Source organism: Enterobacter cloacae complex sp. EB5, from assembly GCF_031432835.1.
Lineage (GTDB): Bacteria > Pseudomonadota > Gammaproteobacteria > Enterobacterales > Enterobacteriaceae > Enterobacter > Enterobacter hormaechei_C.
Map to the genome: position 1 here is coordinate 4,177,139 of NZ_CP133860.1, position 57,313 is coordinate 4,234,451.

General features: G+C 54.1%; 51 protein-coding genes, 2 tRNA genes, 1 pseudogene and 1 other annotated feature (1 of these 55 only partly in view). Of the genes and pseudogenes, 28 read left to right on the forward strand and 26 right to left on the reverse strand.

Going from position 1 to position 57,313, the window contains the following annotated elements:
- Nucleotides 1-1,711: the 5' portion of a nitrate/nitrite two-component system sensor histidine kinase NarX gene (gene narX, locus RHN82_RS20105; RefSeq protein ID WP_047051581.1), read on the reverse strand. Its footprint begins 86 nt before the window's first position; the window shows 1,711 of its 1,797 coding nt (coding positions 1-1,711); its start codon is at nt 1,709-1,711; its stop codon lies off the left edge, out of view.
- Between the two features lie 309 nt (nt 1,712-2,020).
- Between narX and RHN82_RS20110 the strand changes: the two genes are divergently transcribed.
- From RHN82_RS20110 to narI, 5 genes are all read left to right on the forward strand, one after another.
- Nucleotides 2,021-3,418: a NarK family nitrate/nitrite MFS transporter gene (locus RHN82_RS20110; protein WP_047051580.1), complete on the forward strand. Its 1,398-nt coding sequence runs from the start codon at nt 2,021-2,023 to the stop codon at nt 3,416-3,418.
- Between the two features lie 381 nt (nt 3,419-3,799).
- Nucleotides 3,800-7,543 (forward strand): nitrate reductase subunit alpha, encoded by a 3,744-nt coding sequence (locus RHN82_RS20115; RefSeq protein ID WP_047051579.1) that lies wholly within the window; start codon nt 3,800-3,802, stop codon nt 7,541-7,543.
- Nucleotides 7,540-9,075: a nitrate reductase subunit beta gene (gene narH, locus RHN82_RS20120; protein WP_047051577.1), complete on the forward strand. Its 1,536-nt coding sequence runs from the start codon at nt 7,540-7,542 to the stop codon at nt 9,073-9,075. The genes RHN82_RS20115 and narH overlap by 4 nt, the downstream gene beginning before the upstream one ends.
- A complete protein-coding gene (narJ, locus tag RHN82_RS20125) occupies nt 9,072-9,782 on the forward strand; it encodes a nitrate reductase molybdenum cofactor assembly chaperone (protein ID WP_047051575.1) in 711 nt (236 codons plus the stop codon). The genes narH and narJ overlap by 4 nt, the downstream gene beginning before the upstream one ends.
- Nucleotides 9,782-10,459, forward strand: coding sequence for a respiratory nitrate reductase subunit gamma (gene narI / locus RHN82_RS20130; RefSeq protein WP_047051574.1), 678 nt, complete (start codon nt 9,782-9,784; stop codon nt 10,457-10,459). Before narJ ends, narI begins: the two co-directional genes overlap by 1 nt.
- Nucleotides 10,460-10,684: 225 nt before the next feature.
- Here narI and RHN82_RS20135 read toward each other — a convergent pair.
- From RHN82_RS20135 to RHN82_RS20150, 4 genes are all read right to left on the reverse strand, one after another.
- Nucleotides 10,685-10,769 (reverse strand) — tRNA-Tyr (locus RHN82_RS20135).
- Nucleotides 10,770-10,803: 34 nt separating this feature from the next.
- A tRNA-Tyr gene (locus RHN82_RS20140) sits at nt 10,804-10,888 on the reverse strand.
- A 157-nt stretch (nt 10,889-11,045) separates the two neighbouring features.
- Nucleotides 11,046-11,888, reverse strand: a complete 843-nt coding sequence (purU, locus tag RHN82_RS20145; RefSeq protein ID WP_003856715.1) for a formyltetrahydrofolate deformylase — start codon at nt 11,886-11,888, stop codon at nt 11,046-11,048.
- A 41-nt stretch (nt 11,889-11,929) separates the two neighbouring features.
- Nucleotides 11,930-12,394: a YchJ family protein gene (locus RHN82_RS20150; RefSeq protein ID WP_047051572.1), complete on the reverse strand. Its 465-nt coding sequence runs from the start codon at nt 12,392-12,394 to the stop codon at nt 11,930-11,932.
- Between the two features lie 113 nt (nt 12,395-12,507).
- On the opposite strand from RHN82_RS20150, the gene rssA reads away from it, so the two are divergent.
- From rssA to galU, 3 genes are all read left to right on the forward strand, one after another.
- Nucleotides 12,508-13,410, forward strand: a complete 903-nt coding sequence (gene rssA, locus RHN82_RS20155) for a patatin-like phospholipase RssA (RefSeq protein ID WP_003856719.1) — start codon at nt 12,508-12,510, stop codon at nt 13,408-13,410.
- An 89-nt stretch (nt 13,411-13,499) separates the two neighbouring features.
- A complete protein-coding gene (gene rssB, locus RHN82_RS20160) occupies nt 13,500-14,513 on the forward strand; it encodes a two-component system response regulator RssB (protein WP_047051570.1) in 1,014 nt (337 codons plus the stop codon).
- 199 nt (nt 14,514-14,712) lie between these two features.
- Nucleotides 14,713-15,618, forward strand: a complete 906-nt coding sequence (gene galU / locus RHN82_RS20165; RefSeq protein ID WP_003856723.1) for a UTP--glucose-1-phosphate uridylyltransferase GalU — start codon at nt 14,713-14,715, stop codon at nt 15,616-15,618.
- Between the two features lie 202 nt (nt 15,619-15,820).
- Here the strand turns inward: galU and hns are convergent, their stop codons facing one another.
- Nucleotides 15,821-16,234 carry a histone-like nucleoid-structuring protein H-NS gene (gene hns, locus RHN82_RS20170; protein WP_003856724.1) on the reverse strand — a complete coding sequence of 138 codons (414 nt, stop codon included), beginning with the start codon at nt 16,232-16,234 and terminating at the stop codon, nt 15,821-15,823.
- Between the two features lie 550 nt (nt 16,235-16,784).
- Here hns and tdk point away from each other — a divergent pair.
- Nucleotides 16,785-17,399 (forward strand): thymidine kinase, encoded by a 615-nt coding sequence (gene tdk, locus RHN82_RS20175; RefSeq protein ID WP_003856726.1) that lies wholly within the window; start codon nt 16,785-16,787, stop codon nt 17,397-17,399.
- A gap of 69 nt (nt 17,400-17,468) precedes the next feature.
- On the opposite strand, the gene adhE is transcribed toward tdk, so the two are convergent.
- Nucleotides 17,469-20,150: a bifunctional acetaldehyde-CoA/alcohol dehydrogenase gene (gene adhE / locus RHN82_RS20180; protein ID WP_003856730.1), complete on the reverse strand. Its 2,682-nt coding sequence runs from the start codon at nt 20,148-20,150 to the stop codon at nt 17,469-17,471.
- A 480-nt stretch (nt 20,151-20,630) separates the two neighbouring features.
- Here adhE and RHN82_RS20185 point away from each other — a divergent pair, with 480 nt between their 5' ends.
- From RHN82_RS20185 to RHN82_RS20215, 7 genes and pseudogenes are all read left to right on the forward strand, one after another.
- Nucleotides 20,631-21,278, forward strand: coding sequence for a YchE family NAAT transporter (locus RHN82_RS20185; RefSeq protein ID WP_017384236.1), 648 nt, complete (start codon nt 20,631-20,633; stop codon nt 21,276-21,278).
- A gap of 769 nt (nt 21,279-22,047) precedes the next feature.
- The gene (oppA, locus tag RHN82_RS20190; RefSeq protein WP_003856736.1) at nt 22,048-23,679 is read left to right on the forward strand and encodes an oligopeptide ABC transporter substrate-binding protein OppA; all 1,632 of its coding nucleotides are present in this window, start codon (nt 22,048-22,050) and stop codon (nt 23,677-23,679) included.
- Nucleotides 23,680-23,761: 82 nt separating this feature from the next.
- Entirely contained in the window at nt 23,762-24,682 is a 921-nt protein-coding gene (gene oppB / locus RHN82_RS20195; protein WP_047051566.1) for an oligopeptide ABC transporter permease OppB, read from the forward strand.
- 12 nt (nt 24,683-24,694) lie between these two features.
- A complete protein-coding gene (gene oppC / locus RHN82_RS20200; protein ID WP_015570372.1) occupies nt 24,695-25,603 on the forward strand; it encodes an oligopeptide ABC transporter permease OppC in 909 nt (302 codons plus the stop codon).
- Between the two features lie 11 nt (nt 25,604-25,614).
- Nucleotides 25,615-26,628 (forward strand): ABC transporter ATP-binding protein, encoded by a 1,014-nt coding sequence (locus RHN82_RS20205; RefSeq protein ID WP_017384234.1) that lies wholly within the window; start codon nt 25,615-25,617, stop codon nt 26,626-26,628.
- Complete coding sequence (oppF, locus tag RHN82_RS20210) at nt 26,625-27,629, forward strand: murein tripeptide/oligopeptide ABC transporter ATP-binding protein OppF (RefSeq protein ID WP_003856743.1); 1,005 nt, start codon at nt 26,625-26,627, stop codon at nt 27,627-27,629. The genes RHN82_RS20205 and oppF overlap by 4 nt, the downstream gene beginning before the upstream one ends.
- Nucleotides 27,630-27,643: 14 nt before the next feature.
- Nucleotides 27,644-28,511: pseudogene (locus RHN82_RS20215) on the forward strand (ion transporter).
- A 31-nt stretch (nt 28,512-28,542) separates the two neighbouring features.
- Here the strand turns inward: RHN82_RS20215 and RHN82_RS20220 are convergent.
- On the reverse strand, nt 28,543-28,872 hold the full coding sequence (locus tag RHN82_RS20220; RefSeq protein ID WP_006810881.1) for an HI1450 family dsDNA-mimic protein: 330 nt from the start codon (nt 28,870-28,872) through the stop codon (nt 28,543-28,545).
- A 33-nt stretch (nt 28,873-28,905) separates the two neighbouring features.
- The gene (cls, locus tag RHN82_RS20225; protein ID WP_003856750.1) at nt 28,906-30,366 is read right to left on the reverse strand and encodes a cardiolipin synthase; all 1,461 of its coding nucleotides are present in this window, start codon (nt 30,364-30,366) and stop codon (nt 28,906-28,908) included.
- Nucleotides 30,367-30,509: 143 nt separating this feature from the next.
- Between cls and RHN82_RS20230 the strand changes: the two genes are divergently transcribed.
- The 4 genes from RHN82_RS20230 to leuE all read left to right on the forward strand — a co-directional run bounded on the left by RHN82_RS20230 (nt 30,510) and on the right by leuE (nt 32,051).
- The gene (locus RHN82_RS20230; protein WP_017384232.1) at nt 30,510-30,683 is read left to right on the forward strand and encodes a YciY family protein; all 174 of its coding nucleotides are present in this window, start codon (nt 30,510-30,512) and stop codon (nt 30,681-30,683) included.
- A 117-nt stretch (nt 30,684-30,800) separates the two neighbouring features.
- Nucleotides 30,801-30,926, forward strand: coding sequence for a KPN_01571 family protein (locus RHN82_RS24585; RefSeq protein WP_208971014.1), 126 nt, complete (start codon nt 30,801-30,803; stop codon nt 30,924-30,926).
- A gap of 11 nt (nt 30,927-30,937) precedes the next feature.
- Nucleotides 30,938-31,348 (forward strand): Exc2 family lipoprotein, encoded by a 411-nt coding sequence (locus tag RHN82_RS20235; RefSeq protein WP_032609416.1) that lies wholly within the window; start codon nt 30,938-30,940, stop codon nt 31,346-31,348.
- A gap of 67 nt (nt 31,349-31,415) precedes the next feature.
- Entirely contained in the window at nt 31,416-32,051 is a 636-nt protein-coding gene (gene leuE, locus RHN82_RS20240) for a leucine efflux protein LeuE (protein WP_047051562.1), read from the forward strand.
- 33 nt (nt 32,052-32,084) lie between these two features.
- Here the strand turns inward: leuE and RHN82_RS20245 are convergent, their stop codons facing one another.
- Nucleotides 32,085-32,381, reverse strand: coding sequence for a YciI family protein (locus RHN82_RS20245; protein ID WP_047051560.1), 297 nt, complete (start codon nt 32,379-32,381; stop codon nt 32,085-32,087).
- A gap of 221 nt (nt 32,382-32,602) precedes the next feature.
- Between RHN82_RS20245 and tonB the strand changes: the two genes are divergently transcribed.
- Nucleotides 32,603-33,331, forward strand: a complete 729-nt coding sequence (tonB, locus tag RHN82_RS20250) for a TonB system transport protein TonB (RefSeq protein ID WP_047051558.1) — start codon at nt 32,603-32,605, stop codon at nt 33,329-33,331.
- A 38-nt stretch (nt 33,332-33,369) separates the two neighbouring features.
- Here tonB and yciA read toward each other — a convergent pair whose 3' ends face one another.
- The 5 genes from yciA to RHN82_RS20275 form a co-directional block, all read right to left on the reverse strand.
- Nucleotides 33,370-33,765, reverse strand: a complete 396-nt coding sequence (gene yciA / locus RHN82_RS20255; protein WP_003856759.1) for an acyl-CoA thioester hydrolase YciA — start codon at nt 33,763-33,765, stop codon at nt 33,370-33,372.
- A 98-nt stretch (nt 33,766-33,863) separates the two neighbouring features.
- A complete protein-coding gene (locus RHN82_RS20260; protein WP_047051556.1) occupies nt 33,864-36,050 on the reverse strand; it encodes a TonB-dependent siderophore receptor in 2,187 nt (728 codons plus the stop codon).
- Nucleotides 36,051-36,230: 180 nt separating this feature from the next.
- Nucleotides 36,231-36,770 carry a septation protein A gene (locus tag RHN82_RS20265; RefSeq protein WP_003856762.1) on the reverse strand — a complete coding sequence of 180 codons (540 nt, stop codon included), beginning with the start codon at nt 36,768-36,770 and terminating at the stop codon, nt 36,231-36,233.
- Between the two features lie 13 nt (nt 36,771-36,783).
- Nucleotides 36,784-37,527 carry a YciC family protein gene (locus RHN82_RS20270; RefSeq protein WP_003856765.1) on the reverse strand — a complete coding sequence of 248 codons (744 nt, stop codon included), beginning with the start codon at nt 37,525-37,527 and terminating at the stop codon, nt 36,784-36,786.
- Between the two features lie 25 nt (nt 37,528-37,552).
- Nucleotides 37,553-37,957, reverse strand: a complete 405-nt coding sequence (locus RHN82_RS20275; protein WP_003856766.1) for a YkgJ family cysteine cluster protein — start codon at nt 37,955-37,957, stop codon at nt 37,553-37,555.
- Nucleotides 37,958-38,239: 282 nt separating this feature from the next.
- On the opposite strand from RHN82_RS20275, the gene ompW reads away from it, so the two are divergent.
- Nucleotides 38,240-38,872 (forward strand): outer membrane protein OmpW, encoded by a 633-nt coding sequence (gene ompW / locus RHN82_RS20280; RefSeq protein WP_047051554.1) that lies wholly within the window; start codon nt 38,240-38,242, stop codon nt 38,870-38,872.
- A gap of 286 nt (nt 38,873-39,158) precedes the next feature.
- On the opposite strand, the gene yedF is transcribed toward ompW, so the two are convergent.
- The 8 genes from yedF to trpL form a co-directional block, all read right to left on the reverse strand.
- On the reverse strand, nt 39,159-39,392 hold the full coding sequence (yedF, locus tag RHN82_RS20285; RefSeq protein ID WP_003856774.1) for a sulfurtransferase-like selenium metabolism protein YedF: 234 nt from the start codon (nt 39,390-39,392) through the stop codon (nt 39,159-39,161).
- Nucleotides 39,389-40,600: a selenium metabolism membrane protein YedE/FdhT gene (gene yedE / locus RHN82_RS20290; RefSeq protein ID WP_047051552.1), complete on the reverse strand. Its 1,212-nt coding sequence runs from the start codon at nt 40,598-40,600 to the stop codon at nt 39,389-39,391. The genes yedF and yedE overlap by 4 nt, the downstream gene beginning before the upstream one ends.
- Nucleotides 40,601-40,774: 174 nt before the next feature.
- A complete protein-coding gene (gene trpA / locus RHN82_RS20295; protein ID WP_015570379.1) occupies nt 40,775-41,584 on the reverse strand; it encodes a tryptophan synthase subunit alpha in 810 nt (269 codons plus the stop codon).
- On the reverse strand, nt 41,584-42,777 hold the full coding sequence (trpB, locus tag RHN82_RS20300; RefSeq protein WP_003856780.1) for a tryptophan synthase subunit beta: 1,194 nt from the start codon (nt 42,775-42,777) through the stop codon (nt 41,584-41,586). Before trpB ends, trpA begins: the two co-directional genes overlap by 1 nt.
- A 10-nt stretch (nt 42,778-42,787) precedes the next feature.
- Nucleotides 42,788-44,146, reverse strand: a complete 1,359-nt coding sequence (gene trpCF, locus RHN82_RS20305) for a bifunctional indole-3-glycerol-phosphate synthase TrpC/phosphoribosylanthranilate isomerase TrpF (RefSeq protein WP_047051550.1) — start codon at nt 44,144-44,146, stop codon at nt 42,788-42,790.
- A 3-nt stretch (nt 44,147-44,149) separates the two neighbouring features.
- Nucleotides 44,150-45,745 carry a bifunctional anthranilate synthase glutamate amidotransferase component TrpG/anthranilate phosphoribosyltransferase TrpD gene (gene trpD / locus RHN82_RS20310; RefSeq protein ID WP_047051548.1) on the reverse strand — a complete coding sequence of 532 codons (1,596 nt, stop codon included), beginning with the start codon at nt 45,743-45,745 and terminating at the stop codon, nt 44,150-44,152.
- Nucleotides 45,745-47,307 (reverse strand): anthranilate synthase component 1, encoded by a 1,563-nt coding sequence (locus tag RHN82_RS20315; protein ID WP_047051547.1) that lies wholly within the window; start codon nt 47,305-47,307, stop codon nt 45,745-45,747. The genes trpD and RHN82_RS20315 overlap by 1 nt, the downstream gene beginning before the upstream one ends.
- A 23-nt stretch (nt 47,308-47,330) precedes the next feature.
- Nucleotides 47,331-47,425: a sequence feature (Trp leader region), on the reverse strand.
- Nucleotides 47,402-47,446, reverse strand: a complete 45-nt coding sequence (gene trpL / locus RHN82_RS20320; protein WP_071524153.1) for a trp operon leader peptide — start codon at nt 47,444-47,446, stop codon at nt 47,402-47,404. It overlaps the preceding feature by 24 nt.
- Before the next feature lie 127 nt (nt 47,447-47,573).
- On the opposite strand from trpL, the gene rnm reads away from it, so the two are divergent.
- From rnm to rluB, 3 genes are all read left to right on the forward strand, one after another.
- A complete protein-coding gene (rnm, locus tag RHN82_RS20325; protein WP_026080677.1) occupies nt 47,574-48,467 on the forward strand; it encodes an RNase RNM in 894 nt (297 codons plus the stop codon).
- A complete protein-coding gene (locus tag RHN82_RS20330; RefSeq protein ID WP_003856793.1) occupies nt 48,464-49,084 on the forward strand; it encodes an L-threonylcarbamoyladenylate synthase in 621 nt (206 codons plus the stop codon). Before rnm ends, RHN82_RS20330 begins: the two co-directional genes overlap by 4 nt.
- 97 nt (nt 49,085-49,181) lie before the next feature.
- Nucleotides 49,182-50,057 (forward strand): 23S rRNA pseudouridine(2605) synthase RluB, encoded by an 876-nt coding sequence (gene rluB / locus RHN82_RS20335; RefSeq protein WP_003856794.1) that lies wholly within the window; start codon nt 49,182-49,184, stop codon nt 50,055-50,057.
- Between the two features lie 36 nt (nt 50,058-50,093).
- On the opposite strand, the gene cobO is transcribed toward rluB, so the two are convergent.
- Both cobO and RHN82_RS20345 read right to left on the reverse strand, forming a co-directional pair.
- Nucleotides 50,094-50,684 (reverse strand): cob(I)yrinic acid a,c-diamide adenosyltransferase, encoded by a 591-nt coding sequence (gene cobO, locus RHN82_RS20340; RefSeq protein WP_047051544.1) that lies wholly within the window; start codon nt 50,682-50,684, stop codon nt 50,094-50,096.
- Nucleotides 50,681-51,442: a YciK family oxidoreductase gene (locus tag RHN82_RS20345; RefSeq protein ID WP_047051542.1), complete on the reverse strand. Its 762-nt coding sequence runs from the start codon at nt 51,440-51,442 to the stop codon at nt 50,681-50,683. The genes cobO and RHN82_RS20345 overlap by 4 nt, the downstream gene beginning before the upstream one ends.
- A gap of 252 nt (nt 51,443-51,694) precedes the next feature.
- Here RHN82_RS20345 and sohB point away from each other — a divergent pair, with 252 nt between their 5' ends.
- Nucleotides 51,695-52,741 (forward strand): protease SohB, encoded by a 1,047-nt coding sequence (gene sohB / locus RHN82_RS20350; protein ID WP_023296716.1) that lies wholly within the window; start codon nt 51,695-51,697, stop codon nt 52,739-52,741.
- Between the two features lie 35 nt (nt 52,742-52,776).
- On the opposite strand, the gene RHN82_RS20355 is transcribed toward sohB, so the two are convergent.
- Nucleotides 52,777-53,028 (reverse strand): YciN family protein, encoded by a 252-nt coding sequence (locus RHN82_RS20355; RefSeq protein ID WP_003856804.1) that lies wholly within the window; start codon nt 53,026-53,028, stop codon nt 52,777-52,779.
- Nucleotides 53,029-53,426: 398 nt separating this feature from the next.
- On the opposite strand from RHN82_RS20355, the gene topA reads away from it, so the two are divergent.
- Nucleotides 53,427-56,024: a type I DNA topoisomerase gene (gene topA / locus RHN82_RS20360; RefSeq protein ID WP_003856806.1), complete on the forward strand. Its 2,598-nt coding sequence runs from the start codon at nt 53,427-53,429 to the stop codon at nt 56,022-56,024.
- Nucleotides 56,025-56,210: 186 nt separating this feature from the next.
- On the forward strand, nt 56,211-57,185 hold the full coding sequence (cysB, locus tag RHN82_RS20365) for an HTH-type transcriptional regulator CysB (protein ID WP_006810844.1): 975 nt from the start codon (nt 56,211-56,213) through the stop codon (nt 57,183-57,185).
- The last annotated feature ends 128 nt before the right edge of the window (nt 57,186-57,313 follow it).

Consider the following 57,313-nt stretch of genomic DNA (forward strand, 5'->3'; position numbering starts at 1 on the left):
GGCGAACCTGGCAATCACCGCGCAGGCTTTGCGCGCGGTCTCGCATGATAATTAAACCATAGTGGTTCGTTCGTTCGGCATTTTCCGGCACGCCGCGGCCGTTATCCTGAACCCTTAGCTTCACCTGATTATCCTGGCAGCTGACGGTGACCGTGACGGCCGTCGCCTCGGCATGCTTGAGCACATTGCTCAGGGCTTCACGGGCAATTTGCAGCAAATGGATCGCCTGATGAGAGGGCACAAAACGCGGTGGCAGCTGGTAATCCAGCTTCACCGGGAAGCCCAGCCGGGCACTAAACTCCTGACAGCTGGATTCCAGCGCAGGGCGCAGCCCCGGCTCGGTGAGCTGCAAACGGAAGGTGGTCAGCAGCTCGCGAAGCTGAACCCACGAGGTGTTAAGCTCGTTGCGGATCTGACTGAGCAGCTGTTTGCTGCTCTCGGGCATGCCTTCATCCTGCATTTGCAGGCAGCTCACCTGCATCTTCATGCAGGAGAGGGACTGGGCGATGGAGTCGTGCAGCTCGCGGGCGATGGTGGCACGCTCCTCCATCACGATCAGCTGCTGCTGTTTCTCCTGGTGGCGGTCGAGCGCCAGCGTGGCCGTGAGCTGCTCAACAAGCGTATCGACCAGCTGCTGCTGATCGTGGCTCAGGTGACGTCCGGCGGGCAGGGTGGCCAGCAAAATACCGTACTGGGTATGGCTGTCCATCAGCCGCCACTTGAGGGTCGTGCCGCTGGTGGTAAGCGGCGGCAAGCCGCGCGGGCACAGATGACACCCTTTATCGTCGCAGGAGATGTCCGACTGACAGGTAAATTCCTGATGGTTTTCCTCATCTTCAACGTCGTAAACCCGAAGCTCAAGATCGCGGAGCAGAGTCAGATTTTGCAGGCCGTTCAGTACCGGCGAGAGACGTTCGCAAAGCGGGACCTGCATATGCAGACGACGGTTCGCCTGCCAGAGGAAAGAGAGGATCTCGTTTTTCTGCTCAAGCCCGGCGGTTTTCTCCTGGACGCGTTGTTCCAGTACCGCATAGCTTTCTGATAGCTCTGCCGACATGGTATTGAGCGCCTCGCCGAGCATCGCCATTTCGTTGCGCCCGCTGATGTGCGTGCGCTGGGTAAAATCGCGCTGTGTGACGGCGCGGGCCATCGCCAGGAGCTGTTTCCAGGGGTTTAGCAACCGCGCGCGCAGCCAGATAACCGTGAAAATCAGCAGCAAACCCATAAACAGGGCCATTGCGCGGTGAACCATCACCACACGGTCAATGCGTAACTCCGTGGTGCGATCGAATGAGGAGACAAGACGATCGATGCGTGATACAAACCCGGCGACATCCCGGGCGACCGTTTCCCGGTCTTCCGCCCGCTTTAATCCTGGCTCCAGCTGGGTATGCCAGTAGCCCTGAAGCGCCTTAAGCTGAGATTGCTGACCGTCACGGATGGCGGCTCTTTCCAGTTCAGGGCTGAATGCGGTACGCTCCATTTCGTCGATAAGCGGTTGGTCAGCCTGCGTCAGCGGCACCGACGCCAGCAGCCGGTAACTCTGCATACGTAGCGAGCCTGCCTCGTTGATGGCATGCGCGTTACCCTGTACACCCTGTACAAGCCAGCCAGAAATAGCCATGCCGGTCACGCCGATAGCGGTGGACAGCAGAACAATAAGCGCCAGCTGGTTAACCAGCGTCAGCGGAGATAAACATCTTTTTAACATAGAGTTGCCGGGCTCCTGACGTGACCTGATTGCAGGAATGGCGCTATTCTGGTGCATACCCTGGAGTATACCCATACCAATAAAGGATTACCTCTAAATTGCCAGAGGGGTAACGGTTAGTGGGTGGACGAAGCAGGGATGCGTCAGCACCGTGAAAAACCACACCTTTTTTACGTTTTGCATCTACTCATTAAGAGTGATGGCTTTTTTTTCGCCGCAAAACCTCCCACTTTTCCTTTGATTTATATCAACTTACCGCCGCCCTAAAGCCCTAATGTTTGCAGCATCATTCGAGAATCAGAGGTGTCTATGAGTCACTCTTCCGCTCCCGAAAGGGAAACTGGTGCCGTTATTACAGACTGGCGTCCAGAGGATCCGGCGTTCTGGCAACAGCGCGGCCACCGTGTAGCAAGTCGTAATCTGTGGATTTCCGTTCCATGTCTGTTACTGGCGTTTTGCGTCTGGATGTTGTTCAGTGCGGTTGCGGTTAACCTGCCAAAAGTGGGCTTTACCTTTACCACCGATCAGCTGTTTATGTTGACCGCGTTGCCGTCGCTTTCAGGCGCACTGCTGCGCGTTCCTTATGCGTTTATGGTGCCGGTATTTGGTGGTCGTCGCTGGACGGCTTTCAGTACCGGGATCATGATCGTACCGTGCGTGTGGCTCGGTTTTGCGGTGCAGGATACCTCCACACCGTTTAGCGTGTTCGTGATTATCTCTCTGCTGTGCGGTTTTGCGGGGGCAAACTTTGCATCCAGTATGGCAAACATCAGCTTCTTCTTCCCGAAAGCGAAGCAGGGCGGTGCGCTGGGCATTAACGGCGGCCTGGGTAACATGGGCGTGAGCGTGATGCAGCTGATTGCTCCGCTGGCGATCTCTGTCTCCATCTTTGCGGCCTTTGGCGGCGGCGGTGTGACGCAGCCCGACGGTTCCGTGCTGTTCCTGCAAAACGCCTCCTGGATTTGGGTACCGTTCCTGGTGGTCTTTACCCTGGCGGCGTGGTTCTTCATGAACGATCTGTCCGCGTCCAAAGCGTCACTGAGCGAGCAGCTGCCGGTGCTGAAGCGTGGCCACCTGTGGGTGATGGCGCTGCTGTATCTGGCGACCTTCGGCTCGTTCATCGGTTTCTCCGCAGGCTTTGCCATGCTGTCTAAAACCCAGTTCCCGGACGTGCAGATCCTTCAGTTTGCCTTCTTCGGTCCGTTTATTGGCGCGCTGGCACGTTCGCTGGGCGGGATGATCTCCGACCGTCTGGGCGGCACGCGCGTTACGCTGGTGAACTTTATTGTGATGGCCATCTTCTGTGCGCTGCTGTTCCTGACGCTGCCTGCGGGTGGTGAGGGGGGTAACTTCTTTGCCTTCTTCGGTGTCTTCATGGTGCTGTTCCTGACCGCCGGGCTGGGCAGTGCGTCTACTTTCCAGATGATCTCTGTCATCTTCCGCAAGCTGACCATGGACCGCGTGAAAGCGCAGGGCGGGAGCGACGAGCAGGCAATGCGTGAAGCTGCCACCGATACCGCTGCGGCGCTTGGGTTTATCTCTGCGATTGGCGCGATTGGCGGCTTCTTTATTCCAAAAGCGTTCGGTATCTCACTGGATCTGACCGGCTCTCCGGCGGGTGCGATGAAGGTATTCCTCGTCTTCTATATCGCCTGCGTGGTCATCACCTGGCTGGTATATGGCCGTAATACCAAGAAAAACAAGTAAGCTTGATTATCCGTTTGCGCGGCCTGAGTGCCGCGCTTTTTTTAAATACTAAATAGTTACAACATACTAATAGCGTTACCCGTGGTCACCCGCAGGTAACGCTGTGATCGTCATCGCTTTACAGGTGTGTCTACCCCTTAATACCTAAGATGTTAAATTTTGCCTAGACTATTGTACGATAAATAAAATATATCTATATAAATCATAAAGTTAAAAAATATTAACGGATACCGCTTTAGTGGTATTTGATCTAATACCCCCCTTCAGAGTCCCCCTTCGTCTTGATCGTTATCAATTCTCACCATCTTTCATAGCGTTACCTTCGCTGCAAATCAGCAATGTCGATTTAGAGAGCCACAGGCTCCACACAGGAGATACCCGATGAGCAAATTTTTGGACCGGTTTCGCTACTTCAAACAGAAGGGTGAAACTTTTGCCGATGGGCACGGCCAGGTTCTGGATACCAACCGGGACTGGGAAGACGGTTACCGTCAACGCTGGCAGCATGACAAAGTTGTCCGTTCTACCCACGGCGTAAACTGCACTGGCTCATGTAGCTGGAAGATTTTCGTTAAAAACGGTCTGGTGACCTGGGAAATGCAGCAGACCGATTATCCGCGTACCCGTCCGGATATGCCGAACCACGAGCCGCGCGGCTGCCCGCGTGGTGCCAGCTACTCCTGGTATCTCTACAGCGCCAACCGTCTGAAATACCCGCTGATGCGTAAACGCCTGATGAAAATGTGGCGTGAAGCGAAAGCGCAGCACAGCGATCCGGTTGATGCCTGGGCCTCCATCATTGAAGATGCCGACAAAGCGAAAAGCTTCAAGCAGGCGCGTGGTCGCGGTGGTTTCGTTCGTTCTTCCTGGAAAGAGGTGAACGAGCTGATTGCGGCTTCCAACGTCTACACAGTGAAAACCTACGGTCCTGACCGTGTGGCAGGCTTCTCGCCAATCCCGGCGATGTCGATGGTCTCTTACGCCTCCGGCGCGCGCTACCTGTCACTCATCGGTGGTACCTGCCTGAGCTTCTACGACTGGTACTGCGACCTGCCGCCAGCGTCGCCTCAGACCTGGGGCGAGCAGACCGACGTGCCGGAGTCCGCTGACTGGTACAACTCCAGCTACATCATCGCCTGGGGCTCTAACGTTCCGCAGACCCGTACCCCGGATGCGCACTTCTTTACTGAAGTACGTTACAAAGGGACCAAAACCGTCGCCGTGACCCCGGATTACGCCGAAATCGCCAAACTGTGCGACCTGTGGCTGGCGCCGAAACAGGGTACCGATGCCGCAATGGCGCTGGCGATGGGCCACGTCATGCTGCGTGAGTTCCACCTCGACAAGCCAAGCCAGTACTTCACTGATTACGTCCGTCGCTACACCGACATGCCTATGCTGGTGATGCTCGAAGAGCGTGACGGCTATTACGCCGCAGGCCGTATGCTGCGTGCTGCGGATCTGGTGGACGCGCTGGGTCAGGAAAACAACCCGGAGTGGAAAACGGTCGCCTGCAACAGCAACGGCGAGCTGGTGGCGCCAAACGGTTCTATCGGCTTCCGCTGGGGCGAAAAAGGCAAATGGAACCTGGAGCAGCGTAACGGCACCACGGGTGAAGAGACGGAGCTGCGTCTCAGCATGCTGGGCAGCCAGGATGAGATCGCCGATGTCGGCTTCCCGTACTTTGGTGGTGAAGGTTCCGAGCACTTCAACAAGGTTGAGTTGCAAAACGTTCTGATGCACAAGCTGCCGGTGAAGCGCCTGCAACTGGCGGACGGTTCTACTGCTCTGGTCACTACCGTCTACGATCTGACCATGGCGAACTACGGCCTGGAGCGCGGCCTGAACGACGAAAACTGCGCGACCAGCTATGATGACGTGAAGGCTTATACCCCAGCCTGGGCGGAGCAGATCACCGGTGTGCCACGCGCCCAGATCACCCGTATCGCCCGCGAATTTGCGGAAAACGCCGACAAAACCCACGGTCGTTCCATGATCATCGTCGGTGCCGGTCTGAACCACTGGTATCACCTCGACATGAACTATCGCGGCCTGATCAACATGCTGATCTTCTGCGGCTGCGTCGGGCAGAGCGGCGGCGGCTGGGCGCACTACGTGGGCCAGGAAAAACTGCGTCCGCAGACCGGCTGGCAACCGCTGGCGTTTGCCCTTGACTGGCAGCGTCCGGCTCGTCACATGAACAGTACCTCCTACTTCTATAACCACTCCAGCCAGTGGCGCTACGAGACGGTCACCGCGCAGGAGCTGCTGTCGCCGATGGCGGATAAATCCCGCTACAGCGGCCACCTGATTGACTTCAACGTGCGCGCTGAGCGTATGGGCTGGCTGCCGTCTGCGCCGCAGCTGGGCACGAACCCGCTGCGCATTGCGGAAGCGGCGAAGCAGGCGGGCATGTCACCGGTGGACTACACCGTTAAATCACTTAAAGACGGCTCAATCCGCTTCGCGGCAGAACAGCCGGAGAACGGTAAAAACCATCCGCGTAACCTGTTTATCTGGCGCTCTAACCTGCTGGGTTCGTCCGGTAAAGGCCACGAGTACATGCTGAAATACCTGCTCGGTACCGAAAATGGTATTCAGGGTAAAGATCTCGGCAAGCAGGGCGGCGTGAAGCCGGAAGAGGTGGAGTGGAAAGACAACGGTCTCGACGGCAAGCTGGATCTGGTGGTAACGCTGGACTTCCGTCTGTCCAGTACCTGCCTGTATTCCGACATCGTGCTGCCTACTGCCACCTGGTACGAAAAAGACGATATGAATACGTCGGATATGCATCCGTTTATTCATCCGCTGTCTGCGGCCGTTGACCCGGCGTGGGAATCAAAAAGCGACTGGGAAATTTACAAAGACATCGCGAAGAAATTCTCCGAAGTCTGTGTAGGGCACCTGGGCAAAGAGACCGACGTGGTGACGCTGCCCATCCAGCACGACTCCGCTGCCGAACTGGCGCAGCCGCTGGACGTGAAGGACTGGAAAAAAGGCGAGTGCGACCTGATCCCGGGCGTGACCGCGCCGCACATTATTCCGGTTGAACGCGATTACCCGGCAACCTACGAGCGCTTTACCTCTATCGGCCCGCTGATGGAGAAGATCGGTAACGGCGGTAAAGGCATCGCCTGGAACACCCAGAGCGAAATGGACCTGCTGCGCAAGCTCAATTACACCAAGGCGGACGGCCCGGCAAAAGGCCAGCCAATGCTGAACACAGCAATTGATGCGGCGGAAATGATCCTGACCCTGGCACCGGAAACCAACGGCCACGTTGCCGTGAAAGCCTGGGCGGCGCTGAGTGAATTTACTGGTCGTGACCATACGCACCTGGCGACGAATAAAGAGGAAGAGAAAATCCGCTTCCGCGATATTCAGGCCCAGCCGCGCAAGATTATCTCCAGCCCGACCTGGTCAGGCCTCGAAGATGAGCATGTGTCTTACAACGCCGGTTATACCAACGTTCACGAGCTGATCCCATGGCGCACCCTGTCTGGTCGTCAGTCGCTCTATCAGGATCACCAGTGGATGCGCGACTTCGGGGAAAGCCTGCTGGTTTACCGTCCGCCAATCGACACCCGCTCCGTGAAAGCGGTGATGGGCGCGAAATCGAACGGTAACCCGGAGAAGGCGCTGAACTTCCTGACGCCGCACCAGAAGTGGGGTATCCACTCCACCTATAGCGACAACCTGCTGATGCTGACGCTGTCGCGCGGGGGGCCAATCGTCTGGATGAGCGAAGCGGACGCCAAAGATCTGGGTATCGAAGATAACGACTGGATCGAAGTGTTTAACAGCAACGGCGCCCTGACGGCACGTGCGGTGGTGAGCCAGCGCGTACCGGCCGGGATGACCATGATGTACCACGCGCAGGAACGTATCGTGAACCTGCCGGGGTCAGAGATCACCGAGCAGCGTGGTGGTATTCACAACTCCGTGACCCGTATTACGCCGAAGCCAACCCACATGATCGGTGGCTATGCCCAGCTGGCCTACGGCTTTAACTACTACGGCACCGTAGGATCGAACCGCGATGAGTTCGTGGTGGTACGTAAGATGAAGAATATTAACTGGTTAGACGGCGAAGGTAATGACCAGGTACAGGAGAGCGTAAAATGAAAATTCGTTCACAAGTCGGCATGGTGCTGAATCTGGATAAATGCATCGGCTGTCATACCTGCTCAGTCACCTGTAAAAACGTCTGGACCAGCCGTGAAGGTATGGAGTACGCCTGGTTCAACAACGTGGAAAGTAAGCCGGGCACCGGCTTCCCGACCGACTGGGAAAACCAGGAGAAGTGGAAGGGCGGCTGGATCCGTAAAATCAACGGCAAACTGCAACCGCGCATGGGTAACCGTGCCATGCTGCTGGGTAAAATCTTCGCTAACCCGCATCTGCCGGGCATTGATGATTACTACGAGCCGTTTGATTACGACTATCAGAACCTGCACAACGCGCCGGAAAGCAAACACCAGCCGATCGCCCGTCCTCGCTCGCTGATCACCGGCCAGCGCATGGACAAAATTACCAGCGGTCCAAACTGGGAAGAGATTCTGGGCGGCGAGTTCGAAAAACGCGCCAAAGACCAGAACTTCGAGAACATGCAGAAGGCGATGTACGGCCAGTTCGAAAACACCTTCATGATGTACCTGCCGCGCCTGTGCGAACACTGCCTTAACCCGGCGTGCGTGGCGACCTGCCCAAGCGGCGCCATCTACAAGCGTGAAGAGGACGGCATTGTGCTGATCGACCAGGACAAGTGCCGCGGCTGGCGTATGTGCATCACCGGCTGCCCGTACAAAAAAATCTACTTCAACTGGAAGAGCGGTAAGTCTGAGAAGTGCATCTTCTGCTATCCGCGTATCGAAGCCGGTATGCCGACCGTCTGCTCAGAGAGCTGCGTAGGTCGTATCCGCTACCTCGGCGTGCTGCTGTACGACGCGGACGCGATTGAAAATGCCGCAAGCACCGAGCACGAGAAAGATCTGTATCAGCGTCAGCTGGACGTCTTCCTCGATCCGAACGATCCGAAGGTGATTGAGCAGGCGCTGAAAGACGGTATTCCGCAGAGCGTGATTGACGCCGCACAGCAGTCTCCGGTGTACAAGATGGCGATGGACTGGAAGCTGGCCCTGCCGCTGCACCCGGAATACCGCACGCTGCCGATGGTCTGGTACGTGCCGCCGCTGTCTCCAATTCAGTCTGCGGCGGACGCGGGTGAACTGGGCAGCAACGGCATTCTGCCGGACGTGGAAAGCCTGCGTATCCCGGTTCAGTATCTGGCTAACCTGCTCACCGCAGGGGATACCCAGCCGGTACTGCTCGCGCTGAAACGTATGCTGGCGATGCGTCACTTCAAACGTGCGGAAACCGTTGACGGCGTTAACGATACCCGCGCGCTGGAGGAGGTTGGTCTGACCGAAGCGCAGGCGCAGGAGATGTACCGCTATCTGGCAATCGCTAACTACGAAGATCGTTTCGTGGTGCCGAGCAGCCACCGTGAACTGGCTCGCGAGGCCTTCCCGGAGAAAAGTGGGTGTGGCTTTACCTTTGGCGACGGTTGCCACGGGTCAGACAGCAAATTCAACCTGTTCAACAGCCGCCGCATTGACGCGATGGATGTGACCAGCAAAACGGAGCCGCACCAATGATTGAACTTGTCATTGTTTCGCGTCTGCTCGAGTACCCTGATGCTGCGCTTGTGCAGCATCAACAGGAACTCTTTGATGCACTCGCGTCATCTGAAAACCTGGATAAAGAGGATGCCCAGAAGCTGGGCATTTTCCTCCGCGACCTGCTGGCGCGCGAGCTTCTTGATGCGCAGGCGGACTACAGCCAGCTGTTTGATCGCGGCCGTGCAACGTCTCTGCTGCTGTTCGAACACGTTCACGGTGAATCCCGCGACCGTGGTCAGGCGATGGTGGATCTGATGGCCCAGTACGAGCAGCACGGTTTGCAACTCGACAGCCGCGAGCTGCCGGATCACCTGCCGCTGTATCTGGAATATCTGGCACAGTTGCCGAAAGAGGAAGCGCTGGGCGGGTTACAGGACATTGCTCCTATTCTGGCGTTGCTCGGCGCGCGTCTCCAGCAACGTGAGAGCAGCTATGCAGTCCTGTTCGATCTGCTGGTGAAACTGGCTAACGCCTCGGTTGACAGTCAAAAAGTGGCGGAAAAAATCGCGGATGAAGCCCGGGACGATACCCCACAAGCACTGGATGCCGTCTGGGAAGAAGAGCAGGTGAAATTCTTTGCTGACCAGAGCTGTGGCGAATCTGAAATCTCCGCGCATCAGCGTCGTTTTGCCGGAGCGGTGGCTCCGCAATATTTGAATATCTCTAACGGAGGACAGCACTAATGCACTTCCTGAATATGTTCTTCTTTGACATTTACCCGTATATCGCGGGCACCGTATTCCTGGTGGGAAGCTGGCTGCGTTATGACTATGGCCAGTACACCTGGCGTGCTGCCTCCAGCCAGATGCTGGATCGTAAAGGGATGAACCTGGCGTCAAACCTGTTCCACATCGGGATTTTGGGGATTTTCGCCGGTCACTTCCTGGGGATGCTGACCCCGCACTGGATGTACGAAGCGTGGCTGCCGATTGACGTGAAGCAGAAGATGGCGATGATTGCCGGCGGCGCCTGCGGCGTGATGACCCTGGTGGGTGGTCTGTTGCTGCTGAAACGCCGTCTGTTCAGCCCACGCGTGCGGGCTACCACGACCGGAGCGGACATCCTGATCCTCTCCCTGCTGATGGTGCAGTGTGCGCTTGGTCTGCTGACTATTCCATTCTCTGCGCAGCATATGGACGGCAGCGAGATGATGAAGCTGGTGGGATGGGCGCAGTCTGTCGTGACCTTCCGCGGGGGCGCCTCTGAGCATCTGGACGGCGTGGCGTTTATCTTCCGCGTTCACCTGGTGCTGGGTATGACCCTCTTTGTGCTGTTCCCGTTCTCTCGCCTGGTGCACATCTGGAGTGCGCCGGTGGAGTATCTGACGCGCAAATATCAGATTGTGCGTGCTCGTCGCTGATTCGCTGTATTAATACAACCCCGCATTTGCGGGGTTTTTTTTGTCCCCGATCCAGGATTTCGTGCGGATGCCGGGTGGCGGCTGCGCCTTACCCGGCCTACAGACCCTATTTGTAGCCCCGGTAAGCGAAGCGCCACCGGGGAAAACAGGCAGGGAAGGATTACTCCCGGCATCGAGAAATATGGTGCATTGTGCTTGAATGAGTGCTTAAGAATCTGGAAGTGATGGTGGTGGGGGAAGGATTCGAACCTTCGAAGTCGATGACGGCAGATTTACAGTCTGCTCCCTTTGGCCGCTCGGGAACCCCACCAGGGGTAATTCATATTTTGAGGTAAAGCTGGAGATGGTGGTGGGGGAAGGATTCGAACCTTCGAAGTCGATGACGGCAGATTTACAGTCTGCTCCCTTTGGCCGCTCGGGAACCCCACCACGGGGTAATGCTTTTAACTGGCCTGCTTCCTGTTGGAAGCGGGGCGCATCATATCAAATGAGACGCCCCTGTAAAGCATTCCTTTAGGGAAATGAAGCTGTTTGCCTGCTTTTTATCCGTAAAGGCGTAAAGCTAATCAATTCATTTTCCGAAGGATTAAAGAATAATCGTTCTGTTGCCGTACACAAAGACGCGCTGGGCAAGTACCTGATACAGCGCACGGCTCAGTACGTTCTTCTCAACGTCACGGCCAGCACGCATCATATCTTCTGCCGTGTAGGTGTGATCCACGTGAATTACGTCCTGCATGATGATTGGGCCTTCGTCCAGATTGTCATTCACGTAGTGCGCGGTTGCGCCAATGATCTTCACCCCACGCTCGTATGCCTGGTGATACGGACGCGCGCCAATAAAGGCGGGCAGGAAGGAGTGGTGGATGTTGATAATCTTGTTCGGGAAGCGCGCCACGAAGGATGGCGTCAGCACGCGCATATATTTCGCCAGCACCACGTAGTCCGGGTTATGCGCTTCAATCGCAGCAGCCATCAGGTTGTCGTGCTCTTCACGGGTATGGCCTTCGTGACTGACCAGTTCAAACGGAATGTCGAAACGTTCAACCAGCGTACGCAGCGTCTCGTGGTTGCCAATGACGGCGGCAATTTCGACGTCCAGGCCACCGTAGTTGGCTTTCATCAGCAGATCGCCCAGGCAGTGCGCCTCTTTGGTGACCAGAATGACAATGCGGCGACGGCCTGCCGGGTTAAGCTCACGCACCGAGCCTTCCGGCAGGGCGCTGTCCAGATCGGCAAGCAGGGTTGTGTCGTTGAAAATGCCTTCCAGTTCGGTACGCATAAAGAAGCGACCGGTACGGTGGTCAACGAACTCGTTGTTCTGCACGATATTCAGTTCATGCTTGTAGCAAATGTTGGTAATTCGTGCGATCAGCCCTTTTTGATCGGGACAGATAGTGCGCAGAACTTTACGTTGTAATGATTGCATCGCCGGGAAATCCTGTTTATGTATTTGCGAAGTCTGAGTTGTCAGGCATTACTGCCGCAACACTTTTTAAATTTTTTTCCTGAACCACAGGGGCAGGGATCGTTACGACCGAATTGCGGACGTGTGCCGTCAATATAATACCATTGCCCGCTGTCCTTTAAGAACCGTGAGCGTTCAATGATGGCGCCGGGTTTGTTTTGTTCGCTAAAGCGGGCGACAAAACTGACATAGCCCTCGTTGGCATCGCGGCCGGGAGCGGCTTCAAAGATGGTGAGGCCCAGCCAGACGGTGTTGGCAAAACCAGCTTCAATCTCTTGGCGAAAATCGGCAGCATGGCAGGACGGATGCCAGGTTTTAATCAGGTAGTCTGCGTTTTTGATCACAAAAGCAGTATACCGCGAGCGCATAAGGTGTGACGGGTCTGGTGCAACCTGCTCGCCAGAAAGATATCGCTGGCAACATAGGCTATACTCCAGAGCGCTACCACAGGGGCAGAGTTGAGACACGATTCTCTTCCTGGAACAAAAAATAAGGCGTTAAACGCTTAAGGTAGCAATATGTTAACTGAGCAGGTGCGTTGACGCTATGTCGGGAATCCAGGGGAAGTAAAACAGGGCTAATGAGAAAGGTAAAAATTGGACTGGCGTTGGGCTCAGGTGCAGCCCGGGGTTGGTCACATATTGGCGTTATCAATACCTTAAACCAGATGGGGATTGACGTTGATATTGTCGCAGGATGTTCTATCGGGTCGCTGGTCGGATCCGCGTACGCCTGCGGTAAGCTCCCGGAGCTTGAAAGCTGGGTGCGCTCCTTCAGTTACTGGGATGTGCTGCGCCTGATGGATCTCTCCTGGCAGCGTGGCGGCCTGCTGCGCGGCGAACGCGTGTTCAATCAGTTTCGCAAGATAATGCCCCTCGCTGACTTCAGCCACTGCCAAATGCCTTTCGGGGCCGTCGCAACCAACCTCAGTACGGGCAGGGAGTTATGGCTCACCGAAGGGGATATTCATCTCGCCGTTCGTGCATCCTGTAGTATGCCTGGATTAATGGCGCCTGTGCCTCACAATGGCTACTGGCTCGTTGACGGTGGCGTAGTGAATCCTGTCCCTGTCTCTCTGACGCGCGCCATGGGGGCGGATATCGTCATTGCCGTGGATTTACAGCACGATGCTCACCTCATGCAGCAGGATTTGATGCCGGTTAATCTTCAGAGCGATGACGCGGAAGAAGAGAAACTTGCCTGGCATGCGCGTTTACGCGGCAGAATAGGGCGCCTGGCTGCCCGTCGCGCGGTGACCGCGCCGAACGCCATTGAAATCATGACGACCTCTATTCAAATTCTTGAGAATCGCCTGAAGCGAAACCGTATGGCTGGCGATCCTCCGGATATTCTTATTCAACCCTATTGTCCACAAATCTCTACCCTTGATTTCCACCGGGCTGAGGCCGCCATAGCAGCGGGCTCGTTAGCCGTCGAAAAGAAAATAGATGAACTGTTGCCTTTTGTGCGTACAGCACGTTGAGCACTTTTTTGATTACTTCAGCAAAATCTGACAGGCGATAGTACCAATAGCATGCCACTATTGAGTAACTGTCAGCCAGGGGAGGAACCATGACACAGCCATTGGCCGGAAAACATATTTTGATAGTTGAAGACGAGCCCGTTTTCCGATCGCTACTGGATTCGTGGTTATCCTCACTGGGTGCAACCACGTCCCTCGCCGAAGATGGCGTCGAGGCACTGGAAAAAATGGCCAGCATGGCGCCGGATCTGATGATCTGCGATCTCGAGATGCCGCGCATGGACGGATTAATGCTGGTGGAAAACCTGCGTAATGAAGGTTATCAGACACCGATACTGGTGATCTCGGCCACCGAAAATATGGCGGATATAGCTAAGGCGTTGCGTTTAGGAGTGCAGGATATCCTGCTCAAACCGGTTAAAGATTTAAACCGTCTGCGTGAAACGGTGTTGGCCTGCCTGTATCCCAATATGTTCAATTCCCGGGTGGAAGAAAAAGAACGTCTTTTCCAGGACTGGGATGCTTTAGTCAGTAATCCGCTCGCGGCCGCGAAGCTGCTTCAGGAACTTCAGCCGCCGGTGCAGCAAAATATCTCTCATTGCAGAGTAAATTATCGCCAGCTGGTAGCGGCTGACCAGCCTGGACTGGTACTGGATATTGCGCCGCTCTCGGATTCCGACCTCGCTTTTTATTGCCTGGATGTTACCCGAGCGGGAGATAACGGCGTTCTGGCGGCCTTATTACTCCGGGCGCTGTTTAATGGATTGCTACAGGAACAATTATCCCATCAGGGGCAACGACTTCCTGAGTTAGGCAGTTTACTAAAACAGGTCAACCAACTTTTTCGCCAGGCCAATTTGCCGGGGCAGTTCCCGCTTCTGGTTGGCTATTATCACAGCGGGTTGAATAACCTTATTCTGGTATCTGCGGGTTTAAATGCCACACTGAATACTGGCGAACACCATATTCAGGTGAGTAACGGCGTGCCGTTGGGTACGCTGGGAAATACTTACCTTAATCAAATTAGCCATCGCTGCACCTCCTGGCAGTGCCAAATTTGGGGTGCCGGAGGGCGGTTGCGCTTAATGTTGTCCACGGAGTAAGCAGTCAGATTTTATTTTTCAGATTGCTTTACCTGTGTTTTTGCTGGCAGTGCTACTATCGCTGCAAGTTTCATGCGTATTTGTCTTAATTGATCGGCAACGCGTTCTTTTCAGACCCGTATTAGTGGCTGAGACGGTATACTCAACGCGTTATTCAATGCATAAAAGTTCAAAACTTGAACAGTTCAGGAGAATTTCAATGGCTGCCCTTAATTCGAAAGTCAGAAAGGCCGTTATCCCGGTGGCGGGATTGGGTACCAGGATGTTGCCAGCGACGAAGGCAATCCCAAAAGAGATGCTGCCTCTGGTTGATAAGCCATTAATCCAGTATGTCGTGAATGAATGTATTGCAGCAGGTATCACCGAAATTGTGCTGGTGACGCATTCATCTAAAAACTCTATCGAAAACCATTTCGATACCAGTTTCGAACTCGAAGCAATGCTGGAAAAACGCGTTAAGCGCCAGCTGCTGGAGGAAGTGCAGTCTATTTGCCCTCCACACGTTACCATTATGCAGGTTCGTCAGGGCCTGGCGAAAGGCCTGGGGCACGCAGTATTGTGCGCACACCCGGTAGTGGGTGATGAGCCGGTCGCGGTTATCCTGCCTGACGTAATTCTTGATGAGTACGAGTCCGATCTTTCCCAGGAAAACCTGGCGGAAATGATTAAACGCTTCGACGAAACCGGCAGCAGCCAGATTATGGTTGAGCCCGTCGACGACGTGACCGCTTACGGTGTGGTTGACTGCAAAGGCGTTGACCTGCAACCTGGCGAAAGCGTACCGATGGTTGGCGTTGTTGAAAAACCTAAAGCGGACGTCGCGCCGTCTAACCTTGCTGTCGTTGGCCGTTACGTACTGAGCGCTGAAATTTGGGCGCTGCTGGCGAAAACGCCTCCGGGTGCGGGCGATGAAATCCAGCTGACGGATGCTATCGATATGCTCATCGAGAAAGAGACCGTGGAAGCCTACCATATGAAAGGTAAGAGCCATGACTGCGGGAATAAGCTCGGTTATATGCAGGCATTCGTCGAATATGGTATTCGCCATAACAGCCTGGGTGAAGAATTTAAAGCCTGGCTCAAAGGTAGCGTGGGTATTAAGTAATAAACTCACCAGCCTGTGAACAAGACCGGTGTGGCGATGCCCACCGGTTTTTTTATGCCTGTCACTCTGTAATTGGTGGGGGATTGTCAAGGACGTTAAATAGTAAGCCTCGCAATATGACAGAATGTAAGGAGATGTTCGGGCTAATATTACAGGCATAAAAAATCCCGCACAGGGCGGGATTTTTCAGATTCTTTCCAGATTAATCCTTGATCAGGAAGTCATCCAGTTGTTTACCTTGTTCGTCCATTGCTTTCTTGATTACAGCAGGAGTACGACCCTGGCCGGTCCAGGTTTTCTCTTCGCCGTTCTCATCGATGTAGCTATATTTAGCAGGACGTGCCGCGCGTTTTGCTTTGGTACCGGTTTTAGCCGCAGCCATGCTGTTCAGCAATTCGTTTGGATCGATACCATCGGCAATCAGCATTTCGCGATACTGTTGCAGTTTACGTGTACGTTCTTCGATTTCAGCCGCAGCTGCGCTTTCTTCTTCACGACGTTCGTTAACTACAACTTCTAATTTTTCGAGCATTTCTTCAAGCGTCTCAAGGGTACATTCTCTTGCCTGCGCACGAAGAGTACGGATGTTGTTCAGAATTTTAAGTGCTTCGCTCATTGTAGTAATCTCAAACTTATAATGGGGGTGGGTTTGTTGTCCTAATAATAGAGCCTTAATTTCACTTGTGCAATAGGTGGGAATGTAAGGAATTCAAAAAATACAAAATAAACGACGCTATTATTAATTACGCTAACTTAAATTTCATTGTTTGTTGGGTCTGCGAGATATCGTTTCAAACGGCAAAAGCGCGTCATTTGCATGTTTGTTTTGTGACTTTTACCTCAGGAATTATAGTTGCGGTTGATAAATATCAGCCTTTTGTATTACCCCGCGTAAGCGCAGCGAAGCCAGGAATAGTTAATAAATAGTGAATTTTAATGAACGAAGAAGACACTATAAAAAGAAGTGTTATCTCTGGTTGCGGGCTCACCTTATTGTCAGTGTTTAATGTCATTACTGCCTGTTTTAACGCATTATTTTGCGCTATTTGCGAAGGGTTTACGCAGGCATGACAGGCTGGAGTGTGCACCGCGCCGCTGATGACGGTACAAAATATGGTACAATGATCCATCGGGAATATTACACATTGATTAGGGTTCTTCGGCCAATGGCACAACTTTATTTCTACTATTCGGCAATGAATGCAGGGAAATCGACGGCGTTACTGCAATCCTCATACAATTATCAGGAGCGAGGGATGCGTACCGTTGTTTATACCGCCGAAATCGACGATCGTTTTGGGGCAGGGAAGGTAAGCTCAAGAATAGGGCTCTCGTCGCCTGCAAGGCTGTTTAACCCTGAAACAGACCTGCTGGAGGACATTCGTGCCGAGCATGCCTCTAAGCCTGTCCATTGCGTGCTGGTGGATGAAAGCCAGTTCCTGACCCGCGAGCAGGTCCATGCGCTTTCAGAGGTCGTTGATGAGCTGGATATTCCCGTTCTTTGCTATGGATTACGTACCGATTTTCGTGGGGAGTTATTTGCCGGGAGCCAGTATCTGCTCGCCTGGTCGGATAAGCTGGTTGAACTGAAAACGATCTGCTTTTGTGGCCGCAAGGCAAGTATGGTTCTTCGCCTGGACCAGTCGGGTAAACCCTATGCTGATGGCGAGCAGGTGGTGATAGGAGGCAATGAACGTTATGTCTCGGTCTGCCGCAAGCATTATAAAGAGGCGCTGGCTGTAGGCTCGCTGACGGCGTTACAGGGCGACAATCGAAAATAATAAGAATGTTTCACGTATCCTCAGATATAAAAAAACCCGCCAGCGGCGGGTTTTTTGTCACACTGTCAATCAAGCGTTTTTCTTCGCTTTCTTGTCAGCCTTTACAACTGCGGGGATTTCAACTTTTACGGCTGCGACATCGCTTTCAGTGAAGTTACGACCGTAATAAGTATCCAGCAGGATCTGTTTCAGTTCGGAAATCAGTGGGTAGCGCGGGTTAGCACCAGTACACTGGTCATCGAATGCATCTTCAGACAGCTTATCTACGTGAGCGAGGAAGTCAGCTTCCTGAACGCCTGCTTCGCGGATAGATTTAGGAATACCCAGTTCCGCCTTCAGACTTTCCAGCCATGCCAGCAGTTTCTCGATCTTCGCGGCAGTACGGTCGCCCGGTGCGCTCAGACCCAGGTGATCTGCGATTTCAGCATAACGACGGCGCGCCTGTGGACGGTCGTACTGGCTGAAGGCAGTCTGCTTGGTTGGGTTGTCGTTGGCGTTATAGCGGATAACGTTGCTGATCAACAGGGCGTTCGCCAGACCGTGAGGAATGTGGAACTGTGAACCCAGCTTGTGCGCCATGGAGTGACAGACACCCAGGAAGGCGTTAGCAAACGCGATGCCCGCGATGGTTGCCGCACTGTGTACACGTTCACGCGCTACAGGGTTTTTCGAACCTTCGTTGTAAGAAGCTGGCAGGTTTTCTTTCAGCAGTTTCAGCGCCTGCAAAGCCTGACCGTCAGAGAACTCAGAAGCCAGTACGGAAACGTAAGCTTCCAGAGCGTGAGTTACCGCATCTAGACCACCGAATGCACACAGTGATTTCGGCATTTCCATGACCAGGTTGGCGTCAACGATAGCCATATCTGGCGTCAGTGCGTAGTCAGCCAGCGGGTACTTCTGACCGGTTGCGTCATCAGTCACAACGGCAAATGGCGTCACTTCTGAACCGGTACCGGAAGTGGTGGTGACGGCGATCATTTTCGCTTTCACGCCCATTTTCGGGAACTTGTAGATACGTTTACGGATATCCATAAAGCGCAGCGCCAGTTCTTCGAAGTGAGTTTCCGGATGCTCGTACATCACCCACATAATTTTCGCGGCGTCCATTGGGGAACCGCCACCCAGCGCGATGATCACATCAGGTTTGAAGGAGTTCGCCAGTTCAGCGCCTTTACGTACAACGCTCAGGGTTGGGTCAGCTTCAACTTCAAAGAAGACTTCAGTTTCGACGCCAGCCGCTTTCAGAACAGAGGTGATCTGGTCTGCATAGCCATTGTTGAACAGGAAACGGTCGGTCACGATGAGCGCACGTTTGTGGCCATCAGTAATCACTTCATCCAGCGCGATTGGCAGAGAGCCGCGGCGGAAGTAGATAGATTTCGGAAGTTTGTGCCACAACATGTTTTCAGCTCGCTTAGCAACGGTTTTCTTGTTGATCAGGTGTTTTGGACCAACGTTTTCAGAGATGGAGTTACCACCCCAGGAACCACAACCCAGAGTCAGGGAAGGTGCGAGTTTGAAGTTGTACAGGTCACCGATACCACCCTGAGAAGCAGGGGTGTTGATCAGGATACGTGCTGTCTTCATCTTCTGACCGAAGTAAGCAACACGCTCAGGCTGGTTATCCTGGTCGGTGTACAGGCAAGAGGTGTGGCCGATACCGCCCATCGCCACCAGTTTCTCTGCTTTTTCTACCGCGTCATCGAAATCTTTCGCACGGTACATTGCCAGCGTCGGGGAGAGTTTCTCGTGAGCAAACGGCTCACTTTCATCGACGACTTTCACTTCACCAATCAGAATCTTGGTGGTAGCAGGGACGCTAAAGCCAGCGAGTTCAGCGATTTTATACGCTGGCTGACCTACGATAGCCGCGTTCAGCGCGCCATTTTTCAGAATTACGTCCTGAACAGCTTTCAGTTCTTTACCTTGTAACAGGTAGCCGCCGTGGCTGGCGAAACGTTCACGAACGGCGTCGTATACCGAATCAACCACGACAACTGACTGTTCAGATGCGCAGATAACGCCGTTATCGAAGGTTTTAGACATCAGCACAGAAGCAACTGCACGCTTGATATCTGCCGTTTCGTCGATCACAACAGGGGTATTACCCGCGCCTACGCCGATGGCTGGTTTACCGGAGCTGTACGCTGCTTTAACCATACCAGGACCACCGGTCGCCAGAATCAGGTTAATGTCCGGGTGATGCATCAGGGCGTTGGACAGTTCAACAGAAGGTTGGTCGATCCAGCCGATCAGATCTTTTGGCGCACCCGCCGCAATGGCAGCCTGAAGCACGATATCTGCCGCTTTGTTGGTAGCGTCCTTCGCACGTGGATGCGGGGAGAAAATGATTGCGTTACGTGTCTTCAGGCTGATGAGAGATTTGAAAATGGCGGTAGAGGTTGGGTTAGTGGTTGGAACGATACCGCAAATGATGCCGATCGGTTCTGCGATGGTGATGGTGCCGAAAGTATCGTCTTCTGACAGCACACCGCAGGTTTTCTCATCTTTATAGGCGTTGTAGATATACTCTGAAGCAAAGTGGTTTTTGATCACTTTATCTTCAACGATACCCATGCCGGATTCGGCAACGGCCATTTTAGCGAGAGGGATTCGAGCATCAGCAGCAGCCAGAGCGGCCGCGCGGAAGATTTTATCAACCTGTTCTTGGGTGAAATTGGCATATTCACGCTGGGCTTTTTTCACGCGCTCGACGAGGGCGTTCAGTTCAGCGATATTGGTAACAGCCATAATGCTCTCCTGATAATGTTTAAACTCTTTTAGTAAACCAGCGCTCGATACGTCTGACAGTATAGTCAGAGCCGATCCCACTTGCGTAACACACAGTAAAACAAAGGATTACTCACTGCTCCAGCTCACTAATTTACTAAAAGAGCCTTACCTTAGCATCATACCTTTTTGATAGGTGATCTCCCTGGCGGCGTAACCAAGATTACTCACTTCTGAGTACGAAAATTATGATCGAGATCAATTTTGTCCTAAGCTGATACCTTTCAGCAGGGTTATTTTGTGCTAATTATTCTACTGTTAAATAATTAAGTAACTATTGGAAGCGGCGATATCATTGATTACACAAATGTTTAACATCATGAATTGATAACGTTTAAGAACAGATTTCTGGTGAAGTATGCGGCTAAAAAGCGTATCTTCAGCGCGGATTTATCATGACACGCAGTTTCTCCCTGGCCATGCTCAATTGCGGAGCTTAATGTGATTCAAACGCTCTTTGATTTCCCTACATATTTCAAGTTTTTTATCGGCTTGTTTGCTCTGGTTAACCCGGTAGGGATCATCCCTGTCTTCATCAGTATGACCAGCTATCAGACGGCTGCGGCACGAAATAAAACCAACCTGACGGCAAACCTGTCGGTGGCCATCATCTTGCTTACGTCTCTTTATCTCGGGGACGCCATTCTTCAGGTCTTCGGCATCTCGATTGATTCGTTCCGTATAGCAGGCGGGATCCTGGTGGTGACGATTGCCATGTCGATGATCAGCGGCAAGCTGGGGGAGGATAAACAGAACAAGCAGGAAAAATCAGAGACAGCTATCCGCGAGAGCATCGGGGTTGTGCCACTGGCACTGCCGCTGATGGCGGGCCCGGGGGCGATCAGCTCCACTATCGTCTGGGGAACGCGCTACCACAGCCTGATGCACCTGATTGGCTTTTCCGTCGCTATTGCGCTGTTCGCGCTGTGCTGCTGGGGCGTATTTCGTATGGCGCCATGGCTGGTTCGCTTGCTGGGACAAACGGGCATCAACGTGATTACCCGTATCATGGGTCTGTTGTTAATGGCGTTGGGCATCGAATTTATCGTTACCGGTATAAAAAGTATATTCCCCGGGTTAGTACACTGACTTTCATTTGAAAAAGCGGAGCCAGCGGCTCCGTTTTTTTACGTGATTATCTGCAAATCATATAAATAAAGTTGAAATAGGCGCCAGTCATAATAAGTTCTACTAATAACACTCTTTTGTTGTTTTTCAAGAGGTTGTTTATTTTCCTTTCCCCTTGCCGCGCATAAATCCCTCAAACCCTCTGTTATTTTACTCACATGATACTCTGGGGCTTGCTGACAGATAACCGAAATGATATTAGTAATTTCGACGCTGGCTCAGACGAATGTGCTAAATAATAATCAATTGTTAAATTTTCGTGAAAAGTCGTTCAGCTAAGCTATGTCGTCGCGTTTGCAGCAACAAAATTTCTTATCTGTATGAATTACATGTCTTTTTGTTGATTTCGGCGTAAGCCAGGGTTGGCGCCATAGTTATGCCAGCCATCGTAAAAGAGAAATGCTTAACAAATTTGCAAAATGTATTGGCGAGAGTTGGCACCATTTGGTACTTTCCGGCCTTATATTTTGCAGCATTAAACAAGTTGATGAGAACTATTTTCATATAGCCCTCACGTAAGATATCCAACGCATCTCTCTGACAGGGGAGAGGTGTAAAGAATCGACGCAAGACCGCCGTACGAGCGGTCAGTAATAATGAAGTCGGTGATAGCAAGAAGTAAAAAAAGAACCTGACAGTAGCAAAAAAAACTCCTGCGCTGTACAGGCCCCAACAGGGGATTACACAACTGGCGAAGGTCAGTCATTATAATGAGTGGAGTATCAACACAATGTCCATCATCACAAAAAAAAGTCTGGTAGCGGCGGGGATTTTAACTGCGCTAATCGCGGGCAACGCTGCAATGGCTGCGGACGTTCCTGCTGGTGTTCAGCTGGCTGAGAAGCAAACGCTGGTACGTAATAACGGTGCGGAAGTGCAGTCTCTTGATCCGCACAAAATTGAAGGTGTTCCAGAGTCTAACGTTAACCGCGATCTGTTTGAAGGTCTGCTGGTGACTGACGTAGACGGCCACCCGGCTCCGGGCGTGGCGGAGAAATGGGACAACAAAGATTTCAAAGTCTGGACCTTCCATCTGCGTAAAGATGCCAAATGGTCCGACGGTACGCCGGTTACCGCCGAAGATTTCGTCTATAGCTGGCAGCGTCTGGCGGATCCGAATACCGCCTCCCCGTATGCGAGTTACCTCCAGTATGGCCATATTGCCAATATCGATGACATCATCACGGGTAAAAAGCCTGTAACCGACCTTGGCGTAAAAGCCATTGATGCCAACACCTTTGAAGTGACGTTGAGCGAACCTGTTCCGTACTTCTATAAGCTGCTGGTTCACCCGTCCGTCTCCCCGGTACCAAAATCCGCAGTAGAAAAATTTGGTGAAAAATGGACGCAGCCTGCGAATATCGTGACCAACGGTGCATATAAGCTGAAGGACTGGGTCGTTAACGAACGTATGGTGCTGGAGCGCAACCCGCAGTATTGGGATAATGCGAAGACCGTTATCAATCAGGTCACCTACCTGCCAATCTCTTCTGAAGTGACGGACGTAAACCGCTACCGCAGCGGTGAAATCGACATGACCTACAACAACATGCCGATTGAACTGTTCCAGAAGCTGAAAAAAGAGATCCCGAAAGAAGTTCACGTCGATCCGTATCTGTGCACCTACTATTACGAAATTAACAACCAGAAAGCACCGTTCACCGACGTACGTGTTCGTACCGCACTGAAGCTGGCACTGGATCGCGACATTATCGTGAATAAAGTGAAGAATCAGGGCGACCTGCCGGCTTACAGCTACACCCCGCCTTACACCGACGGTATGAAGCTGGTTGAACCTGAATGGTTCAAATGGTCACAGGAAAAACGTAACGAAGAAGCGAAAAAACTGCTGGCTGAAGCTGGCTATACCGCCGACAAGCCGCTGACCTTTAGCCTGCTGTATAACACCTCCGATCTGCATAAAAAACTGGCTATCGCCGTCGCGTCAATCTGGAAGAAAAACCTCGGCGTGAACGTGAAGCTGGAAAACCAGGAATGGAAAACCTTCCTCGATACGCGCCACCAGGGAACCTTTGACGTGGCACGAGCAGGATGGTGTGCGGACTATAACGAACCGACCTCATTCCTGAACACCATGCTGAGCGACAGTTCGAACAACACCGCACATTATAAGAGCCCGGCGTTTGATAAGCTGATTGGCGAAACCCTGAAGGTGGCAGATGACGCCCAGCGCGCCGATCTGTACGCCAAATCAGAACAACAGCTCGATAAAGACTCTGCGATCGTTCCGGTTTACTACTACGTTAACGCCCGCCTGGTGAAACCATGGGTAGGGGGTTATACCGGTAAAGACCCGTTGGATAATATTTCCGTTAAGAATCTTTATATTATCAAGCATTAATGGCAATACGTGGGGCGAGCGAGCTTGCCCCACTGTGTCTATTTTGTAACATTCATCAGGCACACGCCAGAAGGTACGGGCAATGTTGAAATTTATCCTGCGTCGCTGTCTTGAAGCGATTCCAACGTTATTTATTCTAATTACAATTTCCTTCTTCATGATGCGTCTTGCACCGGGCAGTCCTTTTACCGGTGAACGCACGCTTCCGCCAGAAGTTATGGCCAACATCGAAGCGAAATACCATTTAAATGATCCTATCACCACGCAGTACTTCAACTATCTGAAGCAACTTGCACACGGTGATTTTGGTCCGTCATTTAAATATAAAGACTATTCCGTTAACGACCTGGTGGCGTCCAGCTTCCCGGTATCGGCTAAATTAGGGGCTGCTGCATTTATCCTGGCCGTTGTTCTCGGTGTCACTGCGGGCGTTATCGCCGCGCTAAAACAAAATACCCGATGGGATTACGCCGTAATGGGGGTCGCAATGACCGGGGTGGTTATCCCCAGCTTCGTTGTCGCGCCGTTGCTGGTCATGATATTCGCCATAACCCTGAAATGGCTTCCCGGGGGCGGCTGGAACGGCGGGGCGCTGAAGTTCATGATATTGCCGATGGTGGCATTATCTCTGGCCTACATCGCCAGCATCGCCCGTATTACCCGCGGTTCAATGATTGAAGTCCTGCACTCGAACTTCATCCGTACCGCCCGTGCGAAAGGGCTGCCGATGCGCCGGATTATTTTCTGTCATGCCCTCAAGCCTGCACTGTTACCGGTACTCTCCTATATGGGTCCTGCTTTCGTCGGCATTATCACGGGTTCAATGGTGATTGAAACCATTTATGGCCTGCCGGGTATCGGGCAGCTGTTTGTTAACGGGGCGCTTAACCGTGACTATTCGCTGGTGCTGAGCCTGACGATCCTCGTGGGCGCGCTGACCATTCTGTTTAATGCCGTTGTCGATGTGCTGTATGCCGTTATCGACCCGAAAATCCGTTACTAACTGGAGCACGCCATGATGTTGAGTAAGAAAAACAGCGAGGCGCTGGAAAACTTCAGTGAAAAGCTGGAGGTCGAAGGTCGTAGCCTTTGGCAGGACGCCCGCCGTCGTTTTATGCATAACCGTGCCGCCGTTGCCAGCCTGGTCGTGCTGGTGCTTATCGCGCTGTTTGTAACCCTGGCGCCAATGCTCTCTCAGTTCACCTATTTCGATACGGACTGGGGCATGATGTCCAGCGCGCCGGATATGGAATCCGGACACTATTTCGGTACCGACTCCTCCGGCCGTGATTTGCTGGTGCGTGTGGCGATTGGCGGCCGTATCTCCCTGATGGTTGGCATCGCGGCGGCGCTGGTGGCGGTGATTGTCGGCACGCTTTACGGTTCGCTTTCCGGTTACCTCGGCGGAAAAGTGGACTCCGTGATGATGCGTATGCTTGAAATTCTGAACTCCTTCCCGTTCATGTTCTTCGTCATTCTGTTGGTGACCTTCTTTGGTCAAAATATCCTGCTGATCTTCGTGGCGATCGGGATGGTGTCCTGGCTGGATATGGCGCGTATTGTGCGCGGCCAGACGCTGAGCCTCAAACGTAAGGAGTTTATCGAAGCCGCACAGGTTGGTGGCGTTTCTACCGCCAATATTGTGGTGCGTCATATCGTTCCTAACGTGCTGGGCGTGGTGGTGGTATACGCCTCCCTGCTGGTGCCAAGTATGATCCTGTTTGAATCTTTCCTGAGCTTCCTGGGATTAGGTACGCAAGAGCCGCTGAGTAGCTGGGGCGCTCTGTTAAGTGATGGCGCAAACTCCATGGAAGTGTCACCGTGGCTACTGCTGTATCCGGCGGGCTTCCTGGTCGTCACCCTGTTCTGTTTCAACTTTATCGGCGATGGCCTGCGTGATGCCCTCGACCCGAAAGACCGTTAAGGAGCGCCGTCATGACCATTATTGAAACGGCAACCGCGCCACAGGCGCAACAGCGGACCAGCGCACTGCTGGACGTTAAAGACCTCCGCGTGACGTTTAAAACCCCCGACGGTGATGTTACTGCCGTTAACGATCTCAACTTCGACCTGCGTGCCGGTGAAACGCTGGGCATTGTGGGCGAATCCGGTTCCGGTAAATCCCAGACCGCATTCGCGCTGATGGGCCTGCTGGCGTCAAACGGCGTGATCGGTGGTTCGGCGACGTTTAACGGGAAAGAGATCCTGAATTTGCCGGAACATGAGCTGAACAAGCTGCGCGCCGAGCAGATTTCAATGATTTTCCAGGACCCGATGACGTCCCTGAACCCCTATATGCGGGTGGGTGAACAGCTGATGGAAGTGCTGATGCTCCACAAGGGGCTGGGTAAAGCAGAAGCGTTTGAAGAATCCGTAAAAATGCTGGATGCGGTGAAAATGCCTGAGGCACGCAAGCGCATGCGCATGTATCCGCACGAGTTCTCCGGCGGTATGCGCCAGCGCGTCATGATCGCGATGGCATTGCTTTGCCGACCAAAACTGCTGATCGCTGATGAACCGACCACCGCCCTGGATGTAACCGTCCAGGCGCAGATCATGACGTTGCTGAACGAGCTGAAGCGCGAGTTCAACACCGCCATCATCATGATCACCCACGATTTAGGCGTCGTTGCCGGGATCTGCGACAAAGTGTTAGTTATGTATGCAGGCCGCACAATGGAATACGGTAATGCCCGCGATGTGTTCTACCAGCCAGCCCATCCGTACTCTATCGGGCTGCTGAATGCCGTTCCGCGTCTTGATGCGGAAGGGGAGTCACTGCTGACTATCCCGGGCAACCCGCCAAACCTGCTGCGTCTGCCAAAAGGCTGCCCGTTCCAGCCGCGTTGTCCGCATGCGATGGAAATCTGTAACAGCGCACCGCCGCTGGAAGCGTTTGCCCCAGGCCGTCTGCGCGCCTGCTTTAAGCCGCTGGAGGAGCTGGTATGAACGCGATCGACGAAAAAAGAAATGTGCTGCTTGAAATCGCTGACCTGAAGGTCCATTTCGATATCAAAGACGGTAAACAGTGGTTCTGGCAGCCTGCCAAAACCCTGAAAGCGGTGGATGGCGTCACGTTGCGCCTGTACGAAGGGGAGACCCTGGGCGTGGTGGGCGAATCCGGCTGCGGCAAATCGACGTTTGCGCGGGCGATCATCGGCCTGGTGAAAGCCACCGACGGAAAAGTGGCCTGGCTTGGCAAAGATCTGCTGGGGATGAAGCCGGATGAATGGCGCGACGTGCGCAGCGACATCCAGATGATTTTCCAGGATCCGCTGGCGTCCCTAAACCCGCGTATGACCATTGGCGAAATCATTGCCGAGCCGCTGCGCACCTATCATCCGAAGATGCCGCGCCAGGAAGTTCGCGACCGGGTGAAAGCGATGATGCTGAAGGTGGGTCTGCTGCCTAACCTCATCAACCGCTACCCACATGAGTTTTCCGGCGGTCAGTGCCAGCGTATCGGTATTGCACGCGCGTTGATCCTTGAACCAAAACTGATTATCTGTGATGAGCCGGTTTCGGCGCTGGACGTCTCCATCCAGGCCCAGGTGGTTAACCTGCTACAGAAACTGCAACGGGAAATGGGGCTGTCGCTGATCTTCATCGCCCACGATCTGGCGGTGGTAAAACACATTTCGGACCGTGTGCTGGTCATGTATCTGGGCCACGCCGTGGAGTTGGGTACGTATGATGAGGTGTACCACAATCCGCTGCACCCTTATACCAAAGCGCTGATGTCTGCAGTTCCCGTTCCGGATCCCGATCTGGAAAAAAATAAAACCATTCAGCTTCTGGAAGGTGAACTGCCTTCGCCAATCAACCCGCCTTCAGGCTGCGTATTCCGTACGCGATGTCCAATAGCCGGGCCGGAATGTGCAAAAACACGGCCGGTTCTGGAGGGCAGTTTCCGACATGCGGTTTCCTGCCTGAAAGTAGACCCGTTATAATCGCAAGGGCTGACATGATGTCAGCCCTTATTTTTCGAGGTTAATGTGTCGCGATTATTCACGTCCGCCCGTCAGCGGCTGTATCACCTTTTATTTGATCCTGAAACGGTTTCCGGTCGCCGCTTCGAAGGCCTGTGTGGTTTATTTGCGCTAATTAGCGTCATTATTATCTTTATCGAATCCGGGGCCGGAACGCAGTACCACATGACGTATGAGGAGTGGCACGTTTTCGTCTGGCTGGAATTGATTGTCACGCTGGTGTTTACCGCGGAATATGTGCTGAGGGTCATTAGCTGGCCAAATCCGGCGAAATACGTTTTCAGCTTCTGGGGATTTATTGATTTAGCCACCATCCTGCCGCTGTATGTCATGTGGCTGTGGCCTGAGATCAGCCTGAATTATGTGTTTGCCTGGCGTGCAATGCGGGCGATTCGTGTGTTACGTATTCTCAAACTGCTGCGCTTTATGCCGTCGCTGCGGGTTTTTTGGGTCGCCATTGTCAGCGCCCGCCACCAGCTGATTCTCTTCTATTCGTTTATTGCTATCGTGATGATCGTTTTTGGCTCCCTGATGTATTTAATCGAAGGGCCAAAATACGGGTTTACCACGCTTAATGCGTCTGTTTACTGGGCTATCGTCACTGTGACCACCGTGGGCTATGGCGATATTACCCCGCATACGCCGCTCGGACGTATTGTGGCATCGGTTCTTATCCTGATCGGCTATTCGGTGATAGCGATTCCGACGGGGTTAATTACCACCCATATGAGCAGCGCCTTCCAGAACAGCAAGCAGCAACGCAAATGTCCGAAGTGTCAGCAGGGGAATCATGAACCCGGCGCGCGGTTTTGTCACCGCTGCGGAAATGCCTTACCGGATTAAATAAAAAAGGCTGCGCGGGCAGCCTTTTTTATTATTCGCGCCAGAGAATATGGCACAGTTTGTGGTCTTTCTCGCGGCACAGCAGGACGCGGGCAAAGATGTCGTTAATTTCTCCGCCGTCTTCATCTGCCAGGCCAATCACCACTTCGGCGAAGAAGTCCGGGTTGAGATCAAAATCGACATGTTCGGCCCAGTCTTCAGACGGATCGAACAGCTCAGCACCGCCACGCTCTTCAAATTGCAGGTTGAAAAGAATGACGTCAGCAGGGTCGAGATTATCGACCGCCAGCTCGAGAAAAATATCGTAGGCCTGTTCGAGCGTTTCGTCTTCGGTCAGGCGATTGTTCAGATCCATTTCCATGATGACTACCTGTTAAACATCGTTGGGCACGTTTTACAGCAACGGACTAAAGAAGTAAAACAGTCGTTCGGCAATTCGCTGCCACAGCGGACGTTTCGCCCACAGTCTGGCGTCCAGCAGGCGTGAGCGGGAGATATAATCGTCCTGAACCGCCGCCAGATCGCCACCGAACCCGGCGTCATCAATGACCAGCGTAATTTCAAAATTCAGCCACAGACTGCGCATGTCGAGGTTGACGGTACCCACCAGGCTCAGCTCTCCGTCCACCAGCACGCTCTTGGTGTGTAACAGCCCGCCTTCGAACTGATAAATTTTAACGCCTGCGGCCAGCAGCTCACTAAAGAACGCGCGGCTTGCCCACCCGACCAGCAGGGAATCGTTCTTGCGCGGCATAATAATGCTCACATCCACTCCGCGCTGTGCCGCTGTACAGATGGCATGCAGAAGGTCGTCGCTGGGAACGAAATAGGGCGTGGTCATGATCAGATATTCCCGCGCGGAGTACGCGGCGGTCAGCAGTGCCTGATGGATCAGATCTTCCGGGAAGCCAGGACCGGAGGCGATAGTGTGGATAGTGTGCCCGCTGGCTTCCTCAAACGGCATGATATTGCCATCCGGCGGCGGGGGAAGAATGCGTTTCCCGGTTTCAATTTCCCAGTCGCAGGAGTAGACGATGCCCATTGAGGTCGCAATCGGTCCCTCCATCCGCGCCATCAAATCGATCCATTGCCCCACGCCGGAATCCTGCTTGAAGAAGCGGGGGTCAACCATGTTCATGCTGCCGGTGTAGGCGATATAGTTATCGATCAGAACCATTTTCCGGTGCTGGCGGAGATCCATGCGACGCAGAAAGACGCGGAAAAGATTCACTTTCAGCGCCTCGACCACCTCGATACCGGCGTTGCGCATCATACCTGCCCACGGGCTACGGAAAAAGGCCACGCTGCCGGCGGAGTCCAGCATCAGGCGGCAGTGGATACCGCGACGTGCAGCGGCCATTAGCGATTCGGCGACCTGGTCCGCCATGCCGCCCGGCTGCCAGATATAAAACACCATCTCGATATTATGCCGGGCGAGCTGGATATCACGGATCAGCGCCTGCATCACATCATCAGAAGAGGTCATCAGTTGCAGCTGATTGCCTTTTACCCCAGCAATCCCCTGGCGGCGTTCGCACAGCTTGAACAGAGATGCGGCCACGCTGCTGTTCTCTTCAGCGAAGATATGCTTGCAGGCTTTAAGGTCGGCAAGCCATTTCGCCGTGGAGGGCCACATGGCGCGGGCGCGTTCGGCGCGGCGTTTACCCAGATGAAGTTCACCGAAAGAGAGATAGGCGATGATGCCCACCAGCGGCAGAATGTAGATAATCAGAAGCCAGGCCATGGCGGAAGGTACCGCTCTGCGTTTCATCAGAATGCGCAACGTCACCCCGGCAATTAACAGCCAGTATCCTAAAATGACCAGCCAACTCACCACGGTGTAGAAGGTTGTCATAAATAAAAAATCCTTTTGAAAGCGTATTGTTATGAGTTTACGCATCAGGATTCATCTGGCAAATAAAAACGGCAGATAAAAGCGCTGGTTTGCCGCCTGCTTAGGCATATAATGGCATCTCTGTTAGAGAAAGAGTTGTAGACATGAAGCGCAGTAGAACTGAAGTTGGGCGCTGGCGCATGTTGCGACAGGTGAGTCGTCGTAAGGCTCGTTGGCTGGAAGCACAATCCCGCCGCAATATGCGTATCCACGCCATCAGAAAATGTGGCCTGAACAGACACCGTAACGCGCTGTTGTTCGCGGTCCAGGACATCTGAAAAGCATGAAGGGCACCGTAAAGGTGCCCATTAAACATCCAGGCTATCAATTTTTGCAGTCTCTTCCCATCTGCTTCCGCGATATACTAACTTCCCATAACGTCATGATATTAAAAGATGAATCCTTATCTCTGGATTTTTATTGTACTTTTGGCGCTGGATGCGCTCAGGGAAGATTTAGGACTTTCGTCATTTTCCTCATTGGCAGATTATGTTTTCGCATGGGGAATACATTTTTATTAAAGGAAAAAAGGATGAACGGAAAAGTAATGGCAGCACTCTTTGGGATTGCGATATTAAGCGGTTGTGCCAGTAGCAAAACCTCACCCGAACGGCACGCGTTTTATTTCGTGTCGCATCAGTCCAGCTTTACTGGCGGCAATTACACCTCCAGCGTGCAGAAAAATTATCAGCTGAACGTGGCGCAGTTCCGCGAGCTTTATGCCCGGGGCAAAGCTGACCGCGCGGAAGGGCGGACTCAGGCTGAAGCCAGTGAATACGCGCAAAGCATTCGCGATCAGCTGAAAGAAAATGCGAAGTCGCAGGAATTGTTCGCAGGCAACGCGAAGGATAAATGGTCTTCAGATATGGACAGTAAAGACGCCCTGTTATTTGGTAACGAACTGGCCGCGACTTATCTTGATGGCTATAACGGCGTACAATAGCGCAACTGATTCAGGGGATACCGTAATTACCGGTATCCCCGCTGTTTTTGAGCGAAAGGAGTAAGACGTGTTTGCGGAGTTTGGTGTACTGAATTTCTGGACCTATGTTGTCGGCGCATTTTTTATCGTGCTGGTTCCAGGACCGAACACCTTGTTTGTGCTGAAAACAGGGATTGGCCACGGCGTTAAGAAAGGCTATCTGGCAGCCACCGGTGTGTTTATTGGTGATGCCGTGCTGATGTTTCTGGCCTGGGCAGGCGTCGCCGCGTTGATCCAGACCACTCCGGTATTATTTAATATTGTCCGCTATCTGGGCGCGTTTTATCTGCTGTGGCTGGGCGGAAAAATGCTCTGGTCCGTTATGACCCGTCAAAAAAATGCGCACGAAAGTAGCGCCGTACCGGCAAGCGCAATCCTTAAGCGTTCGCTGGTGCTGAGCCTGACGAACCCGAAAGCGATTCTCTTTTACGTGTCGTTCTTCGTGCAGTTCATTGATGTCAATGCGAAGAATACCGGCACGTCGTTCCTGATCCTCGCCACAACGCTTGAGCTGATCAGCTTCATGTACATGAGCTTCCTGATTTTCTCAGGCGCGTTTGTCACGCGTTACCTCAAAACCAAAAAGAAACTGGCGAAGCTGGGGAACGGGCTGATAGGTCTGCTGTTTGTCGGATTTGCGGCGAGGCTGGCGTCGCTGCACTGAATGAAGAAAAAGCTCCCGAGGGAGCCTTTCGTTTCAGAACACTTTTTTATACGGGCGAACCGTGACTTTCTCGTACACGCCAGCTGCGACGTACGGGTCTGCTTCTGCCCAGGCCTGTGCGGCTTCCAGAGATTCAAACTCGGCAACCACCGTGGAGCCGGTAAAACCCGCCGCGCCCGGATCGTTGCTGTCAACGGCAGGCATCGGGCCTGCGGTCAGCAACCGACCTTCATCCTGTAGCAACTGTAAACGCGCCAGATGAGCAGGGCGAACGGAAAGACGTTTTTCAAGAGAATCAGATACATCTTCAGCGTAAATCACGTAAAGCACGGCAAAGCTCCTTAACCGGTAAAAGTGACAATTACGTTATGTGAAAGCACAAATGACTGCAATGTAAAGATAATAACAATGTTAAAACCCTGATCTGGATGCCCCTTTTTTGCCCTCATGTACGCTTAAATTGCGCCAGGACAAAGTGTCTTATTGAATATGATTGCTATTTGCATTTAAAATCGAGGTTCGGTTTTTTAACGTTGATGATTATGACTTCGATGACCCTTGATTTACCTCGCCGCTTTCCATGGCCGACGCTGCTTTCCGTCGTTATTCACGGTGCTGTCGTGGCGGGTCTGCTCTATACCTCGGTTCATCAGGTTATTGAAATGCCAGCGCCTGCGCAGCCAATTTCTGTGACCATGGTATCGCCTGCGGATCTTGAGCCGCCGCAGGTTGCGCCGCCGCCGCCACAGCCCGTTGCTGAACCCGAGCCGGAGCCAGAGCCAGAGCCGGTTCCTGAACCGCCGAAAGAAGCGCCGGTGGTGATCCATAAGCCGGAGCCGAAACCTAAGCCGAAGCCAAAACCCAAGCCGGTCAAAAAGGTGGAAGAGCGTCCGAAACGCGAAGTGCGTCCGGTTGAGCCACGCGCCACGCAGCCGGTTGAAAATGCCGCCCCGTCACGTCCGCTGATGAATAACACCACGACCGCGACAAAACCGACGGTAACGGCGCCAGCAGGCCCGCGCGCGCTGAGCCGTAACCAGCCGCAGTACCCGGCACGTGCTCAGGCGTTACGTATTGAAGGGCGTGTACGGGTGAAATTCGACGTTACGGCCGATGGACGTGTGGATAACGTGGAAATCCTGTCCGCACAGCCGGCGAATATGTTTGAACGTGAAGTTAAATCGGCCATGCGCAGGTGGCGCTATGAAGCCGGTAAACCCGGCACTGGGTTGATTGTGAACATTGTCTTCCGCCTGAACGGCGGGGCACAGATGGAATAAAAGAAGCCTCCGCAAGGAGGCTTTTTTTTACCTGAGGATCAGCTCCGTGGAAGCTGGCGGGGCTTACCGTCGCTGTCCACCGCCACATAGATGAACAATGCCTCCGTCGCCTTATAGCGCTGACCAATCGGTTCAGAAGAGACTTTTTTCACCCATACTTCAATGTTGATGGAGACAGACGTATTGCCGCGTTTTACGCAGCGTGCATAACAGCACACCACGTCCCCCACCGCGACAGGGCGCAGGAAGGTCATGCCATCGACCCGGACTGTCACCACGCGCCCGTGTGCAATTTCTTTTGCCAGGATTGCACCGCCCATATCCATCTGCGACATCAACCAGCCGCCAAAAATATCGCCATTGGCATTCGTATCCGCAGGCATTGCCAGTGTGCGTAAAACCAGTTCGCCCTGTGGGGCGTCATTTGTTGTCATTGTTTTTAAACTCGTAACTGAAGACTTCAGGCGGGATGCTACTATGATTTCTGGCTGGAGAGAATAGGGTTAGCGCCCGCAGAGCAGGCGCCTTAGGGTCAGAAGGACAGGGTCACGCCAGCGTAATACGCACGGCCTGGTTCGTTATAGGTCGATGCACCGTCATTTTCTCGGTAAATCTGCTTATCAAAGAGGTTGCTGATCCCGGCATTCAGGCGGAGATCTTTTGTCAGTTGATAATTGCTGCCGATCCCAACGATGGAATAGGCGCCAATCTCTTTATCAGACATCGCATTCTGCTCTTTGCGGATTTCAGCATTTTCTCTTGGCTTCTGGCGGCCATACATCGTCCAGCTAAGGTTCGCTGAAAGTTTGCTGCTAACCTGCCAGTCGAGCATCGTGTTGACGGTATATTTTGGAATAATCGACAGAGGGTTGCCGGTGTCCTTACTTTCAGACTGAATCATATACGTCGCATTGGTACGCCAGGTTAGCGTGTCGCGGATAACCGGGACGGTGAGGTTGCCTTCCAGCCCCTCAACGACAGCCTTTCCTCCGTTCTGCCACTGAAGGATATTTGCGCCGCTGCTTGTCTGGCCCAGCACATCCGTTCCTGAAACGATCTTGTTTTTGTAATCGTTGCGGAACCAGGTTATGCCTGCCTCGTAGCCTTCCAGTGCAAAGGCCAGGCCAATCTCTTTGTTCACGCTGATTTCAGGATCCAGATCCGGGTTACCTAACAGGTAACAGCTTCCTTCGGAAACGTTGTTCGGGCAACCATTACCGCGGGTGGAAAGCAGATAGCCTTCGCTGGATTGATACAGGTTTGGCGCTTTAAATACCCGAGCGATACCCGCTTTAACCTTGAACATGTCACCCAAATCCTGAGAGACGTTCAGGCTCGGACTCCAGTTGCTGCCAAACTGATTGTGATAATCAAAGCGGAGCCCCGGGATCAGGTTGGTGCCCTGACGCGCTTCAATATTGTCCTCAAGATAGATGCCGGTGAGGTCAGCGCTGTTTTTGCTGTTGCGCTCAGAAGCCGTGCCGGGAACGCCGTTAATCACTTCTCCCGACACATTTGTCGCCTGCATTGAGGCCGGATCGTTCAGTTCATCACGATTCCATTCTGCACCAACGGTTAGCGTCTGTTCGACCAGCCAGAAGAAAGGAATGTTCAGTTCACCCGTTGAACGGTATGACTCCAGCCGGCTGGTATCGTATTTATCGCTATTGATCATCCCCTCAACTTTGCCCGTAGAGCCTTCTTCCAGGCGGGTGTTGTTGGTCTTTTCATAATAAACACCGAACTTTGACTGACCCCAGTCCCAGATGCCGTTGTGCGTAATGCCATAAGACTGGCGGTACATTCGGTTCGTTTCGTGTCCATACAGGGACGACACCAGACCGTCAGGGCTGACGTTGCTGTTGCTGTATTGAGTATCACCCGCGTAGATATTGCCCTGGCGGCTGTAGCTGTAGTCGAAATCGATAATCTGCTGTGGCGTGAGTTTCCAGGAGAGCAGGGCATTAATGTCCTTGTTGCGCACGCCTTCACGTCCGGCGGCGTAAGAGCCGTTTTGCGCGGTGTTGATGTCCTGAGCATCTGCGTCGGTTTTATTGATATTCCCGTACAGGCGCATCGTTAACGCATCGCCCGCGAGGGGGCCGCTCAGATCAAAATTAGCGCGTTTCGTCGCTCCCTCTTTATCATTTTCAGGCTGGTTAGTGTACAGGGAGAGCGAACCGTGCCAGTCGTTGGTCGGGCGTTTGGTAATGATGTTGACGACGCCGCCGGCCGCCCCCGAACCATAGCGGGCGGCAGCAGGTCCCCGGAGCACTTCAATGCGCTCAACCATCTCTGGCGGAACCCAGTTGGTATCCCCGCGGGTGTCGCGCTCCCCGCGCCAGCTGTAGCGCACCGAGTTACGTGACGTCACCGGCACACCGTCAATCAGAATCAGCGTGTTCTCTGGCCCCATACCGCGGATGTCGATCTGGCGGTTGTTGCCGCGGCTGCCTGTCGCGCTGTTTCCGGTGAGGTTAACCCCGGGCATTTTGCGAATAATTTCTGAAAGATCGTTAACCGGTGGATCCTTTTCAATGTCCTTTGCCGTGATGATGGAAACCCCCGGCTGTTGCTTCAGCGCCTCTTCAGCGGTGGCCTGAACAACCATTGTTTCACCATCGGCGAGAGGATCTTCCGCTGCGTGCGCGCTCTGGTATAACGTTGAAAAAATGGCGAGCGTAAGTGTAGCCGGGGCAAATCTTATTATGTTATTCATCAACTCATTTCCATTTGTTAAAAATGCGATGACGAATATTAATGATAGTCATTCTCATTACAATCAAATGACAGCAATCTCCATAAAATCTTCATGATTCAGACATTTTCGCAGGAAGGATGTAGAGAAAAGAGAAGGCGGGAAAAGAGGCCAGACCGCGCGGCGATCTGGCCAGAAGGATCAGTGCTTGTCATCCTGCGGCATGTGGCGATAAATATAAACGCCGCTGAGCAGGGTGAAGATAAGAGTCAGCGCCGTCAGGCCAAACACCTTGAAGTTGACCCAGATATTCTGCGGCAGCCAGAATGCGATATAGATATTCGCCAGACCACACAGAATAAAAAATAGTGCCCAGGCGATATTCAGACGCCCCCACACAGCCTGCGGCAGGGTCAGTTCTTTCCCCAGCATGCGCTGGATCAGCGGCTTCTTCATCACCCACTGGCTGATGAGCAGCGCGCCCGCAAACAGGCCGTAAATCACCGTGACCTTCCATTTGATAAATTCATCATTGTGGAAGAACAACGTCAGGCCACCAAACACCGCCACCATCAGGAAGGTGATGAGCGCCATCTTTTCAACTTTGCGATAGCGAACCCAGCTGTAAATCAGCACCACAGCCGTTGCCACAATCAGCGCCAGCGTGCCGGCATAAATGTCGTACAGCTTATAAAAAGCGAAAAATACGATCAGCGGTAAAAAATCAAGAAACTGCTTCATTCTGCGATCCCAGTTACTGACGAATTAACATGTACAGGCGGAACAAATAGACCAGCAGCACGGCTGAAATCAAATTGCTCAGCGTATTGGCGACAACCGCTCCGACGTTTGGCGTTAACACCGCAAAATTCGGCGCAAACAGCAGCAGCAGAGTCTTGGCCAGCAACCAGCTGATAACGGCCGGGGCGACAAGTCGCATATTGGCCCACGCGAGCCTGATGCTGCTGCGCATGGCGGTGAAAATGCCCAGTTTGTCCTGCACAACCATTACTGGCGCGAATGAAAGCACGATTGCCAGCAGCACGCCCGGAACGACAACCAACATGATCCCCATCTGGACCAGCAGCGTGGTCAGGAAGATGAGGATAAACAGCTTTGGCAGCACCGGAGCACTGGCCCCGATTGCACGTAACGCGCTGACGCGTTGGCCGGCAGACACCAGCTGGATCATCAGCAACACGCCACCCGCCAGAATGGCGTTGCCAATCAGGCCCGAGAAGGTCGATGCCGCAGATGCGCGCAGCAAGATTTGCTGTTGCTCTGGCGTCATATTCTGCACAAGGTCAAACAACCCTGCGCTGCCTGCAAGATGATCCCCCTGGCTCAGCGTGGCAATCTGTTCATCACTTGGTGAGAACGCATGACCCAGCACCACCGTAATAAAGGCGCACAACAACGCGATCAGTAAAAAGGTAATGAACTGATTGCGGAAAAAATTTCCCGTGTCACGGTAGACAGACTTCGCCGTGATAGACATGCACTCTCCTTGAGTATTGCAGGTGTTAATTAGCCGGCAATTGTACACCGGATAACACGCTGGTGGCAGCATCAAGGCTTGTATGGAAAAGCATATCTTTGTAAAGCGGCGGTAATCCATAGCGGGCGCGGGCGCGATTGCATGCCTCATTGACCTGCCCATCCTCTCCCGACATCGCGAAAGTGCGACACGGGCTGGGGCGATCCGCGTAAATGGAGCAGCGGGTGGATACCCCAGGTTCACCTTCCAGTGCCACACAGCGGCTCTGTTTTTGGTTGGTGCCGCGCATACAGCGCAGAAAAGGGGTCAAGGGTTCCGTGAGATCAACCGGAACGGTGCCGCCGCCATCGCTGGCTTCAGCCCAGTAGAAAGAGACTCGAAAATACGCACAACAGGCTCCGCACGTCATGCACGGGTTATGATCACTCATGGCACACCTGCAAAAGTAGAACGCATCAAATCACATTGTGAGAGCGATAAATTATCCAGCCGCTACAGGAAGCGCAAGAGAGGGAAAACAGAAAATTTTGTAACCATGAAATGCCAAAAATTGACGCGGTAACAACTTATTGCTTTATGAGGCGTCACCAAAAATTAACCTAGATCAATGAATGTTAACTTACTGGTTTTAATGTGATCTGTGTTAGATCACTTATTACTCATTTGTGAGTATATTCTCCTCCGCAATTAAAACCACAACGATGGAGCGGATATGAAAAAATTAGCGGTGGCAGCCCTTATCTTAAGCACTCTCTCTGGCGGCGCGTACGCGCATGAAGCAGGCGAATTCTTTATTCGTGCCGGTTCGGCAACGGTGCGTCCAACGGAAGGTTCCGACAATGTACTGGGTATGGGCGGGTTTAACGTCAGCAATAACACCCAGTTAGGCCTGACGTTTACGTATATGGCAACGGATAACATTGGCGTCGAGCTTTTAGCCGCCACGCCATTCCGTCACCGCGTCGGTTTAGGACCGACCGGGGACATTGCCACGGTGCACCATTTACCACCAACGCTGATGGCGCAGTGGTACTTCGGCGATTCCAGCAGCAAGGTGCGCCCATATATTGGTGCAGGCGTTAACTACACCACCTTCTTTGATGAGAAATTTAACGATACCGGTAAAGAGGCCGGGCTCTCCGATCTCAGCCTGAAAGACTCGTGGGGCATGGCGGGGCAGGTTGGTCTGGATTATATGATTAACCGTGACTGGCTGATCAACGCCTCGGTCTGGTATATGGACATTGATACGGACGTGCGCTTTAAAGCGGGCGGCCAGCAGCAAAGTATCAATACTCGTCTGGATCCGTGGGTATTTATGTTCTCAGCAGGCTATCGTTTCTGACAGAAGATATATCCCCTGTCAGCCAGTGATTGCTGTATGGTGGTTGTTCCACACACCTGGCTGGAGGGGATATCCCCAACATCAAATTTGAGTGTCCGGTTTGTGCAGGTAAACAGTTTCAGTTCACGACGTTCAGCCCAGCACATAGCCTACCTCACGGTGCTATCTGTTCCGTTTGCGGAACACGTCTCACCATTCATTCATGCCTGCCGAAGCTCAGACGACGACGGTGGCCAAAGCCAGTAAACTAGAAAAGGCCTCTGAGAGGCCTTTTTCGATCGTGCAATCACTTCTGAATTAAATAACGAATGGTTGGTCCATCCTGCTGGATATCCAGCACGGTATAGCCGTGATTTTTGGCATCAAGCGGAATGTTATTGATCGACTGGGGGCAATCGCTCACCACTTCCAGAATTTCGCCTTTCTTTAACTGCGGTAGCGCTTCAAGCGTGGCGACGGCCGGGTAAGGACAAGGTTCCCCCACCATATCGAGACGATAGTCAGGCACGATCTCTTTCATGCGGCATTCTCCTGAGTTTCAGTTTTGACGGTGGCACGCCGGAAGAAGCGCTTCTCTTGTGCAACAACCAGCAAGAAGGCGATGAGCAGCAGGGCGTAGGTCACCAGGAGTCCCCCGAGTGGACCAAAGGTTTTCAGCAGGTTGACCTTGTCCCAGTTTGTTGCCAGTACCGGCGAGACGTCATCCCAGTAGCAGGCCAGAAGGGTAGAGCCAATCACGTTACCCAGACCCACCCACCAGTAATGCACCTGACCTTCCACGGCGCGATACATCCAGCCGGTTTCACACCCGCCCGCCAGCACGATGCCAAAACCAAACAGCAGCCCGCCAATCACGGCATTTGGGCCCGCCCACATGATTTTTGGTTCCACGCCGAGCTGAACATAGCTGAAGATGCCAATTGCGCTCACGGCCATACCAGCAATGATCGCCTTCGCCATCATGGTGCGTCCGGTGATCCACATATCGCGAAATGCGGAGGTAAAGCAGATCTGCGCACGTTCAATCAGCAGACCAAAACCGACGCCGAACAGCATGGCCAGGCCGAGTTTTGGCTGATTCATTGCCGTGCAAATCGCCCAGGCAACCATGGCAAAAAAGACCAGCATACCGAGGCGGAAGCGACGACGCGCCTGATCGGGCTTTTGCGTTAACGGAGAGGCAGCGCTAACTTTCGTCATTTTCACCGGAATGCGGAACAGCGGCAGCAGGGTGAATTTAGCACCGAAGTAGGAGCCGATAGCGGTGGCGACGGCAAAGAACCAGGCATGCAGCGAGAACTGCGGAATACCGGTAAAGAACGCGGCAAGGTTACAGCCCATCGCCAGGCGGGCGCCAAACCCGGCAATGATACCGCCGACCACGGCCTGCAAAATGCGGATGCGGCTTTTCGGCATGCGCAACTTAACGTTGTTGGCCCACAGCGCAGCCGCAAAACAGCCGCCGAACATGCCAATGATCATCATCCCGTCGATGCGGGTCAGCGGTGTGCCCTCAAGATGGATCAGTTTGAAGTAGCCCCACTCTTCGGCATGAACGCCAGCCAGCTGTAATAGCTGCCCACCCCAGCGGGTAAACTCGCCCGTAACAGCCCAGAAGGTGCCGGTAATACCGAAATAATAGGTAGAAAGAATGCCTGCCGCGATAACGGCCGGAACAGGTGACCAGAACTTAACCAGATAAGTCTGTTTGAAGGAATGCCATGACATGAATAACCTCTGAACTCAGAAGGGTAACGCTAAAAAGAGCCCAGATCATACGCTTACGCGAAAGTTTGGAAAGTCATTCACACCGAAAATATCGACAGGATCAATTTTGACCTGCTGCTTTCAGGAAGAGAGAAGGGAAAACCGCCTGACGCCGGGGCCAGACGGTGTTAACGGTTACGCCTTGCGCGTGGCCGCTTTCATGGATGTGACGAATGCGTGTAACTCAGCCAGCATCTGCTCTGGCTTATCCACGTTCTTCTCGATGATTTTCACGATAGCCGAACCGGAAATGGCCCCGGCGGCTTTCGCGTCAATCGCCGCAGTAACCTGATCCGGCGAGGAAATACCAAAGCCCTGAAGCGGCGGTGCAGCATGGTATTCGGCCAGCTTCTCCACCAGATGATGCAGCGGCAGCGCGGCTTTATTTTCCGCACCGGTGACGCCCGCACGGGAGAGCAGGTAAGTGTAACCCCGTCCGTAAGAGGCAATCTGGCGCAACAGATCGTCATCGGCATTCGGCGGACAGATGAAAATCGGCGCGACGTTGTGGCGCATTGCCGCCTGACGGAACGGCGCAGACTCTTCAACGGGCACGTCAGCCACCAGCACGGAGTCAACGCCCACGCGGGCGCACTCGGCGTAAAACGCATCAATACCGCGGCTGAACACCAGGTTGGCGTACATCAGCAGGCCGATCGGAATGGTCGGGTGCTTCTGACGGATCGCCGCCAGCATTTCAAAGCACTGGCTCGGCGTCACGCCCGCGGCAAACGCGCGTAGCGTTGCGTTCTGAATGGTCGGGCCATCCGCCAGCGGATCGGAGAACGGAATACCGAGCTCCAGCGCGTCGGCACCGGCATCAATCAGGGTGTCGATAATCTTCAGCGACTGCTCCGGGCCGGGGTCGCCCAGCGTCACGAAGGGAACGAAGGCGCCTTCCTGGCGAGCTTTCAGTTGTGCAAATGCGTTGTCGTAGCGTTCCATCAGATTTCCCCTCGTGCTTTCAGAATATCGTGAACGGTGAAGATATCTTTGTCACCGCGACCGGAAAGGTTTACCACCAGCAGCTGCTCTTTTTCCGGGTTTTCCTTCATCATTTTCAGCGCATGCGCCAGCGCGTGGGAAGACTCCAGCGCCGGGATGATCCCTTCATTGCGGCACAGCGTTTTGAAGGCCTCCAGCGCTTCGTCATCGGTGATGGAGACATAATCCGCGCGGCCGGTGCTGTTGAGGAACGCGTGCTGCGGCCCTACGGACGGGAAATCCAGTCCGGCAGAGATTGAGTAAGACTCCTCAATCTGCCCTTCATCAGTCTGCATCATCGGGGCCTTCATGCCGAAGTAGATCCCTACGCGGCCATGCTTCAGCGGCGCTCCGTGCTCGCCCGTTTCAATGCCGTGGCCGGCAGGCTCAACGCCAATCAGCCCAACGCTGGTTTCGTCGATAAAATCGGCAAACATGCCGATGGCGTTAGATCCGCCGCCAACGCAGGCGATCACCGCATCCGGCAGGCGACCCTCTTTTTCAAGGATCTGCGCTTTAGTCTCTTCGCCGATCATGCGCTGGAATTCACGCACGATGGTCGGGAACGGGTGCGGGCCCGCGGCGGTACCGAGCATGTAGTGGGCGGTTTCGTAGCTGCCAGACCAGTCGCGCAGCGCTTCATTACAGGCATCTTTCAGCGTGGCAGAACCGCTGTGCACCGGGATCACTTCCGCCCCCATCAGACGCATACGGAACACGTTTGGCGACTGGCGCTCAACGTCCTTCGCCCCCATGTAAATGCGGCATTTCAGACCGAGCAGGGCGCTGGCGAGCGCTGAGGCCACACCGTGCTGTCCCGCGCCGGTTTCGGCGATGATTTCGGTTTTACCCATCCGCTTCGCGAGCAGCGCCTGGCCAAGCACCTGGTTAGTTTTATGCGCGCCCCCGTGCAGCAGATCTTCACGCTTAAGATACAGCGTGGTTTTGGTGCCTTCGGTCAGGTTGCGGCATTTGGTCAGCGCCGTCGGACGACCGGCGTAGTTTTTCAGCAGGTCAGTAAACTCCGCCTGAAACGCCGGATCTTTCTGTGCGCTCACAAACGCTTCTTCCAGCTGGCGCAGCGCGGGCATCAGGATTTGTGGGACATACATCCCACCGAACTCACCAAAATACGGGTTAAGTAATGTCGTCATCTTCTCTTCCTTAATATGCACGCAGAGTTTTAAATACCGATGCCAGCTTGCTGGCGTCTTTTATGCCCGGTTGGGACTCTACGCCTGAATTGAAATCGAGGCCGGCGCAGCCGGTTTTGGCCGCTTCCACACAGTTATCGGGGCTTAATCCCCCCGCCAGCAGGACATTGTCCAGCACTTCGCCACGCAGCAGTGACCAGTCGAAACGCTGCCCGGTGCCGCCCTGGCCGTTGTCGAGCACGTATTTATCAACATGCTTCAGGTTACGCGCGGGCAGGGTGGCGCCAACGCTTTGCGCTTTCCAGATCTGAACCTGAGGCGCCAGAACATGTCGCAGAGCATCGATGTACGCCTGATCTTCATCGCCGTGCAGCTGAACTGCGCTCAGGGATAACGCGTCCGCTTTAGCTGCAATGTCGTTAATATCCGCATTGCGGAACACGCCCACGTAGCTCAGTGGCGCAGCCGCGATCACCTTGCGCGCCTGTTCCTCATTTACTGCGCGAGGAGAGGACTCAACAAAGATCAGACCACCATAGATTGCGCCCGCTTCATATGCGGCCTGCGCATCCTGTTCACGGTTCAGGCCGCAGACTTTGTTCTCACCCAACAGTACGCGGCGCACGGCCGCGTTAAGGTCTTCGTGTTCCATCATCGCGGAGCCGATCAGGAAACCGTTGGCAAAGTGGCTGAGTTCGCGCACCTGAGCGTAGCTGTTAATCCCGGATTCGCTGATCACCGTGACGCCCGCGCCCAGACGCGGCGCAAGCTGGCGCGTACGGTTGAGGTCAATCGACAGGTCGCGCAGGTCGCGGTTGTTAATGCCGACCACTTTGGCTTCCAGCGCGATGGCGCGCTCCAGCTCCTCTTCGTTGCTTACTTCGGTCAGCACGCCCATATTCAGGCTGTGCGCGACGGCGGAGAGCTGGCGATACTGCTCGTCATCCAGCACGGAGAGCATCAGCAGGCAGGCATCGGCCTGGTAAAAGCGCGCCAGCCAGATCTGATACGGGTCGATAATAAAGTCTTTGCACAGAATCGGCTGCGGCGCGATGCCGCTGACTACGGGCAGAAAATCGAAGCTGCCCTGGAAATATTTCTCATCCGTCAGCACAGAAATGGCAGACGCATGATGCTTGTAGATACCGGCAATACGCGCCGGGTCGAAATCGTCGCGGATCACGCCTTTGGACGGAGACGCTTTTTTACACTCCAGAATAAACGCGGTACGCGCGCCCTGGAGCGCATCATAAAAACGACGGCTGCTCGGAACGACATCATTCTGAAAACTGGCGAGCGGCTGCTGTTGCTTACGGGCTTCCACCCAGATGGCCTTATCGGCGACGATTTTCGCTAAAACGGTCTGCATTATTTACCCTCTTGCCGCAAGTGCGGTAACGCGATCGTAAGCTGCACCGGAGCGCAGTACGTCCAGAACTTTTTGGGCGTTGGCTTTCAGATCTTCCTCGCCATGTAAACGCATCAGCATGGCTACGTTGGCCGCCACGGCGGCCTCATGGGCGGCCTCACCTTTACCTTGTAATAAGCGCGTGAGAATGTCACGGTTTTCTTCCGGCGTGCCGCCCGCCAGGGCGTTCTGATGGTACGGGGTCAACCCGAAGTCAGCGGCCTCAAGCTGATAGTTCAGCACTTCGCCGTTATTCAGTTCCGCCACCAGCGTGGGCGCATGCAGGGAAACTTCATCCATCCCGCCGCTGTGTACCACGGCGGCGCGTTGGTAACCGAGGACGCGCAGCGTCTCCGCAATCGGCAGGACCAGCTCCGGGCTGTAAACGCCAATCAGCGCCAGCGGCGGGTGCGCCGGGTTAATGAGTGGACCGAGCACGTTAAACAGCGTGCGGGTTTTAAGCTGCTGGCGAACCGGCATCGCGTGGCGGAAACCGGTGTGATACTTCGGCGCGAACAGGAAACAGACGCCCAGATCATCCAGCGCTTCACGGGAACGCTCGGCGTTCATGTCCAGGTTGATACCGAAAGCCGCCAGCAGGTCGGACGATCCGGAACGGCTGGACACGCTGCGGTTGCCGTGTTTCGCCACTTTCAGACCGCATGCCGCGGCCACAAAGGCGCTGGCAGTGGAAATATTGATACTGTTACTGCCGTCGCCACCGGTCCCGACAATATCGGCAAACGGATAGTCCGGGCGCGGGAACGGGGCGGCATTTTCCAGCAGCGCGGTTGCCGCACCGGCGATCTCCTGTGGGCTTTCGCCGCGTACCTTCATGCTCACCAGCGCAGCGGCCAGCTGCTCAGGCTTCAGCTCACCGCGCACGACGGCGGAGAACAGCTGGTGGCTCTCCTGCTGGCTCAGGGTCTGGGCCTGATACAGTTTTTCCAGAATCGGTTGCAGGGTGTTGGTCTGCTCCAGCTTTTGCAGCGCCCAGTCGAGCGTTTGCTCCAGCAGGCGCGCGCCGTTGGACGTCAGGATAGATTCCGGGTGGAACTGCATTCCGCAGACGCGATCCGCATCATGACGCACCGCCATCACCATCCCTTCAAACGAGGCGTTAATGGTCAGCCCGGCCGGAATATTGCTGCCGACCAGCGAGTGGTAACGCGCTACCGGAAGCGGGTTCGGCAGCCCGGCAAACATCGCCTGACCGTCATGTTCAATACTTGACGCTTTACCATGCAGGATCTCCCCCGCCTGACCCACGTAACCGCCGTAGGCTTCGACAATCGCCTGGTGGCCAAGGCAGATGCCGATAATCGGCAGCTTGCCGCGCATACGGGTCAACAGCTCAGGCATACAGCCTGCTTCGCTCGGTGCGCCTGGCCCCGGGGAGAGCATCAGCACCGGGTTTTGCATGGTCGCCAGACGGTCAATCAGCGTCTGGGCCGGAACGTGGTTGCGATAGATAACGACGTTGTGACCATTCGCACGCAGCTGATCTGCCAGGTTGTAGGTAAAGGAGTCGATATTATCGAGCAGCAGAATGTCAGCCATCAGAAAATCTCCTGTGCATGGTGTGCGGTAGCAATGGCGCGCAGTACCGCGCGCGCTTTACTGCGGGTTTCGTCGGCTTCCGACTGCGGAACAGAATCCAGCACAATCCCGGCCCCGGCCTGGACGGTGGCAATGCCGTCCTCAACGTAGGCGGAGCGGATCACGATGCAGGTATCAAGGTCACCGTGAGCGGTGAAATAGCCCACGGCACCACCGTAGCTGCCGCGACGGCGTCCTTCCGCTTCGGCGATCAGCTGCATAGCGCGGACTTTCGGCGCGCCGCTCAGGGTGCCCATGTTCATGCAGGCGCGGTAGGCGTGCAGAACGTCGAGGTCGTGGCGCAGTTCACCCACCACCCGGGAGACCAGGTGCATGACGAAGGAGTAGCGGTCGACTTTGGTCAGGTCCGCCACGTAGCGGCTGCCTGGCGTGCAAATGCGTGCCAGATCGTTACGCGCCAGGTCAACCAGCATCAGGTGTTCGGAGAGCTCTTTATGGTCGGTACGCATTTCCAGTTCGATGCGGCTGTCGAGATCGCGGTCCAGGGAGCCATCGGCACGACGGCCACGTGGACGGGTTCCCGCTATCGGGTAGATCTCAATCTGGCGGCTGGTAGCGTCGTACTTGAGGGAGCTTTCCGGCGACGCGCCAAACAGAGTGAAATCATTGTCCTGCATAAAGAACATGTACGGGCTTGGGTTGCTCTTTTTCAGCACATCGTAAGCCGCCAGCGGCGACGGGCAGGGCAGTGAAAAGCGACGGGACGGCACCACCTGGAAAATCTCCCCGGCACGAATCGCTTTTTGCATCTGACGCACCACCGCGCCGTACTGATCGTCGGTCTGACTCACCTCGCAGGTCATCTTTTCAACACGCTGCACCGGCAGCGCGGGCGGTGCTTCCGACATCTGCTGTTGCAGTTGGGCTATGCGCTGCGCGAGGCGATTTTTCTCAGACACAGACGGCGTGAACAGGCTAGCCTGGATGCGGGTGTATTTTTTCTGATGGTCGATCACCAGCAGGGTTTCGGCCAGGTAGAAGCAGTAGTCCGGGCAGCGGTTACCCTGCTCGGTTTCCGGTAAATCTTCAAAGCCAGCAACCAGGTCGTAAGCAAACAGCCCGCCAAAGAACATCGCTTCGCGCTCATCTTCCGGCATGGCCACCAGATTTTGCAGCAGACGGAAGGCGTCAAAAACGGAGAGCGAGCAGAGGCGGGCATCCTCATCCAGCAGCTGGCTTACCGGTGGGAAATGCAGAATTCGCAGGTCCGGATGACGCTCATTTTCAATGCCTGAAGGCAGAGCCGTATCCAGCAGCGGCAGCAGCGATGCGCCATTCTCAGATAACGCCTTGATAGTGACGGTGTCACCCGACGCGGTAATGCGCAGCGCGCTGTCAACCAGCAGCAGGCTTTTAAGATCGTCCTTGCTGTCAATGTCAGCAGATTCCAGCAGCAGCGTCGCGGGACGTGCGCCGCACACCTGATGAAACAGCGCGGTAGGGTTATGGCGATAGGCCGCCTCGCAGGTCAGCAGTTCGAGGTGGGGTTTGGCTGTTTGCATGTTGTTGTTCTCATATTCTGTTCAAAAAAAAGCCCGCTGGGTAGCGGGCCGGGTATCTGTTTGCTTATCGCAGACGTGTGACACTGCCCGAAGATCAGGAAGTACGCCACCAACCGTGCAGAGCGAAATGTGCTGTCATTTTCAGATACCTTTCTCGTGTGAACTTGCGTACTAGTTAACTAGTTCGATGGCGTGTTGTCAACCCCTGATTTCAGTATTTCACGGTTAGTCGGTATCATAGGGGCTTCGGATGTCTCCAACCTGTTATGGGAAGTGCTTTGAGCGATACCACCTACGCCGTAATTTATGATTTACACAGCCATACGCAGGCTTCAGATGGCCTGCTGACACCCGAAGCCCTGGTCCATCGCGCCGTTGAAATGCGTGTCGGCACGCTGGCAATAACCGATCACGATACCACTGACGGCATTCCCGCCGCGCGCGCCGAGATTGCCCGCAGCGGACTGGCGCTGGATCTGGTGGCCGGGGTCGAGATCTCGACGGTCTGGGAAAACCACGAAATTCATATCGTTGGCCTGAACATCGATACGGAACATCCGGCCATGCGTGCTTTTTTGCAGGAACAAAAAACACGCCGCAATCAACGCGCGGAGATGATTGGCGAACGTCTGGAAAAAGCGCATATTCCCGGTGCGCTGGAAGGCGCGCGAAAGCTGGCGAACGGTGGGGCGGTGACGCGCGGCCATTTCGCCCGTTTTCTGGTGGATGCCGGTAAGGCGACGACCATGGCGAATGTCTTTAAAAAGTATCTGGCGCGCGGGAAAACCGGATACGTTCCCCCACAGTGGTGTACAATAAAACAAGCTATTGATGTGATTCATCATTCTGGCGGTAAGGCCGTGCTGGCCCATCCGGGGCGGTATAATCTTTCTGCTAAATGGCTGAAAAGGCTGCTGGCGCACTTTGCCGAATGCGGCGGTGAGGCGATGGAAGTTGCCCAGTGTCAGCAGGCACCCAATGAGCGGTCGCAGCTCGCGACCTACGCCCGTCAGTTTGGTCTGCTTGGGTCACAGGGTTCAGATTTCCATCAGCCCTGCGCGTGGATTGAACTGGGGCGCAAGCTCTGGTTACCCGCGGGCGTTGAGCCTGTCTGGCAGCTCTGGGAACAGCCACAGCAAATTGAAGAGAGGGAAGTATGAGTCAGTTTTTCTATATCCATCCGGATAACCCCCAGCCACGTCTGATTAATCAGGCCGTGGAGATCGTCCGCAAAGGCGGCGTTATTGTCTACCCAACCGATTCTGGCTATGCGCTGGGCTGTAAAATCGAGGACAAAGGGGCGATGGAGCGCATCTGTCGCATCCGCCAGCTGCCGGACGGCCACAACTTTACCCTGATGTGTCGCGATCTCTCTGAGCTGTCGACCTATGCTTATGTTGATAACGTGGCCTTTCGCCTGATTAAGAACAACACGCCCGGTAACTACACCTTCATTCTGAAAGGGACAAAAGAGGTACCGCGTCGTCTGTTGCAGGAAAAACGTAAAACCATCGGCATGCGCGTACCGTCGAACCCGATTGCCCAGGCGCTGCTGGAAACCCTCGGCGAGCCGATGCTCTCCACATCGCTGATGCTGCCGGGCAGTGAGTTTACCGAGTCCGACCCGGAAGAGATCAAAGATCGTCTGGAGAAGGTGGTAGAGCTGATTATTCATGGCGGCTATCTTGGCCAGCAGCCGACCACCGTGGTGGATCTCACCGAAGACGCGCCAGAAGTGATTCGTGAAGGCGTGGGCGATGTTAAGCCTTTCTTGTAAGGGTGTAAGCAGATATACTACGCGGCCATCAAAGCAGGGCGCCGCCCTGTTATTGACCTGATTCGACGCCTGTGAAGGCGACACCTGAGGAAGCTCAATGAGCGAGAAGTTACAGAAAGTGCTGGCGCGTGCCGGCCACGGTTCGCGCCGTGAAATCGAAGCCATTATTGAAGCAGGCCGCGTGAGTGTGGACGGTAAAATCGCCACGCTCGGTGACCGCGTTGAAATCGTACCGGGGCTGAAGATCCGCATTGACGGCCATCTTATCTCCGTGAAAGAGTCTGCTGAACAGATCTGCCGCGTGCTGGCTTACTACAAGCCGGAAGGCGAACTGTGTACCCGCAACGATCCGGAAGGCCGCCCGACGGTGTTTGACCGTCTGCCAAAACTGCGTGGCGCCCGTTGGATTGCCGTAGGGCGTCTGGACGTGAACACCTGCGGCCTGCTGCTGTTCACCACCGACGGTGAACTGGCAAACCGTCTGATGCACCCGAGTCGTGAAGTGGAACGTGAATACGCCGTTCGTGTTTTCGGCCAGGTTGATGAGAACAAACTGCGCGACCTGTCGCGTGGCGTTCAGCTGGAAGACGGCCCTGCGGCGTTCAAAACCATCAAGTTTACCGGTGGTGAAGGCATTAACCAGTGGTACAACGTTACCCTGACAGAGGGACGTAACCGCGAGGTGCGTCGTCTGTGGGAAGCGGTCGGTGTCCAGGTGAGTCGCTTGATTCGCGTCCGCTATGGCGACATTCTGCTGCCGAAAGGCCTGCCACGTGGCGGCTATACTGAACTGGATCTGACGCAAACCAACTACCTGCGCGATCTGGTTGGCCTGACGCCAGAAACCACGTCGAAAGTGGCGGTAGAGAAAGATCGTCGTCGCATGAAGGCGAATCAGATCCGCCGTGCGGTGAAGCGTCACAGCCAGGTTAGTAGCAATCGCCGCTCTGGCAGCCGTAATAACAACGGTTAATTGAAAAGCCCGGTGAGTATACCGGGCTTTTTTTCTTCAGTAATCAATCCCCATTTGCGCTTTGATACCCGCATCGAACGCATGCTTAACCGGACGCAGCTCGCTGACGGTATCAGCCAGCTCCAGAATGTCCCGATGACACCCGCGCCCCGTGACGATAACCGTCTGATTCGCTGGGCGGTTTTTCAGGGCAGCCAGCACGGCCTCCAGCGGCAGGTAGTCGTAGGCGACCATATAGGTGATCTCATCCAGCAACACCATGTTCAGCGACGGGTCTGAAAGCATTCTTTTGGCATGCTCCCAGACGGCGAGGCAGGCTGCGGTATCGGTTTCCCGGTTCTGGGTATCCCAGGTAAAACCGGTCGCCATCACCTGAAACTCAACGCCATGCGGCTCGAGCAGATTACGCTCGCCGTTGGGCCATTCACCCTTGATAAACTGGATCACGCCCACTTTCTGCCCATGCCCGACTGCGCGGGTGGCGGTCCCAAAGGCGGCGGTGGTTTTGCCTTTGCCGTTGCCGGTGAACACGATGAGGATACCGCGCTCGTCCTGAGCGGCCGCCACGCGTGCATTAACCTGTTCTTTCAGACGCTGCTGGCGCTGCTGATGACGATCTTCACTCATTGCGATATCCCCGGTTTGCGGCCTGGCTGGGCATCGAAGGTCATTCCGGTTTTGCGACGGCTGTCGTCACCCATCAGCCACAGGTAAAGGGGCATGATATCGGCCGGGGTTTTAAGCTTCTGCGGATCTTCTGTCGGGAAGGCGCTGGCGCGCATTTTGGTGCGCGTACCGCCCGGGTTAATACAGTTAACCCGCAGGTGGCGGCTTTGGTACTCTTCGGCCAGCACCTGCATCATTCCTTCGGTGGCAAATTTTGAGACGGCGTAAGCCCCCCAGTTCGCACGCCCCTGACGCCCCACGCTGGAGGAGGTAAAGACCAGCGAGCCGGAATCGGAGTTGAGTAATAAAGGAAGCAAGGCCTGGGTCATGAAAAACGTCCCGTTGACGTTAACCTGCATCACCTGCTGCCAAATCTCCGGATCCTGTTCATCCATCGGGCGCACTTCGCCCAGTAACCCCGCATTGTGCAGTACGCCGTCCAGACGCGGATAATGCGTACTTATGCGCTGGGCAAGGGCCTGACATGACGCGGGCGTGCAGGTCAGCAGATCGAGCGTATACCAGGGCGTGGGGGTACCGCCGGCGTTTTCGATTTCACGGGCGACGGCCTTAAGCTTTTCTTCATTACGTCCCAGCAGAATAAGGCTCGCACCGTATTCAGAATAGGTCAGCGCCGCTTCGCGACCAATCCCGTCGCTGGCACCGGTAACCAGAATGATGCGGTTCTGTAGAAGGTTTTTTTGTGGCTGATAATGCACGGTGGCTCCTCAGGCGCATTGGGCGTGACTTGCACCTTTATTAATGACTTTTCGGCTTTATGCCCGAAACAGCGTCAGAATTCAATCAGTCTACAGGACAGATCGCTGGTAAATTAACAATTTGCAAAGATTTAAACCAGAAACGGGGGATTCCTGAAGCCGCCTCGCAGAGGTAATGTCCAGAGCGAGACGCCTGCACAGGGCTGTTGTACACTGGCGTGAAAGATTCGTGGTTAAATCAAGGTGGAACGCGTGGAATTACTTTCTCAGTATGGGTTGTTTTTGGCCAAAATCGCGACGGTGGTTATTGCTGTCGCGGTGATTGCCGTCCTGATTGTCAACCTGACGCAGCGTAAGCGTCAGCGTGGTGAGTTACGCATTACCCGCCTGAGCGAGCAGTATAAAGAGATGCAGGAGGAGATGTCTCTGGCGCTGCTTGACGATCATCAACAGAAGCTGTGGCTAAAAGCCCAGAAGAAAAAACACAAGCAGGACGCCAAAGCTGCGAAGGCGAAAGCTAAGCTCGCCACGCCACAGGCTGACGCAAAACCGCGCGTATATGTGCTCGATTTTAAAGGTAGCATGGATGCGCATGAGGTCTCCTCTCTGCGTGAAGAAGTGACGGCGGTGCTGGCCGTGGCGACAGCCCAGGATCAGGTGGTGGTGCGTCTTGAAAGCCCGGGCGGCGTAGTGCATGGGTATGGACTGGCGGCGTCGCAGTTACAGCGTCTGCGTGATAAACAGATCCCGCTCACCGTTGCGGTAGATAAGGTCGCGGCGAGTGGCGGTTATATGATGGCGTGCGTGGCGGATAAAATCGTCGCGGCACCGTTCTCCATTATCGGCTCGATTGGGGTGGTCGCGCAGATCCCTAACTTCAATCGTTTCCTGAAAAATAAAGAGATCGACATCGAACTGCATACGGCGGGTCAGTACAAACGTACGCTGACGCTGCTCGGCGAAAATACCGAAGAGGGACGGCAGAAGTTCCGGGAAGATCTGAACGAAACCCACCATCTGTTCAAGGATTTCGTGCACCGCATGCGTCCAACGCTGGACATTGAGCAAGTGGCTACGGGCGAACACTGGTACGGCACGCAGGCGCAGGAGAAAGGGCTGGTGGATGAAGTGGGTACCAGCGACGACCTCCTGCTCAACCTGATGGAAGGCCGTGAGCTGGTGGGGGTGCGCTTCACCCGACGCAAGCGCCTGCTCGACCGTTTTACCAATAGCGCGGCAGAAAGCGCGGATCGCCTGCTGCTACGCTGGTTGCAGCGCGGACAAAAGCCGCTGCTGTAAAGACAAACGCGAGGCAGATGCCTCGCGTTTTCGTTTTAATCGACCAGGTGGTACTTCTCTGAGAGGGTATGCGCCAGGTATTTAAACATGTTAAACACGGCGGTGCTTTTTGGGGTGGGTAACCCTTGTTCATCAAGGAAGTATTCACCGCTGAACACCAGCACGCCATTACGTTGTTCCACGCCAGTCGCTTCAATCCCCGCCAGGGTGTCTTCATGGTCGCGAATGAGTTTGTTTGCTTCGATAAGCAGTGAAGCTCGGTCAATGGGTTGGGTCGTATTCTGCATATTCCACTCCTTAAACAGTGACAATAGTCTACGCCTGGGTCGCTTCGGGGGCAAATTTTCCCTGTTATCCGAGGGGATAAGGAACAGGGGCTGGCTGGCGGGATTTGCTTTTGCATGCTAATAAAGTTGCGTAACGAATTTTATCAGGTACAGTGTGCGCTTTCGTCATTCTGGCAACAGAATTGCTTGACATTCGACCGGGAATTCGTCACGAATGAACTTTGATGTGAGAAAAATACCCGAAAACTCAATGACCTGGATGTCGCCATTCTGACGTTCGGTAACACATAGGGGTTGATATCCCCTGACGACGTCGCAATATCAATGGCTCGTCGTCAGCGGAAGGGAAATCAACGTGCGGCGTATTCCTGGAAGAATTAAATTAGGTAAAGGTGAATATGGGTAAAGCTCTCGTCATCGTTGAGTCCCCGGCAAAAGCCAAAACGATCAATAAATATCTGGGCAATGACTACGTGGTTAAGTCCAGCGTTGGTCACATTCGCGACTTGCCGACCAGTGGCTCAGCCAGCAAAAAGAGCGCAGACTCTACCTCCACCAAAGGGGCTAAAAAGCCTAAAAAGGATGAACGTAGCGCGCTTGTCAACCGCATGGGTGTTAACCCATGGCACAACTGGGATGCACATTACGAAGTGCTGCCAGGCAAAGAAAAAGTCGTTAACGAGCTGAAACAGCTTGCTGAAAAAGCAGACCACATTTATCTCGCAACCGACCTTGACCGCGAAGGGGAGGCCATCGCATGGCACCTGCGGGAAGTGATCGGGGGTGATGACAAACGCTACAGCCGTGTAGTGTTCAACGAAATTACAAAGAATGCGATTCGTCAGGCGTTTGAAAAGCCGGGTGAACTGAATATCGACCGTGTTAACGCTCAGCAGGCGCGTCGCTTTATGGACCGCGTTGTAGGCTACATGGTCTCGCCGTTGCTGTGGAAAAAGGTCGCTCGCGGCCTGTCTGCGGGGCGTGTGCAGTCTGTGGCTGTTCGTCTTGTTGTAGAGCGTGAACGCGAGATCAAAGCGTTCGTCCCGGAAGAGTTCTGGGAAGTGGATGCGAATGTCACCACGCCGGGCGGCGATGCGCTGCCGTTGCAGGTGAGCCACCACAACGACAAACCGTTCCGTCCTGAAAATCGCGATCAAACCATGGCCGCCGTGGCGCTGCTGGAAAAAGCGCGTTATCAGGTTCTGGATCGTGAAGACAAACCGACCAGCAGCAAGCCTGGCGCACCGTTTATCACGTCAACTCTCCAGCAGGCGGCGAGTACGCGTCTGGGTTACGGCGTGAAGAAAACCATGATGATGGCCCAGCGTTTGTATGAAGCGGGTTACATCACCTACATGCGTACTGATTCCACCAACCTGAGCCAGGACGCTGTCAACATGGTGCGCGGCTATATCGAGGACAACTTCGGTAAGAAATACCTGCCGGACAGCCCTAATCAGTACGCCAGCAAAGAGAATTCTCAGGAAGCGCACGAAGCGATTCGTCCTTCTGACGTTTCCGTTCTGGCAGAATCGCTGAAAGATATGGAAGCGGACGCCCAGAAGCTGTATCAGCTGATCTGGCGCCAGTTCGTCGCCTGCCAGATGACGCCAGCGAAATACGACTCCACCACGCTGACCGTCGGCGCGGGTGATTTCCGCCTGAAAGCGCGCGGCCGTATTCTGCGCTTCGACGGCTGGACAAAAGTGATGCCTGCGCTGCGTAAAGGTGATGAAGACAGAACGCTGCCTTCAGTCAACAAAGGTGACGAGCTGTCGCTGGTTGATCTGGTCCCGGCTCAGCATTTCACCAAGCCACCTGCGCGCTTCAGCGAAGCATCGCTGGTGAAAGAGCTGGAAAAACGCGGCATCGGTCGCCCGTCCACCTATGCGTCAATCATTTCGACCATTCAGGATCGTGGATACGTTCGCGTTGAGAACCGTCGTTTCTATGCTGAAAAAATGGGTGAGATTGTCACCGACCGTCTGGAAGCAAACTTCCGCGAGTTGATGAACTATGACTTTACCGCGCAGATGGAAGACAGCCTCGATGAGGTTGCCAGCCATAAGGCAGAGTGGAAGAAAGTTCTCGACAGCTTCTTCAGCGATTTTACCAATCAGCTTGAGAAAGCCGAGAAAGATCCTGAAGAGGGCGGCATGCTGCCTAACCAGATGGTACTGACCAGCATCGACTGCCCAACCTGTGGCCGTAAAATGGGGATCCGTACCGCGACCACGGGCGTATTCCTCGGTTGCTCTGGCTATGCGCTGTCGCCGAAAGAGCGTTGCAAAACCACCATCAACCTCGTGCCGGAGAACGAAGTTCTCAACGTGCTGGAAGGGGACGATGCGGAGACCAACGCACTGCGCGCCAAACGCCGCTGTAAGAAATGCGGCACGGCGATGGACAGCTACCTGATCGATCCAAAACGCAAACTGCACGTTTGTGGCAATAACCCGACCTGCGATGGTTATGAGATCGAAGAAGGTGAGTTCCGCATTAAGGGCTATGATGGTCCAATCGTTGAGTGTGAGAAATGTGGTTCCGAAATGCACCTGAAAATGGGACGCTTCGGTAAGTACATGGCATGCACCAACGACGATTGTAAAAACACGCGTAAGATCCTGCGTAACGGTGAAGTTGCGCCGCCGAAGGAAGATCCGGTTCCGCTTCCTGAGCTGCCGTGCGAGAAGTCAGACGCGTATTTCGTGCTACGTGACGGTGCTGCCGGGGTATTCCTGGCGGCCAACACCTTCCCGAAATCGCGCGAAACTCGTGCGCCGCTGGTAGAAGAGCTGTACCGCTTCCGCGACCGTCTGCCGGAGAAACTGCGTTACCTGGCCGATGCGCCACAGCAGGATCCGGAAGGCAATAAAACCGTGGTGCGCTTCAGCCGTAAAACGAAGCAGCAGTACGTGGCGGCAGAGAAAGAGGGCAAAGCGACCGGATGGTCAGCCTTCTTTGTCGACGGGAAATGGGTTGAAGGCAAGAAATAATCTTTCCTTACCGTAACTTACCTCTGAAAGGGCCGGACTTCCGGCCCTTTTTTATTACGTAGTTATTATTTTTTGTTCCGTACTATACAGCCTGGCTATAAATGATATAGTGGTTATAGTTAACCCGTTTCTTATTATCAAATCGTCTTAAGCGATTGACGCATGCGCTAAATCGGATGGTCTGGCATGAAATTACAGCAGCTTCGCTATATCGTTGAGGTCGTCAATCATAACCTCAATGTCTCTTCCACCGCAGAAGGTCTTTATACCTCTCAGCCCGGCATCAGTAAGCAGGTGCGTATGCTGGAGGATGAGTTAGGTATTCAGATATTTGCCCGCAGCGGTAAGCACCTGACGCAGGTCACGCCGGCTGGACAGGAAATCATACGCATCGCACGGGAAGTGCTCTCCAAAGTCGACGCCATTAAATCCGTCGCCGGGGAACATACCTGGCCCGATAAAGGTTCTCTGTATATTGCCACCACGCATACACAGGCGCGTTATGCGCTTCCCGGGGTGATCAAAGGTTTTATCGAACGCTATCCCCGCGTTTCCCTGCATATGCATCAGGGCTCACCGACGCAAATCGCAGAGGCCGTGTCTAAAGGTAATGCAGACTTCGCTATCGCGACGGAAGCGCTCCATCTGTACGATGATCTGGTCATGCTCCCGTGCTACCACTGGAACCGCTCTATTGTTGTGACCCCGGATCACCCGCTGGCGGGGAAGGGCGAAGTGACAATCGAAGAACTGGCGCAATACCCGCTGGTGACCTATACGTTCGGCTTTACGGGCCGGTCTGAACTGGACACCGCGTTTAACCGCGCCGGATTAACGCCACGGATTGTCTTTACGGCGACGGATGCGGACGTCATAAAAACGTATGTGCGTCTGGGCCTGGGCGTTGGGGTTATTGCCAGCATGGCGGTGGATCCTGTCTCAGACCCGGATCTGGTGCGTCTGGATGCGCATGATATTTTCAGCCACAGCACCACCAAGATAGGTTTTCGTCGCAGCACCTTCCTGCGCAGCTATATGTATGATTTTATTCAACGCTTCGCGCCACATCTAACGCGCGACGTGGTGGATACAGCTGTGGCGTTACGCTCCAATGAAGACATCGAAGAGATGTTTAAAGACATTAAACTTCCCGCCAAATAATCACACCCGGTATCTTTCTTGCGCGGAAAGATACCGTCATTCCCCTTTAAACCTGAATTAGAATTATCATCATCTACGCCCACTGTCATATATCGTCATAACCCATTTAATGACTATGGTTTTACTGT

Excerpts from the sequence above, each read along its gene's own strand:
- tdk (WP_003856726.1), top strand. The coding sequence starts at position 16,785 with ATGGCACAACTTTATTTCTACTATTCGGCAATGAATGCAGGGAAATCG.
- RHN82_RS20275 (WP_003856766.1), bottom strand. The coding sequence starts at position 37,957 with ATGAGTGATCATAACCCGTGCATGACGTGCGGAGCCTGTTGTGCGTAT.
- RHN82_RS20230 (WP_017384232.1), top strand. The coding sequence starts at position 30,510 with ATGAAGCGCAGTAGAACTGAAGTTGGGCGCTGGCGCATGTTGCGACAG.
- cysB (WP_006810844.1), top strand. The coding sequence starts at position 56,211 with ATGAAATTACAGCAGCTTCGCTATATCGTTGAGGTCGTCAATCATAAC.
- rssA (WP_003856719.1), top strand. The coding sequence starts at position 12,508 with ATGAGAAAGGTAAAAATTGGACTGGCGTTGGGCTCAGGTGCAGCCCGG.
- topA (WP_003856806.1), top strand. The coding sequence starts at position 53,427 with ATGGGTAAAGCTCTCGTCATCGTTGAGTCCCCGGCAAAAGCCAAAACG.
- RHN82_RS20315 (WP_047051547.1), bottom strand. The coding sequence starts at position 47,307 with ATGCAAACAGCCAAACCCCACCTCGAACTGCTGACCTGCGAGGCGGCC.
- RHN82_RS20355 (WP_003856804.1), bottom strand. The coding sequence starts at position 53,028 with ATGCAGAATACGACCCAACCCATTGACCGAGCTTCACTGCTTATCGAA.
- adhE (WP_003856730.1), bottom strand. The coding sequence starts at position 20,150 with ATGGCTGTTACCAATATCGCTGAACTGAACGCCCTCGTCGAGCGCGTG.
- rluB (WP_003856794.1), top strand. The coding sequence starts at position 49,182 with ATGAGCGAGAAGTTACAGAAAGTGCTGGCGCGTGCCGGCCACGGTTCG.
- cls (WP_003856750.1), bottom strand. The coding sequence starts at position 30,366 with ATGACAACCTTCTACACCGTGGTGAGTTGGCTGGTCATTTTAGGATAC.
- RHN82_RS20265 (WP_003856762.1), bottom strand. The coding sequence starts at position 36,770 with ATGAAGCAGTTTCTTGATTTTTTACCGCTGATCGTATTTTTCGCTTTT.
- ompW (WP_047051554.1), top strand. The coding sequence starts at position 38,240 with ATGAAAAAATTAGCGGTGGCAGCCCTTATCTTAAGCACTCTCTCTGGC.
- galU (WP_003856723.1), top strand. The coding sequence starts at position 14,713 with ATGGCTGCCCTTAATTCGAAAGTCAGAAAGGCCGTTATCCCGGTGGCG.
- purU (WP_003856715.1), bottom strand. The coding sequence starts at position 11,888 with ATGCAATCATTACAACGTAAAGTTCTGCGCACTATCTGTCCCGATCAA.
- RHN82_RS24585 (WP_208971014.1), top strand. The coding sequence starts at position 30,801 with ATGAATCCTTATCTCTGGATTTTTATTGTACTTTTGGCGCTGGATGCG.
- rssB (WP_047051570.1), top strand. The coding sequence starts at position 13,500 with ATGACACAGCCATTGGCCGGAAAACATATTTTGATAGTTGAAGACGAG.
- RHN82_RS20260 (WP_047051556.1), bottom strand. The coding sequence starts at position 36,050 with ATGAATAACATAATAAGATTTGCCCCGGCTACACTTACGCTCGCCATT.
- narI (WP_047051574.1), top strand. The coding sequence starts at position 9,782 with ATGCACTTCCTGAATATGTTCTTCTTTGACATTTACCCGTATATCGCG.
- oppA (WP_003856736.1), top strand. The coding sequence starts at position 22,048 with ATGTCCATCATCACAAAAAAAAGTCTGGTAGCGGCGGGGATTTTAACT.
- RHN82_RS20220 (WP_006810881.1), bottom strand. The coding sequence starts at position 28,872 with ATGGAAATGGATCTGAACAATCGCCTGACCGAAGACGAAACGCTCGAA.
- RHN82_RS20205 (WP_017384234.1), top strand. The coding sequence starts at position 25,615 with ATGACCATTATTGAAACGGCAACCGCGCCACAGGCGCAACAGCGGACC.
- trpCF (WP_047051550.1), bottom strand. The coding sequence starts at position 44,146 with ATGCAGACCGTTTTAGCGAAAATCGTCGCCGATAAGGCCATCTGGGTG.
- trpD (WP_047051548.1), bottom strand. The coding sequence starts at position 45,745 with ATGGCTGACATTCTGCTGCTCGATAATATCGACTCCTTTACCTACAAC.
- trpA (WP_015570379.1), bottom strand. The coding sequence starts at position 41,584 with ATGGAACGCTACGACAACGCATTTGCACAACTGAAAGCTCGCCAGGAA.
- trpB (WP_003856780.1), bottom strand. The coding sequence starts at position 42,777 with ATGACGACATTACTTAACCCGTATTTTGGTGAGTTCGGTGGGATGTAT.
- yciA (WP_003856759.1), bottom strand. The coding sequence starts at position 33,765 with ATGACAACAAATGACGCCCCACAGGGCGAACTGGTTTTACGCACACTG.
- hns (WP_003856724.1), bottom strand. The coding sequence starts at position 16,234 with ATGAGCGAAGCACTTAAAATTCTGAACAACATCCGTACTCTTCGTGCG.
- oppC (WP_015570372.1), top strand. The coding sequence starts at position 24,695 with ATGATGTTGAGTAAGAAAAACAGCGAGGCGCTGGAAAACTTCAGTGAA.
- rnm (WP_026080677.1), top strand. The coding sequence starts at position 47,574 with ATGGGAAGTGCTTTGAGCGATACCACCTACGCCGTAATTTATGATTTA.
- cobO (WP_047051544.1), bottom strand. The coding sequence starts at position 50,684 with ATGAGTGAAGATCGTCATCAGCAGCGCCAGCAGCGTCTGAAAGAACAG.
- narJ (WP_047051575.1), top strand. The coding sequence starts at position 9,072 with ATGATTGAACTTGTCATTGTTTCGCGTCTGCTCGAGTACCCTGATGCT.
- oppB (WP_047051566.1), top strand. The coding sequence starts at position 23,762 with ATGTTGAAATTTATCCTGCGTCGCTGTCTTGAAGCGATTCCAACGTTA.
- RHN82_RS20235 (WP_032609416.1), top strand. The coding sequence starts at position 30,938 with ATGAACGGAAAAGTAATGGCAGCACTCTTTGGGATTGCGATATTAAGC.
- yedF (WP_003856774.1), bottom strand. The coding sequence starts at position 39,392 with ATGAAAGAGATCGTGCCTGACTATCGTCTCGATATGGTGGGGGAACCT.
- RHN82_RS20270 (WP_003856765.1), bottom strand. The coding sequence starts at position 37,527 with ATGTCTATCACGGCGAAGTCTGTCTACCGTGACACGGGAAATTTTTTC.
- RHN82_RS20330 (WP_003856793.1), top strand. The coding sequence starts at position 48,464 with ATGAGTCAGTTTTTCTATATCCATCCGGATAACCCCCAGCCACGTCTG.
- yedE (WP_047051552.1), bottom strand. The coding sequence starts at position 40,600 with ATGTCATGGCATTCCTTCAAACAGACTTATCTGGTTAAGTTCTGGTCA.
- oppF (WP_003856743.1), top strand. The coding sequence starts at position 26,625 with ATGAACGCGATCGACGAAAAAAGAAATGTGCTGCTTGAAATCGCTGAC.
- tonB (WP_047051558.1), top strand. The coding sequence starts at position 32,603 with ATGACCCTTGATTTACCTCGCCGCTTTCCATGGCCGACGCTGCTTTCC.
- narH (WP_047051577.1), top strand. The coding sequence starts at position 7,540 with ATGAAAATTCGTTCACAAGTCGGCATGGTGCTGAATCTGGATAAATGC.
- RHN82_RS20110 (WP_047051580.1), top strand. The coding sequence starts at position 2,021 with ATGAGTCACTCTTCCGCTCCCGAAAGGGAAACTGGTGCCGTTATTACA.
- RHN82_RS20115 (WP_047051579.1), top strand. The coding sequence starts at position 3,800 with ATGAGCAAATTTTTGGACCGGTTTCGCTACTTCAAACAGAAGGGTGAA.